Origin of the sequence: Thermaerobacillus caldiproteolyticus, from assembly GCF_013761245.1 — a bacterium.
GTDB classification, from domain to species: Bacteria; Bacillota; Bacilli; order Bacillales; family Anoxybacillaceae; genus Thermaerobacillus; species Thermaerobacillus caldiproteolyticus.
In genome coordinates, this window is the sequence record NZ_JACDUT010000016.1 from 1 (window position 1) to 54998 (window position 54998).

A 54998-nucleotide genomic window follows, 5' to 3' on the forward strand; every position below is an offset into this window, starting at 1 on the left:
TCACACCCGTTCCCATCCCGAACACGGAAGTTAAGCTCTCCAGCGCCGATGGTAGTTGGGGCCAGCGCCCCTGCGAGAGTAGGTCGTCGCTAGGCGATAGTGAGAGGTAAAAGGACTGATTAAGTGATTCACTTAATCGGTCCTTTTTTCTTTAGGCAAACAAACTACTAGCAGTCTAGTCTTGTCATTTTGTGTTTAAATTTGCTCTCTACGTTCTATTCCATCTCATCGTTTTTTATCTCATGTTCAACTCAATCTGCTATTTTTTTATGATTATAAATAAATTTGAAAATTTGTAAAAGATATTAACAACTTGTTTGACATTCCTACTTCAAACCAGATATTTTTTAAAAAAAACTTGCAAAAATAGGACTTCTCCTGCGACAAGTGAAATAAACATGAAATGAAGGACAATCATTTGAGAAGGAGGGAAGATATGATCGTATTTCGGAACGTCAATAAATACTACGGTACTTTTCATGTGTTGAAAGATATTAACCTTGAAGTGAATAAGGGAGAAGTCGTGGTTATTATCGGTCCTTCTGGTTCAGGGAAGAGTACAATGTTACGGTGTATTAATCGTCTTGAAGCCATTACAAGTGGCGAATTGCTTGTTAATGGTGTAAAAGTCCATGATAAACATACGAATGTTAATGAATTGCGAAGAAATATCGGTATGGTCTTTCAACACTTTAATCTGTATCCTCATAAAACCGTTTTGCAAAATATTACGCTAGCTCCGATTAAAGTTCTTGGACAGTCGAAAGAAGAGGCGGAAAAAACAGCAATCTACTATTTAGAAAAGGTAGGAATTCCTGATAAAGCTCATGCGTACCCTTCCCAACTATCGGGCGGACAGCAACAAAGAGTAGCTATTGCAAGAGGATTGGCAATGAAACCGAGCATTATGTTATTTGATGAACCTACTTCAGCTCTTGATCCTGAAATGATCGGTGAAGTGTTAGATGTCATGAAATCTCTAGCGAGAGAAGGAATGACGATGGTCGTAGTGACGCATGAAATGGGATTTGCTCGCGAAGTGGCAAATCGAATCGTTTTCATGGATGAAGGGAGAATTATTGAAGAAGGAGAGCCGACGCAGTTTTTTGCTAATCCGAAGGAAGAAAGAACGAGAGAATTTTTAGGAAAAGTGTTAAATCATTAACCAAAGTAAGGGGGATGTCAAGTGAAAAAACTTATCAAATGGGTATGTATTAGTTTTCTTTTTTGTTTAGCCGTTGCCTTTGTAGGCGGGTGTAGTAAGTCGACAGATGAAAATGCCAATGTGAATGCATTAGAAAAAATAAAAAAACGCGGAAAATTAATTGTCGGTGTAAAAAATGATACGTACTTATTCGGCTATAAAGATCCGAAAACAGGGAAAGTAGAAGGATTTGATATCGATATTGCGAAGGCGTTAGCCAAAGATATTCTTGGAGATGAGAATAAAGTAGAGTTTAAAGAAGTAACGTCTAAAACTCGCATTCCAATGCTGAAAAACGGGGAAATTGACGCGATTATTGCTACGATGACGATTACCGAAGAACGGAAGAAAGAAGTAGATTTCTCGGATGTATACTTTGATGCTGGACAATCATTGCTGGTGAAAAAAGGAAGTCCGATTAAAAGCGTAAAGGACTTAAAAAAGGGAACAAAAGTGTTGGCGGTCAAAGGGGCCACGTCTGTAGATAATATCAAAAAAGTGGCTCCGGAAGTGGAAGTGTTAGAATTTGAAAACTACGCTGAAGCATTCACCGCTTTGAAGTCTGGAAAAGGCGATGCACTTACGACGGATAATGCGATTTTGTACGGGATGGCCGCACAAGATCAAAATTATGAAGTAGTTGGAGGGACATTTACGGAGGAGCCATATGGAATTGCTGTAAAAAAAGGAGAAAAAGAATTTGTTCAGCGCATTAATGAATTTTTGAAAAAATTAAAGGATAGCGGAGAATATGACAAGATTAAAAATAAATGGATTAAAGAATAGATGAGCGTTAGGGATGGGCGAATAGCCCATCCTTATATGTAAAGTAAGGGGGGAAGTATATGCTTGATTTCTCCATTTTGACCGATTATTTTGACCTTTATTTACAGGGATTGTTGAATACGATCAAGATTAGTTTAATAGGGCTTGGGGGAAGCTTTGTTTTAGGAACCATCATTGCTGTGATGAGAATTGCTCCTGTACGAATAGTCAACTGGATCGGAGCTTGTTATGTTGAATTTATTCGGAATATTCCGCTTATATTAATTGCTTTCTTTTTTTATAACGGTTTAAGTGCTTTTCATATTAATTTAAGCGGATTCACTGCCGGAACGATTGGGTTGTCCATTTATACAGCTGCGTTTATAGCGGAAGCAATAAGGGCCGGCATTCAATCAGTCGACAGAGGGCAAATGGAGGCGGCTCGTTCGTCAGGGCTTACGTATATCCAAGCAATGAAATATGTCATTTTGCCGCAAGCGATTAAAATTGTCATTCCGCCCATTGGTAACCAGTTTTTAAACCTTGTGAAGAACTCGTCCATTTTAGGTGTTTTTGCAGGCTTTGACCTTATGTATTTTGGTGATATGATTCATGAAAAAACGTATGTCACCTTTGATACATACATCTTCGTTGGAGCTTTTTATTTACTTTTAACGATACCATTAAGCTCTTTTGTTAGATATCTTGAACGGAGATTAGCAAGAGGTTACTGAAAGGGGGATTTGCATGGATTTTTCCGGCGCTTATTCTGCAGATCATCTCATTTATTTAGGAAAAGGTTTTATCGTGACGCTAGAAGTTGCCTTTATATCTATCATATTCAGTTTTATTATCGGAAGCCTTGTTGGTACATTGCGGTATGCCGACATTCCCGTACTATCAAAAATAATGGCTGTCGGTGTGGAAACGATTCGTAATTTACCACTTTTACTCATTATTTTTTTCACCTATTTTGCCTTGCCAGAAGTAGGGATCCAATTAAGCATATCGCTCGCTACCATCGCTGCATTGACGGTGTTTGAGTCAGCGATGATTTCGGAAATTGTTCGGAGCGGCTTATCTTCCATTCCAAAGGGACAAATTGAGGCAGCAAGAGCCTCAGGATTGACTTATATACAGACCCTATGGCATATTATTTTGCCGCAAGGTTTGAAAAGAATGATTCCCCCGCTAGTGAGCCAGTTCATTTCTTTGTTAAAAGATACATCGTTAGCAATTGTTATTTCTCTTCCGGAATTGTTGCATAATGCGAAAGTCATTTACAACGGAAATGTCAATTACGTAACGCCGATTTTGTTGCTGACGGCTCTAATGTATTTCGTGGTGAACTACATGTTGTCTTTACTTTCCCTTGCACTTGAACGTCGACTTGACAGAGATGGTAAAATAAAAATAGCCTCATAGTCTATAAAAAGCAAGCATAGCTCTTGCTTTTATTTTTTTGACCAAAATGAATATAAAATCATTGCGTGATTTATTGATTTTCTACAACAAATTAGCGAAAAACACATATCTTGTAAGTATAGAAACTTATAAAAAAGGGAAGGATGAAGGGTGGGAGGTGGAGAAGGTGTCGTCGACAGCCAATCATTCTGTGGGGGAAATATGCATTGTTTGCGAACAGCGAAAAGAAAAAGGGATTCGCATTTATACACAGTTTCTTTGCGTAGACTGTGAAAAAGAAATCATTCAAACAGAAACAGATGATCCGAAATATCGTTTTTATCTACAACAATTAAAAAAAATCACAAATCGAGAAATATATTCATAGGTCCTATTAATGGGGCCTGTTTTATTTTAATATATTTATTGAAGAAGAAAAAAGGAATGTGGTCAAACGTGAGTGATAATCAGCAAAAAACACCTTTATATACCGCTTTAAAGCGACATACTGCAGCAAATCCTTTATCTTTTCATGTTCCTGGCCATAAGTATGGAGCCGTATTTCCAAAAGCGGCACGGGGGGACTTTGAGCGTTTATTACAAATTGATGTGACTGAGTTGAGAGGACTAGATGATTTGCACCACCCGGAATCCGTCATTGCCGAAGCACAGAGGTTGACGGCTGAATTTTATGGGGTGGATGAAACATTTTTTTTAGTCAACGGCTCAACGGTTGGTAATTTGGCGATGATTTTTGCGACATGTGAAGAAGAGAAAAAGGTGATTGTTCAGCGGAATTGTCATAAATCCATCATTCATGCTCTTCAGTTAGTGGGGGCGACTCCTATTTTTCTTCCACCGGAATTTGATCAAGATGTTTGTGTTGCTTCTTACGTTGCATATGAAACGGTAAAAGAGGTCATTGAACTTCATCAAGATGCGAAAGCGTTAATTTTGACGAACCCCAACTATTACGGTATGGCGATCGATATGACCGAAATCGTAAACATAGCCCATTCTTATGAAATTCCTGTGCTCGTTGATGAGGCGCACGGGGCCCATTTTATACTAGGCAGCCCGTTTCCGAAAACGGCTATCGCGTGCGGGGCAGATGTCGTCGTTCAATCGGCTCATAAAACGTTGCCGGCGATGACGATGGGTTCGTATTTACATGTCAATAGTTCATTCGTTGATAAAGAAAAACTGAAATATTTTTTACAAGTATTTCAGTCGAGCAGCCCTTCTTATCCCATTATGGCGTCGCTGGATGTAGCAAGAAGTTATTTAGCTAGTCTATCGCAGGACGATATTAATGAAATTGTCCAGCAAATTCGTTTGTTTAAAGAGTTGTTGAAGGAAATAGAAGGGGTAACCGTCGCAGAATCAACGGATCCATTGGTTACGACCGACTTATTGAAAATTACAGTGCAAACAAGAAGTTCCTTATCCGGTTATGAGCTGCAAGTACGATTAGAGAACGAAGGAATCTTTACCGAATTGGCGGATCCGTTGAATGTTTTATTTGTGTATCCGCTTGGATTGCTAGAGAATGTGCATGAGGTTGTAAGGAAAATAAAAAATGCATTCCAAGGTTTACGTCATCATGAACGAGAGTTTCGTCCATTTTCATTTCCAACGACTTCTTCTATCTCCTATAAGCATTTACGAAATGTAGCTAAAAAAGTGATCGATTTAGAAAAAGCGGAAGGGTTTGTGGCGGCAGAAACAATCATTCCGTATCCCCCAGGTGTTCCTTTACTGCTTATGGGAGAAGTCATTCATAAGGAACATATCGAGCGTCTTATCGAATTGCAACAACATCGTTCCCATTTTCAAGGTGGAAAATTTTTATCTTCGTATCAAATTGAGGTATTTGAACGATAAAAGTTTTGTATGAGAAAGGATGACAACGATGCCAGGACATTTTTTTTCATTTGAAGGACCAGAAGGAGCAGGAAAAACAACAGTTATAACAAAGCTGACAGCATTTTTAAAAGAAAAAGGGTTCGATGTTGTCTCGACAAGGGAACCAGGGGGGATTGAGATCGCTGAGGAAATTCGCGCGATCATTTTAAATCCGCTACATACGAAAATGGATGGACGCACTGAGGCACTGCTTTATGCGGCTGCAAGAAGACAGCATCTTGTGGAGAAGATTATTCCGGCTCTAGAAAGCGGAAAAATTGTGTTATGTGACCGCTTTATTGATAGCTCCCTAGCTTATCAAGGATTTGCGAGAGGATTAGGGGTCGATGAAGTATTAAGCATTAATCAATTTGCGATTGACAAGTATTTTCCTTCGCTTACGGTGTATTTTGATTTAGACCCTCAGATTGGTTTAGAACGAATTGAGAAAAATCAATCGAGAGAGATCAATCGTCTTGATATGGAAAGTTTGTCGTTTCACAATAAAGTACGACAAGGATATTTGCAGTTGGCGGAACGATTTTCCGACCGGATTGTTACAATTGATGCTTCGAAGTCGATAGACGAAGTGTTTGACATGACAGTAACGATCGTGATGGAAAAAATTTCGAGAAGATAAAAGCGGTTCTTTCATGAAACAGAACATGATGAAATCATCAAGACATGTTAGAATAACAATAAAAAGATAAGAGAGTGATGAACGTGGCTGTTGTATGGGAACAGCTTGAACAATATCAGCCTACAGTTATGAAAATGCTCGCCAAAAGCATTGAAAAAGGACGGGTGGCTCACGCATATTTGTTTGAAGGGCAACGGGGGACGGGAAAAAAAGAAGTAAGCCTCTTATTTGCGAAAAGTTTATTTTGTCTGAATCGAAAAGGATACCAACCTTGTCATGAATGTAGAAATTGTCGAAGAATCGATTCCGGAAACCATCCAGATGTTCATGTTATTGAGCCGGATGGGCAGTCGATTAAAAAAGGGCAAATCGAAGCACTGCAAGAGGAATTTTCAAAAACGGGTGTCGAATCCAATCAAAAGCTCTACATTGTTGAGCACGCTGATAAAATGACGACCAATGCAGCCAATAGTTTATTGAAGTTTTTGGAGGAGCCGCATCCGGGAACGACTGCTATTTTATTGACGGAACAATATCACCGCATGTTATCAACGATTATTTCTCGATGTCAAGTGTTATCGTTTCAACCATTACCACCGACAGTCCTCGCTACGTATTTACAAGAACAACAAATTCCACCTCACCTCGCCCTTCTTGCCGCCCATGTCACGAACAATCGGGAGGAAGCGCTCGAACTAAGTCGAGATGATTGGTTTGCGCAAGCGCGAAAAATAGTGTTACAATTATATGAAGCGCTCAACAAGAGCGATTTACGAGCTCTTTTTATCATACAACAACAGTGGATTCCGCACTTTCAAGAGAAACAGCAAGCGGATTTAGGATTGGATTTATTATTGTATATATATAAGGATATGATGTATATCCAATTAGGCGAGCTAGAAAAAGTGATTTACCGTGACCGGATGAACGATTTACAGCAATGGGCAATGGCCTGTTCACAAAAACGGATCATTGAAAATATGTCGATCATTTTGCAGGCGAAAGCGCGTTTAAATACAAATATGAATGTGCATTTGTTAATGGAGCAACTTATCCTCAATTTAAAGGAGGGAAGGGCATTTGTATAATGTAGTCGGTGTTCGTTTTAAAAAAGCCGGGAAAATTTATTATTTTGATCCAGGGGAATTAACGATTCCAAACGGAGAATTTGTCATCGTGGAAACCGTTCGCGGTATTGAGTTTGGCAAGGTTGTTATTAGTAACAAACAAGTGGGCGAGAACGATATTGTGCTACCTTTAAAGAAAGTGATTCGCATTGCTGATGCGAAAGATAAGCTTGTTGTCGAAGAAAATAAAAAAGCGGCACAAGAGGCGTATCACATTTGTTTGAAAAAAGTAGAAGAGCACGGTCTTGAGATGAAACTTGTGGACGTGGAATATACATTTGATCGCAATAAAGTCATTTTTTATTTTACAGCCGACGGACGAGTCGATTTTCGCGAGCTTGTCAAGGATTTGGCTGCGATTTTCCGTACGCGTATTGAATTGCGGCAAATCGGAGTGCGGGATGAAGCGAAAATGCTTGGGGGAATCGGGCCATGCGGAAGAATGCTTTGTTGCTCTACTTTTTTAGGAGATTTTGACCCTGTGTCCATCAAAATGGCCAAAGACCAAAATTTATCATTGAATCCGACGAAAATTTCCGGTCTTTGTGGCCGGTTAATGTGTTGCTTAAAGTATGAAAATGATGAATACGAAACAGCGAAGGAACAACTTCCTGATTTAGGAGAGTACATTGAAACTCCTCACGGTCTTGGAAAGGTGATCGGGTTAAATATTTTAGAAAGAGTGCTACAAGTGGAGTTACCGGAGCATGAGCGAGTGGTAGAATATACAATCGATGAATTAATCAAAGAAGGAGCCTTATCGATTCAAGCCACAGATTAATGAGGTGGATTTACGTGGATAAGAAAGAGATATTTCAATCGGTAACAAGTATGGAAGAACAAATTAGCCATTTGTACCGTCAACTTGTTGAACTGAAAGAACATCTTGCTCAACTGCTTGAGGAGAACCAACGTTTACACATGGAAAATGAACATTTGCGCCAGCGACTTGAGCAAATAACTGAGGAAACAATGGTGATAGAAAGAAAAGGAAAATCCAACAAACATAAGCAGGAAAGAAAGTTAATTGATATCGGCGAAGGATATGATAACTTAGCGCGGCTCTATCAGGAAGGGTTTCATATTTGCAACGTTCATTATGGAAGTGTTCGAGAAGGAGATTGTCTGTTTTGCTTATCTTTTTTAAATAAAAAATAAAATAAGGAAGCGATAAAGCCTTTCCAAATAAGGAGAGGCTCTTTTCTTGAAGATGGTGAAAGAGGGTATGGCAAGTGATTGAGCTATATGATGATGAAAGACTGGATTATCTTTTAAATGAAGACATGAGGATTATTCAAAGCCCGTCTGTTTTTGCGTTTTCTTTAGACGCTGTGTTGTTGGCGAAATTTGCGTATATGCCGATTCAAAAAGGGCAAATTGTTGATTTATGTACGGGCAATGGTGTCATTCCTCTATTATTAAGTAAAAGAACGAAAGGGAAAATTATTGGTGTTGAAATTCAAGAACGCCTTTATGACATGGCGAGGCGAAGCGTCCAATATAATCAATTAGAAGAGCAAATTGAAATTATTCATGGGGATATTAAGGATATGCCGCGTCAACTAGGGTATAGCAAGTATGATGTAGTGACGTGCAATCCTCCATATTTTCCGACCATTAGTGCTGATGAGATGAATAAAAATCGGCACTTTGCGATTGCCCGTCACGAAATTTACTGCACATTAGAGGATGTCATTAAAGTAAGCAGCCAATTGTTGAAACAAGGAGGAAAAGCGGCATTTGTTCATCGGCCAGGGCGCTTGTTAGATATTGTGACGTTAATGAGACAATATCGGTTAGAGCCGAAACGATTGCGCTTTGTTTATCCGAAAATGGCGAAAGAGGCGAATACGATTTTAATTGAAGGTATCAAAGATGGAAGTCCTGATTTAAAAATTTTACCGCCTCTTATTGTATATAATGATCATAATGAGTACACAGATGAAGTGAAGCAAATCTTGTATGGAACTTCATCGTAAAGGAGTAAAGAAGAGATATGCTTTGGCAACAAAAAAGTTTTGTAAAGGATGAAGGCGGGATTTTGTATATTGTCCCTACACCGATTGGCAACCTTGAGGATATGACGTTTCGAGCGTTGCGTGTGTTAAAAGAAGTAGATGTCATTGCCGCAGAAGACACAAGACAAACGAAAAAATTGCTGAACCACTTTAACATTTCCACACCCGTGATTAGCTATCACGAGCACAATAAATACACCAGCGGTAAAAAGATTGTCGAATGGTTGCGGGAAGGAAAAACGGTTGCTTTAGTAAGTGACGCCGGAACACCGGGGATTTCTGATCCTGGGTATGATCTTGTTTTAGCGGCCATCGAAGAAAAATGCACCGTCGTTCCGTTGCCGGGAGCGAATGCTGCCGTAACAGCGTTGGTCGCGTCAGGATTACCGACGAATCATTTTTATTTTTTCGGGTTTCTTGAACGGGGAAAAAAAGAAAAGAAAAAGCAGCTAGAAGCATTAAAGAATATTCAGGATACGATCATTTTTTATGAAGCCCCGCATCGATTAGAGGAAACCGTAACCATGATGTATGACGTGTTTGGTGAACGTACCATTGTGTTATGCCGAGAGCTGACGAAGCGATTTGAAGAGTTTATTCGCGGCACGATGAGCGAAGTCGTTGATTGGGTCAAAAGCAACGATATTCGTGGCGAATTTTGTATTATTGTTGAAGGAGCAAAAGAAACAGGAGTCGTGAAGGATGAATGGTGGCAGTCGCTTTCTATTATCGAACATGTCGATTACTATATTCACGAGAAGAAGTTCAGTTCGAAAGAAGCGGTCAAACAGGTGGCAAAAGATCGTAATATGCCGAAACGGGAAGTATATCAAGAGTATCATCAATAAAAAAGTTTCTCTAGAAAAAATCTAGAGAAACTTTTTTTTATTTTGTCATTTGTAAATGTTCTTGGATTTCTTTAAGAAGAATTTCAGCACCTTCGCGGCTTAAAATGATTTTGCCACCAGCAAGCTTGAAGTTGTCATCAGAAACTTCGCCAGTAACAACACATGTCATGTTTGGTTTATATTTTTTCAAGACGATTCGTTCATCGTCAACGTAGATTTCTAACGCATCCTTTTCAGCAATATCTAATGTACGACGCAATTCAATCGGAATTACGACACGGCCTAATTCATCCACTTTACGCACAATACCTGTAGATTTCATTGAATGCTCTCCTCTCTATTAAATAGTTTTCTATTTTGTTAGGATTTTATTCGTCAATATTCGACAAATTTCCTACAGCATAATCATATCAATGTTTCCATTATGAGTCAATCCTTTTATATGTAAAATTAAAAAAAAATGTATATTATTTTTCTACAAAATGCAGGTCTTTGTAAGAATAGAGATAAAAAAGAAAAAATGTTTATTTCTATAATAGTAATTCGACAATTTTCTGCTTTATATGACCTTTCCAGAAGATTGTATTGACAGAAATGAAAATTTTTATGTATATTTTGCTGAGATAGGAGAAATAGATGTTTTTGTAGAATGTAAAAAATCGTGTAAAATATAAAGTAGTTGATCGCTCTCGTCCTTTGGGCGAGGGCTTTTCTTCTAACAGGTAAGGAGGTATTAAGGATGGAGAAGAAAACGTTTTATCTTACCACCCCAATCTATTATCCGAATGGAAAGTTACATATTGGCCATGCGTATACAACCGTAGCGGGTGACGCAATGGCTCGCTACAAGCGTCTTCGCGGTTATGATGTCATGTATTTAACAGGTACGGACGAACACGGACAAAAAATTCAACGGAAGGCCGAGGAAAAAGGAGTTACTCCTCAGGAGTATGTTGATGAAATTGTAGCAGGGATTCAAGAGTTATGGAAAAAGCTTGATATTTCCTATAACGATTTTATTCGCACGACGGAAACACGTCATAAGGAAGTTGTTGAGAAAATTTTTGCTCGTCTTGTTGAGCAAGGAGATATTTATTTGGACGAGTATGAAGGATGGTATTGTACGCCATGTGAATCGTTTTATACAGAACGGCAGCTTGTCGAAGGCAATTGTCCAGATTGCGGGGGGCCAGTAGAAAAAGTAAAAGAAGAATCGTATTTCTTTAAAATGAGCAAATATGTTGATCGCTTGCTTCAATATTATGAAGAAAATCCAGAGTTCATCCAACCGGAGTCGCGAAAAAATGAGATGATTAATAACTTTATTAAGCCGGGGCTTGAGGACTTGGCTGTTTCACGTACAACGTTTGATTGGGGCATTAAAGTTCCAGGAGATCCAAAACATGTGATTTATGTATGGATTGATGCGTTAACTAACTATATTACGGCATTAGGCTACGGAACAGAGAACGATGAGAAGTTTTTAAAATATTGGCCAGCAGATGTACATTTGGTTGGAAAAGAAATCGTGCGTTTCCATACTATTTATTGGCCGATTATCTTGATGGCGCTAGATTTGCCGCTCCCGAAAAAAGTGTTTGCGCACGGTTGGCTTTTGATGAAAGATGGAAAAATGTCTAAGTCAAAAGGAAATGTTGTAGATCCTGTCACTTTAATCGATCGATATGGATTAGATGCGTTGCGCTATTATTTACTTCGCGAAGTGCCATTTGGCTCAGACGGAGTATTCACGCCAGAAGGATTTGTCGAACGCATTAATTATGACTTAGCGAATGATTTAGGTAACTTATTAAACCGTACCGTTGCGATGATTGAAAAATATTTTGATGGCGTTGTTCCGCCGTATCGTGGCGCAAAGACGGAATTCGACAATGCTCTTGTCGAAATGTCGAAAGAAACGGTGAAACAGTATGAAGAAGCTATGGAGAAAATGGAATTTTCTATCGCTTTGACAGTTGTATGGCAGTTAATTAGTCGCACGAACAAATATATCGATGAAACGCAACCTTGGGTGCTAGCAAAAGATGAGGCGAACAAGGAAAAATTAGCTTCTGTTATGGCTCATTTAGCTGAGTCGCTTCGTCATATTGCGATTTTGCTACAGCCGTTTTTAACTCGTACGCCGGAGAAAATTTTTGCTCAACTCGGTATTACTGAAGAAGAATTAAAACAATGGGACAGTTTATATCAGTTCGGTCTCCTAAAAGAAGGCACAAAGGTAGCGAAAGGGGAACCGCTCTTCCCTCGTTTAGAAATAGAAGAGGAAGTAGCGTATATTAAGGCTCAAATGAAAGGTGATCAATCAACTAAAGAAAAGCCAAAAGAAACCGCACCAGAGATTACCATTGATGATTTTCTGAAAGTCGATTTACGAGTGGCCCAAGTGTTACACGCAGAACAGGTGAAAAACTCCGATAAACTGCTGAAACTACAACTCGATCTTGGCTATGAGAAACGACAAGTTGTTTCAGGAATTGCTCAATTTTATCAACCAGAGGAGCTTATTGGGAAAAAAGTGATTTGTGTGACGAATTTAAAACCAGTCAAATTGCGTGGGGAACTATCTCAGGGCATGATTTTAGCTGGAGAAGAAAATGGGGTACTTTCTTTAGCTACGGTTGATGAAACCCTTCCAAATGGAGCAAAAATAAAATAATCATTTGTTCAAAGAGGTGGAGCGTTGGAATTGGACGCATGACACCTCTTTGTTGTCATTTTGTAATATAAATGTTAACAAGATGTGATATATGTAATCGCTTTGTATGATACACTTAACATCAGGTTAGAAAAGGGGTTATTCTCATGTTGTTTGATACGCATGCACACTTAAACGCCATTCAATATAGCGAAGATTTAGAAGATGTCATTCGTCGCGCTACAGATGAAGGCGTTTCTCATATTGTTGTTGTCGGGTTTGATCGACCTACGATTTCACGAGCGATCGAACTGGCAGAACAATATGATTTTATTTATGCCGCGGTCGGTTGGCATCCAGTTGATGCCATTGATATGACCGAAGACGATTTAAAAATGATTGAGGAGCTAACCGCCCATCCAAAAGTTGTGGCATTGGGAGAAATGGGACTCGATTACTACTGGGATAAATCTCCAAAAGAAGTACAAAAGGAAGTTTTTCGTAAGCAAATCGATCTAGCAAAAAAAGTAAAATTACCTATTATTATACACAATCGTGAAGCGACAGCAGATGTTTTACAGATTCTACAAGAGGAACAAGCTGCAGAAGTGGGCGGAATTATGCATTGTTTTACAGGAAGTCTCGAAGTAGCGAAACAATGTATTGATATGAACTTTTATATTTCCTTCGGCGGTCCTGTTACGTTCAAAAATGCGAAAAAACCAAAGGAAGTAGCAAAAGAGATCCCGCTAGAGCATTTATTAATCGAGACAGATTGCCCGTATTTGACGCCCCATCCGTTTCGTGGAAAACGAAACGAACCGAGCTATGTCAAGTATGTGGCAGAAGCAATTGCAGAGCTAAAAGGAATTTCATTTGAGGAAGTAGCAGAGAAAACAGCGGATAACGCGAAAAAATTGTTCGGCATCAATCGCTAATAAAATTTGTCACTTTGTCGGGAGACTTGTCTAAAAAAAAGTAAATAGAAAACAGTTCTACAAATTTAGAGCAAAGCATAGAATAGACATGTCGACAAGTCTTCCTTCCCTTTTAACGTAATTTTTTGCATAATAGAGTGTGTTTACGCGTACATGTTAAAGGGAGAGGGGAAATTATTGGCGAAAGAAGGAGGCGTTTTGCACCGTGTTAGCCAACGTAAAACAGTTGTTTTCTGGTTCATTAAAGAGGAATTTAACCGTCACAGCTAGTAGTTTAATAGCTTTTTCTGCAACAACGGGATTTGCAGGATACCAAATCACGAAAGAGGATGTGACGCTGACTGCTAATGGAAAAAAGCAGGAGCTTCGCACGCATGCGAAAACAGTAAAGGAAGTATTGAAAGAACAGCACATTCAACCTCGTCCCGAGGATTATGTATATCCTTCGATGGACACCCCGGTAACGGATGATTTGAACATTGTATGGGAAGCAAGTAGGCAGATCACGCTAACAGTGAACGGAAAACAAAAAGAAATATGGACGACTGCAAAAACGGTAAAAGATTTATTGGCTGCCCAAAATATTACTGTAAAACAGCAAGATAAAGTATCCCCTTCACTTGATGCGAAGATTAGAAAAGGGATGCAGGTGATGTTTGAAAAAGCGTTCCCGGTTAAACTGAACGTCGGTGGTAAACAACAACAAGTGTGGGCAACTTCGACTACGGTCGCTGACTTTTTAAAGCAGCATAAAATTCAATTGGGTGAGCTTGATCGTGTAGAACCATCGCTGCACGAAAAAGTGAAAGAAAATATGATCGTGAAGGTCATTAAAGTTCAAAAAGTCACCGATGTAGTGGAAGAACCAGTGAATTTTGCAGTTGTCACTCGAAAAGACGCAAAGCTACCTAGAGGAGAACAACGAATTATTAGTCCTGGAGAAAAGGGACTCGTATCAAAACAATACGAAGTTGTTTTGGAAAATGGTAAAGAAGTGTCAAGAAAACTAATCAAAACAGAGACAATCAAACAAAGTAAAGATCGCATTGTGGCAATTGGAACAAAAGCACCTCAATACCGCTCTACTCATGTCGTATCACGCGGCAATCAAGAAGTAGCGCGAGAACTTTACGTTACAGCTACTGCTTATACGGCTTATTGTGAAGGTTGTTCAGGAAGAACACGAACTGGCATTAACTTACGTGCTAATCCTCATATGAAAGTCATTGCGGTTGATCCGCGTATTATTCCACTTGGTTCAAAAGTGTATGTGGAAGGATATGGGTATGCGATTGCTGCCGATACAGGATCGGCAATTAACGGTTATAAAATCGATGTATTTTTCCCAGAAAAATCGACTGCTTTTCGCTGGGGAGTAAAGCGTGTTAAAGTAAGAGTCATTCAATAACTAACACAAAAGATGCAGAGGGTTTTTTGCCCTCTGTTTTTTCGTTATAATGGAGGGAGATTTTCTATTCATATTAGACGAGACAATAGGAAAAAAAGTTTCAAATTTTTTGCGATGATTACAAATTTTTTTCAGATTAAAAATGGTTTCATCACTGATTATTTTACAAGAAAGGAGGAAGCGCAGGGAATAGGAAAAATGACTTATTCCTGATGTATTAAATGGGAAATTCTGCGCGTAAGTGGTGAAAATTAAAGAGATTATTGTTGTCGAAGGAAGAGACGATACGGTTGCTATTCAGCGTGCCGTTGAAGCAGATACGATTGAGACGAATGGTTCAGCTATTAATGAAGAAACGTTAGAACGCATTAAATTGGCGAAAGAAAAAAGGGGTGTTATTATCTTTACCGATCCGGACTTTCCGGGAGAAAAAATTCGGAAAACGATTGCTGAACATGTTCCCGGTTGTAAACATGCCTTTTTGCCAAAAGAAGAAGCTCGTTCAAAAAAAGGAAGGGGCGTTGGAGTGGAATATGCATCTGTTGCAGCGATTCGTCAAGCGTTACAACATGTATATGAGGAAACGTTGGAATTAAAAGAAGAAATTACATTTGACGATTTAGTGACAGCTGGTTTAATCGGTGGTGCTTTAGCAAAAGCGCGCCGACAACGTCTGGGACAGTTGTTAAAAATAGGGTATACAAACGGCAAACAGCTTCATAAGCGGCTACAGATGTTTCAAATTTCGAAAGAAGCATTTTGCACTGCCTTAGAGCAAGTACTTCAGGAGGAAAAGCAACATGAATAAAGATATTGCGACACCGATGCGTACTCGTGAGATTTTACACAAGTATGGCTTTTCTTTTAAGAAAAGTCTCGGACAAAATTTTCTAATCGACACAAATATTTTGCGGCGAATTGTCGACTTTGCCGAGCTTTCAAGTGAAACGGGCGTCATCGAAATCGGACCGGGAATCGGGGCGTTAACGGAGCAACTTGCCCGCCGTGCGAAAAAAGTTGTTGCTTTTGAAATTGACCAGCGGTTGCTGCCGATTTTGGAGGATACATTATCTTCGTATTCGAATGTACACATTATTCACCAAGATGTGTTAAAGGCGGATATTCAGCATGTGATTGATAACGAATTAATTGGAATAAGAGACATTATGGTTGTTGCGAATTTGCCTTATTATGTGACGACTCCAATTATTATGAAGCTGCTTACGGATCGTCTGCCAATTCGCGGTATGGTTGTTATGCTGCAAAAAGAAGTTGCTGATCGCATTTCTGCCCAGCCGGGAACAAAAGATTACGGTTCGCTGTCGATTGCGATTCAATATTATACAAAAGCCGAAACGGTCATGACCGTTCCGAGAACTGTGTTTATTCCGCAGCCAAATGTCGATTCTGCTGTGATCCGACTCACAAAACGAGAAAAACCGCTCGTGAACGTGGAAAATGAGTTATTTTTCTTTCAAGTTGTTCGCGCGAGCTTTGGGCAACGTCGCAAAACGATTTTAAACAATTTGATGAGCAACTTGCCAAACGGAAAATCCCTAAAAAAAGAGATTGAAACTGTGTTGGCAGAACTTCATATTGATCCGCGCCGTCGCGGGGAAACGCTCTCGATTGATGAATTTGCCTCGCTTAGTAATCAATTGTGGACCATATTTGCACAAAAGGCCTAATTGCGGGCCTTTTTTTGTCGCTACGAGAAAAGCAAAAACGAATCACCTCCTTCCTCCGCTATGCATATGTTACTTAGTAAACGACTGCATAGTTTTGGAGTGAATCGTCATGGATATTAAAGTCGGGGATATTGTCGCAAGAAAGTCGTATGGATGCGATTTATTATTTCGTGTGATTGATGTGAAGGAAAAAAATGAGGAAAAAGAAGCCATCCTGCATGGTGAAGATGTCAGATTAATCGCAGATGCTCCATTCAGCGATTTAGTGGCGATTGATGAACGAGAACAACAGGCGAGAAGAAAAAAAGAAAAAGAGCTCATTGAACAATCCTATAAATTATTTCGTCAAGATTATCACGTCATGAAGCAAAAAATGGAGTATCGAGCAACGGGAGGATATAAAACAGAAAAAGATTTTTTTCAAGTTCCAGGGCGCGTCCTTCATTTGGATGGTGACCCTTTATATTTGCGCAAATGCTTAGATTTATACGAGCGAATTGGTGTTCCGGTGTATGGGATTTATTGCGAAGAAAAAGATATGCCGGAAAAAGTAGGCGGACTTATTGAACAAATTCGTCCGGATATTTTAGTAATTACAGGTCATGATTCATATTCTAAATCGAAAGGGAAAGTGACTGATCTGAAGGCGTACCGCCATTCGAAATATTTTGTTCAGACAGTGAAGGAAGCACGCAGAAAAGTCCCTCATCTGGATCAACTTGTTATTTTTGCGGGAGCATGTCAATCGCATTTTGAATCACTGATTCGCGCTGGTGCCAATTTTGCCAGTTCGCCGGCTCGTGTAAATATTCACGCTCTTGATCCCGTTTATATCGTTTCAAGAATTAGTTTTACCCCGTTTATTGAAACTGTCAATGTATGGGATGTATTGCGAAACACACTTACCGGTGAAAAAGGGCTTGGTGGAGTAGAAACAAAAGGGGTATTGCGTACAGGAATGCCTTTTCGTTTAGTAGATGAGCTTGATTGATAAAAAAGGCCGCCATAGCGAAACATAGAGGGCGGTCTTTTAATCTCTATCCATCACACATGCTGCAATAAAATTGATGTTATACATAATTTTCATGTCATTAGTGCATAATATACATGGAAATGAGAAAAATGTAGAAAAATACGCATTGACATATATGAAAAAGCATTGATATAATTTTTATTTTTGACTTCATGGTTATCGTTTGGTATAATTATAACAGTGAGGTGGATAGCGAATGGCGAAAACTTTATCCGATATTAAAAAGGCGTTGGACTCTAATGTCGGCAAACGTTTGACATTAAGAGCAAACGGTGGACGAAGAAAAACGATTGAACGATGTGGAATTTTGGCGGAAACATATCCATCTGTGTTTGTGATTGAGCTTGATCAAGAGGAAAATGCTTTTGAACGGGTATCCTATAGTTATGCAGATGTGCTTACTGAGACGGTAAAATTAACGTTTTTAGATGATGATCATATGGCAGTGGGTGGGCAGTAGACGTTTGTTTGCTGCTTTTTATTTTGGCATTAGTAGCTTTTAACGTTTTTTCTAACATGAGGAGAACATAAAGAAACGCCTTTATTTTAATAATAAAACTGTCGCGGTTTCTGAAAGGGGTTGCTGACGCTGGGTCGACGCCGAGGAATTATGTCGCAACGCTTTAAAGAGGAGCTTGCGAAAGAGTTGGGTTTTTATGATGTCGTTCAAAAAGAAGGTTGGGGCGCAATTCGCGCAAGAGATGCGGGAAATATGGTAAAGTTAGCGATCGAAATGGCCGAACGGCATTTAGCTGAAAAGACGAAGTAACTAACAAAAAAGACAGCCGCGACAGCCGAAGCGATACCGCTTCGGTTTTTCTTACGCATGTGTCGAAATATCGCGCAATGACTCATTAGTTTTATGGTAAAATGTTCGTATAAGTTTGAAGTCGTTAAAGTAGGTGGAAAGTTTGAGATTATTAGTAAAAGCTCCGGCAAAAATCAATTTATCCCTAGATGTGTTACATAAGCGACCGGATGGATATCATGAAGTCAAGATGGTCATGACAACAATTGACCTTGCTGATTGGATTGAACTCATGCCGTTGCCGTCCGATACGATAAAAATTGTGTCGCATAACCGGTTTGTTCCCGACGACCACCGTAACCTTGCTTATCAAGCAGCGAACTTATTAAAGGAGACGTTCGGTATTCGAGAGGGAGTAGCGATATCAATTACAAAAACGATTCCCGTCGCGGCCGGTTTAGCGGGAGGAAGCAGCGATGCAGCTGCAACGTTACGCGGCTTAAATAAACTTTGGAAGTTAGGGCTTACTCTCGATGAGTTGGCGGCACTAGGGGCAAAAATTGGTTCTGACGTATCGTTTTGTGTATATGGAGGAACGGCGCTTGCGACAGGAAGAGGAGAAAAAATCGAATCGATTCCATCGCCACCGCCATGTTGGGTGATTTTAGCAAAGCCGACGATCGGAGTTTCGACGGCTGAAGTGTACCGGAATTTAAATGTTAATGCCATTCGACATCCTGATGTTGACGGCATGGTGCAAGCTATTCATAATCAAGATTATGAACGCATTTGTTCGCTCGTTGGCAATGTATTAGAAGAAGTAACGATGAAGATGTATCCAGAAGTTGCGCATATTAAAGAGCAGATGAAGCGATTTGGAGCAGATGCAGTATTGATGAGCGGTAGCGGACCGACTGTGTTTGGATTAGTCCAACATGATTCACGTCTACACCGAATTTATAACGGTTTGCGAGGGTTTTGCGACCAAGTATTTGCGGTTCGCTTATTAGGTGAACGGAATTTGCTTGATTAAACACGTACATTAATGTTATATTTACATTAAAATATTCGGTTTTTGGGAGGTCCATTTATGAAATTAAGGCGCAGTAGCCGCTTAGTCGATATGACACATTATCTCCTAGAACATCCGCATCAGTTGGTGCCGCTTACTTTTTTTGCAGAGCGTTATCAATCTGCGAAATCATCAATTAGCGAGGACTTAGCGATTATTAAGCAAACATTTGAACAGCGAGGAATCGGAACATTAAAAACACTTTCAGGAGCGGCTGGCGGTGTGCAATATATTCCAAAAATGTCTGCTGAGGAAGCAAAAATGACCGTGGATTATTTATGTGAACAGCTTGCCAATCCAGAACGGTTATTACCCGGTGGATATTTATATATGACAGATATTCTTGGGGATCCTCGTATTATAAACAAAATTGGTCGATTATATGCATCCCTTTTTGCTGAGCGAGACATTGATGTCGTCATGACCATTGCGACAAAAGGTATTCCGCTCGCTTATGCTGTCGCCCACTTTCTTAATGTTCCCGTTGTCATCGTACGCCATGATAATAAAGTGACGGAGGGCTCTATGGTCAGCATTAACTACGTTTCTGGTTCTTCGAAACGCATTCAAACAATGGTGTTGGCCAAACGGAGTTTAGCTGAGGGAACGAACGTGCTGATTGTTGATGATTTTATGAAAGCTGGTGGAACGATTAACGGAATGATTAGCTTACTCAATGAATTTAATGCACAGCTCGCTGGCATCGGTGTCCTTGTTGAATCCGAGGAAACGAGTGAACGGCTTGTTGATGAATATATTTCCTTAGTAAAGCTGTCTTCTGTTAATATAAAAGAAAAACAAATTACTGTACGAGAAGGAAATTACATCAGCTTTATGGAATAATCGGTTGGAATTATGAAAGGAGAGAGAAAATAATGAGAAAAGTTGAAACAAAAAAAGCCCCGCAAGCTATCGGTCCTTATTCACAGGGGATCATTGTAAATAATATGTTTTATAGCTCAGGGCAAATTGCGCTTACACCTGAAGGAGAAATGGTTCAAGGTGATGTTAAAGAGCAAACTCACCAAGTGTTTAAAAACTTACAGGCAGTTCTTGAAGCAGCTGGGGCTTCACTCGAAACAGTAGTAAAAACAACAGTTTTTTTGAAAAATATGGATGATTTTGCTGCAGTGAACGAAGTATATGGGCAATATTTTCGTGAACATAAGCCGGCACGTTCTTGCGTCGAGGTGGCAAGATTGCCGAAAGATGCGCTCGTTGAAATTGAAGTAGTTGCTTTAGTGAAGTAAGTACATCACTGCTTCCCACCGTTCCCTATTATTTTCCTTCGTTTGAGATGAGATTTTGTCAATCATTTGACAGAAACAGGTCTTTTTAGCCATTTTTTATAAAAAAATTTAGACAAAAAAGAAGGAAATGTGGAAGAAATGTGGAATAAAATTAACCAAGTTCTTATATAGGGAAAAGGTGGTGAGCAGGATGGAAGTAACTGACGTAAGATTACGCCGCGTGAATACCGAAGGACGTATGAGAGCGATTGCCTCCATTACGTTGGACAACGAGTTTGTTGTTCATGATATCCGCGTAATCGACGGCAATAATGGCTTGTTTGTCGCTATGCCAAGCAAGCGTACTCCTGACGGGGAATTTCGTGACATTGCACATCCGATTAATTCTACAACCCGCGGGAAAATCCAGGAGGCAGTATTAGCTGAGTATCACCGTCTAGGTGAGCTTGAGGAAGAGTTTGAAGAAGCTGGTGCTTCATAAATATAAGGAGTCTGTCCCTCATCGGACAGGCTCTTTCACTTTGTAAAGATATCGTATTTTCTGGAGCAGTTCTCTTGTTTCAAATCAGTTCTATTCAAAAATGGACGCATTTAGACATTTATATCTTGTGTTGGGTAAGAGATAGACATTTAAAAGCAATTTGTTCAGACCTTCTGTGTCAAGCACGTTTATGTGTGCAGAACATTTGACTTCGAGAGCGATTTGCGCCATCCCCGCATTTCTTACTGTCTGCTTGGCTTGCAATGCCTAATGAAAAATCACTTTTCACCGTCGAAATGCAATCATTTCTCTCTGGAAGAACACTTTTCTTCATTTTTCTCCGCTTTTTTTGTTTTTTTTGGTAAAATAGAATGTTTCCTTGAAATACATAGTTAATTGAGATATATTCAATATGGATAAAAAGGTATTGGAGGCCTTGTTTATGGTTAAACGATATGCGGTAATATTGGCAGCCGGACAGGGGACACGGATGAAATCGAAACAATATAAAGTTTTACACCCTGTTTGCGGTAAGCCAATGGTTCAGCATGTAGTCGACCAAGTATTACAGCTTGGTCTTGAAAAACTTGTCACTGTTGTTGGTTTTGGTGCGGAACAAGTAAAAGCACAAATTGGTGATAAAAGCGAATTTGCTTTTCAGCAAGAGCAGCTAGGAACGGCTCATGCAGTTATGCAAGCATCCCATTATTTACAAGACGAGGATGGGGTGACGCTTGTTGTTTGTGGAGATACTCCATTGATTACAGCTGAGACAATGAAAGCGCTGTTAGAACATCATCTTGCCACAAATGCTAAGGCGACGATTTTAACAGCAGTTACGGAAGATCCTACTGGATATGGTCGTATTATTCGTAATCGTGATGGACATGTTGAAAAAATTGTCGAACATAAAGATGCAACAGAGGAAGAGCGGGCTATCAAGGAAATTAATACAGGAACGTATTGCTTTGATAATAAGTCTTTATTTGAGGCGCTTAGAAACGTATCGAACAATAATGTTCAAGGTGAATATTATCTTACAGATGTCATTGAAATTTTAAAAACAAAAGGAGAAATCGTTTCTGCCTACCAAGCTCATTCATTCGAGGAAACAATCGGAGTGAATGACCGCATTGCTCTTTCCCGAGCAGAAAAAATCATGCGTGAGCGAATTAATCGTAAACATATGATCAATGGCGTGACCATTATTGATCCGGAACATACGTATATATCGCTAGAAGCAGAAATCGGGCGCGATACCGTTATTTATCCCGGCACGATCATTGAAGGAAAAACGGTGATTGGTGAAGACTGTATCATCGGTCCTCATTCGGAAATTAAAAATTGTTCTGTTGGAAATGGTACAACGATTCGTCATTCTGTTGCTCATGATAGTGAAATTGGAAATGATGTAACCATTGGACCGTTTGCTCATATTCGCCCGTCATCGAAAATTAGCGATAAAGTTCGGATTGGAAACTTTGTTGAAATTAAAAAATCTACCTTTGGAAAAGGCAGCAAGGCATCTCATTTAAGTTATATCGGTGACGCAGAGGTAGGAGCGAATGTAAATCTTGGCTGTGGCTCGATTACGGTAAACTATGATGGTAAAAATAAATATATGACCAAAATCGAAGATGGTGCGTTTATCGGATGTAATGCGAACTTAATTGCTCCTGTTACAATTGGAAAAGGTGCTTATGTCGCCGCCGGTTCTACGATCACAGATGATGTTCCAGGAAATGCGTTATCCATTGCCCGTGCTCGTCAAGTGAATAAAGAAAACTACGTCGAGCGTCTTCATGTAAAGAAAAATTCTTAATTCTTAATGGAGGGTAATCATGTCTCAATATCTTGATGGTAACTTAAAGTTATTTGCGTTAAATTCGAATATGAAATTGGCGGAAGAAATTGCCCAAGTCATCGGTGTAGAATTAGGAAAATGCTCTGTATCACGCTTTAGCGATGGAGAAATTCAAATTAACATTGAAGAGAGCATTCGCGGCGGCGATGTATTCGTGATTCAGTCCACAAGTGCTCCGGTGAATGAACATTTAATGGAGCTTCTCATTATGATTGATGCGCTAAAACGCGCTTCCGCTAAAACGATTAATATCGTGATGCCATATTACGGTTATGCTCGTCAAGATCGGAAGGCGCGCTCTCGCGAACCGATTACGGCAAAATTAGTCGCGAATCTTTTAGAAACAGCGGGTGCTTCCCGCGTCATTACCCTTGATTTGCATGCTCCACAAATTCAAGGCTTTTTCGATATTCCAATCGACCATTTAATGGGCGTTCCAATTTTAGCGGATTATTTTAGAAGCAAAAATCTTAACGATATTGTGATTGTGTCTCCGGATCATGGTGGGGTGACGCGTGCGCGAAGACTAGCGGATCGCTTAAAGGCGCCGATTGCTATTATCGATAAACGTCGACCAAAACCAAATGTAGCGGAAGTCATGAATATCGTTGGACAAGTTGAGGGGAAAACTGCTATTCTAATTGATGACATTATCGATACAGCCGGAACAATTACACTGGCTGCCAACGCGTTAATCGAAAATGGAGCCACCGAGGTGTATGCATGTTGTACGCACCCAGTATTATCAGGCCCGGCTATCGAACGCATCGAAAATTCCAAAATCAAAGAACTTGTCGTTACGAATTCTATTGCCCTTCCAGCGGAAAAGAAAATTGATAAAATTGTAGAATTATCAGTTGCGCCGCTTATTGGTGAGGCGATTATTCGCGTTCATGAAATGCAGTCTATTAGCGCTCTATTTGATTAATGGGGCCACATGTTTAAATCTTCTTGTTTTAGGATAAAGTAATTCATAGATTCTAAAACAGGAGGGTGATGATTCATGGCTGTATTAGAAGCAAAAGAACGCACAAAGAAAACACATTCTGCAATTCGAAATATTCGATTGCAAGGAAATATTCCAGGTGTATTATACGGAAAAAACGTTAAAAATAAAGCGATTTTTATGAATGCTGCTGATTTTATCAAAACCATTCGCGAAGTGGGACGAAATGGTCTTGTCACGATGACGGTAAACGGTGAAAACCATTCGGTACTCCTTCGCGACATTCAAAAAGATCCAATTCGTAACGAAATTATTCACGTTGACTTTCAAGTGGTAGACATGTCTACAGAAGTCGATATTGACGTCAATGTTCATCTCGTGGGAGAAGCAGCTGGTGTCAAAGATGGTGGCGTGTTGCAACAAACATTACACCAATTATCGATCCGAGCGCTACCGGCTAATATCCCTTCTTCCATCGATATTGACATTTCTCATTTACAAGTAGGCGAAACGATTACAGTAGGCGATATTGATACAAACGGCAAGTATGAAATCAATCATGAACCTACTGAAGTCATTGCAACGATTTTACCACCGCAGCAAGAAGAAGAAATTCATAGCGGCGAACAGCAAGAGTCTGGACAACCTGAATCCGAAGAAGGAAGAGAAACAACTCCAGAGTCATAATTATAGACGTAACCATATTTGGTTACGTCTTTTGTAGTATGTATAACGACAAAGGGAGGGGACCAAGCATTGAAATTATTTGTCGGCCTAGGAAACCCGGGCAAGGAATATGAACAAACGCGGCATAATGTTGGATTTATGGTCATTGATGAATTAATGAGACGGTGGAATCTTTCACTCAATCAAGCGAAATTTAACGGAATATTTGCATCTCACATTGTTTCTGGAGAAAAAGTGATATTGTGTAAACCTTTAACATATATGAATTTATCAGGGGAATGTATTCGCCCACTAATGGATTATTATAAGATTAATATTGAAGATTTAGTTGTTATCTATGATGATTTAGATCTTCCTGTAGGAAAAATCCGTTTGCGGACAAAAGGAAGTGCCGGTGGACATAATGGAATAAAATCGCTCATTCATCATTTAGGAACGCAACAATTTAAGCGGATTCGTATCGGTATTGGCCGTCCTGAGCATGGACAAAAAGTAACCGATTATGTATTAGGTCGATTTACTGCAGAGGAATCTAGTGAAATTCAAGAAGCAATTAAGCGTTCGGCGACCGCTTGTGAAAAAGCGGTAAATGCTCCATTTTTGCAGGTAATGAACGAGTTTAACGCATGAATATTTTCCTCCTAAATGGTACACAATGAATGTGTGGATACGACCATTAGGAGGTTACTTACATGGCATTGCATTACTATTGCCGACATTGCGGAGTAAAAGTAGGCACGATTGATAGAGTTTCCATATATAGCGAACAGTTAGGATTCCATCACCTTACAGAGGAAGAACGTTTAGACATGATTTCGTATCTTCCGAACGGGGATATCAATGTCAAAACAATTTGTGAAGATTGTCAAGAGGCGCTTGAACGGAATCCAGAACTTCATCAATATGAGAAATTTATACAATAGCAAGCTTTGGGAAGACCAAAGCATTTTTGTATTTATTGCTATGAGAGGAGGGGGATAGAGGTGCTATCCTTGCATCGTTATTTTGTTGAAAATCAAGATATTCAGTCGATTATCAAAGGTGTGGAAGCAGGACTCAAAGAGCAGCTAGTCGCAGGACTATCGGGGTCAGCCCGGTCTGTGTTCTTGTCATCGCTTTATAAAGCAACAGCCAGACCATTATTAATCGTTACTCATAATTTGTTTCAAGCGCAAAAAATATATGATGATCTTATTCAATTATTAAGTACAGAAGAAGTGTTTCTTTATCCGGTCAATGAAATGATCGCTGCAGAGATGGCGATTGCTAGTCCTGAGTTAAAAGCGCAACGTCTAGAGGTGATGAACTATTGGACGGAACAGCAAAAGGGAATTGTCATCTCTCCTATTGCTGGGTTGCGACGTTTATTGCCACCGAAATCGCTATGGAAAGACAATATACTAACCATTGAAGTCAATAGTGACATCGATGTTGACCATTATAAAAAGCGCTTAGTACAAATGGGATATAAGCGTGTTTCAATGGTGTCGACTCCAGGGGAATTCAGCATTCGCGGAGGCATCCTTGACATTTATCCGCTTACAGCGGAATTCCCTTATCGAATTGAATTATTTGATACGGAAGTAGAGTCAATTCGTACGTTTACAATCGATGATCAGCGTTCTCGTGAAGAGGTACAAAAAATAACCATTGGTCCTGCTGACGAAATCATTGTATATGGTGATTCACTGAAGCGGGGAATTGAGAGAATTGAAGCGGGATTATCGGAAAGTTTAAAGACATTAAAAGATGAGAAAGCAAAGCAATTGCTACTTGAACATATTTCATTTGAACTGGAACAGTTAAAACAAGGGCAAGAAATTGAGCAACAATATAAATATTCAGCCCTCTTTTATGATGAACCTGCTAGTTTGCTAGACTATATGCCGGACAACGGTCTACTATTGTTAGATGAGATGAGCAGATTACAAGAAATGACAGAAAGTTTAGATAAAGAAGAGGCAGAATGGTACACAAGTTTGCTGGCGGAAGGAAAAATTATTCATGGTGTGCCGATTTCCCATTCTTTATCTGAATTATTGCAAAAACAAAAAGCACCTCGTATTTATTTATCGCTGTTTTTACGTCATGTTCCGCATACGCATCCGCAAAATATCGTCAATATTTCTTGTAAACAGATGCAAAACTTCCATGGCCAAATGTCTTTACTAAAATCGGAAGTAGAACGATGGAAAAGGGCAAAATATGCCGTTGCCTTTTTGGCTCCGGATGCGGAACGAATGAAAAAATTACAATCCACTTTAGAGGATTACGAAATCGATGTAGTTCCGCTAGGCGATCATGCGATGTTAATGCACGGAAAATGTCAGATAGTTTTAGGAGATTTGAATACGGGTTTTGAACTTCCAATGCAAAAATTGGCCGTCATTACTGAGGAAGAATTATTTAAAAAGCGTGTAAAAAAACCGATTCGTCGGCAAAAACTATCCAACGCAGAACGAATTAAAAGCTATTCCGAACTGCAAGTCGGCGATTATGTAGTGCACGTCAATCACGGAATCGGAAAATATTTAGGAATTGAAACATTAGAAATCAATGGAATTCATAAAGACTATATTCATATTCAATACCAAGGTAGCGATACTTTGTATGTGCCCGTAGATCAAATTGACCAAGTGCAAAAATATGTTGGCTCTGAAGGGAAAGAGCCAAAAATTTATAAACTTGGCGGCACCGAATGGAAAAAGGTGAAAAAGAAGGTCGAATCGTCTGTTCAAGATATTGCGGAAGATTTAATCAAACTTTATGCCGAGCGCGAGGCGAGTAAAGGCTATGCATTTTCACCGGATACGGAAATGCAACGTGAATTTGAGGCAGCATTTCCGTACCAAGAAACCGAAGACCAGCTTCGCTCTATCGAAGAAATTAAACGTGACATGGAAAGTCAAAGACCGATGGACCGTCTTCTTTGCGGTGATGTTGGATATGGAAAAACAGAAGTTGCACTTCGGGCTGCGTTCAAAGCGATTATGGACGGAAAACAAGTAGCGCTTCTTGTACCGACGACGATTTTAGCACAGCAACATTATGAAACGGTTCGAGAACGTTTTCAAGGCTATCCAATTAAGGTTGAGGTGCTTAATCGTTTCCGCACGAAGAAGCAACAAGCAGAAACGATTAAAGGGTTAAAAGACGGAACAATTGATATGGTCATCGGTACCCATCGCTTGTTATCAAAAGATGTGACGTTTAAGGATTTAGGGTTGCTTATTATTGATGAAGAACAGCGTTTCGGTGTCAGCCATAAGGAAAAAATTAAGCAGTTGAAAACAAATATAGACGTATTAACACTGACGGCAACGCCGATTCCACGAACATTGCATATGTCTATGATTGGAGTGCGTGATTTATCGATTATTGAAACACCGCCGGAAAATCGCTTTCCTGTTCAGACATATGTGATGGAATACACTCCTGAACTCGTGCGCGAAGCAATTGAACGAGAGCTGGCACGGGATGGACAAGTATTTTTCCTTTATAATCGCATTGAAGATATTGATGTAAAAGCAGAAGAAATTTCTATGCTTGTACCGGATGCGCGTGTCACATACGCTCATGGAAGAATGTCAGAAAACGAATTGGAATCGGTAATGCTTGCGTTTTTAGAAGGACAATATGATGTGTTGGTGACGACAACGATCATTGAAACGGGTGTTGATATTCCAAATGTAAATACATTAATTGTGCATGATGCTGACCGCATGGGACTTTCTCAATTGTATCAGTTAAGAGGGCGTGTCGGGCGTTCAAATCGAGTAGCCTATGCTTATTTTACGTACCGTAAAGATAAAGTATTAAACGAAGTCGCAGAGAAACGATTACAAGCGATTAAAGAATTTACAGAGCTTGGCTCCGGATTTAAAATTGCCATGCGCGACTTGTCAATTCGCGGTGCTGGAAACTTGTTGGGAGCGGAACAACACGGATTTATTGATTCCGTCGGTTTTGATTTGTATTCGCAAATGCTCAAAGAAGCGATTGAGAAACGAAAAGGAATTAAACAAGAAGAAAAACCGTTGGATGTGGAAATCGACTTGGAAGTCGATGCCTATATTCCAGATACGTATGTTTCGGATGGATTGCAAAAAATTGATATGTACAAACGCTTTAAAGCCATTGAAACTATCGAAGACCTCGAAGAACTTCGCGATGAAATGATTGATCGGTTTGGTGAATATCCGGATGAGGTCGCTTATTTATTCCAAATTGCTGAGATTAAAGTGTATAGCAAACAAAGCGGTATTGAGCTTATTAAACAGCATAAACAACAAATTGATTTACTATTTAATGAAAAAGCTTCTAAAGAAGTACAAATTCAGCGGCTATCGAAAATCGGAGACCGGTACGGCCGCGTGTTTGGCTTTGGCATGGAAGGACCGAAATTAAAAATCGTTCTTTATATCAAAGGTCTTAAACCGCAAGAGTGGCTCATGATTTTATATGAGACAGTCAAAGAACTTACGCATATCAATGCTGAAAAATCGATCACGGCTTAATTCAAAAACGGTGTTTATATTTGAAGAAGATGGGCGATCATGAATGATGGGGAATTTTATCTAAAATTGAAAAAAACACTTTCATCACGTATAGAACTTGGATTGTGAAGGATACTAATCACAGCAATGGTGAATTCTTCATTGAAGCATTCACCGATGTATTCTTCAATCCTTAGATGAAAGTGAGGGCATCTGTAGATGAAAGCAACTGGTATTGTTCGTCGAATTGATGATTTAGGAAGGGTTGTTATTCCGAAAGAAATTCGAAGAACGTTGCGTATCCGTGAAGGAGACCCACTCGAAATATTTGTTGACCGTGACGGAGAAGTCATTTTAAAGAAGTATTCACCAATTAGTGAGCTGGGTGATTTTGCAAAAGAATATGCAGAGGCATTATTTGATAGCTTAGGTCAACCAGTGTTAATTTGCGATCGGGATGTGTTTATTGCGGTCGCCGGTGTTTCCAAAAAAGAATTCCTCAATAAAAGCGTTAGTTCGTTAGTGGAAAAAGTAATGGAAGAACGTCACTCTGTGCTTCAGACTGAGGAAGGCGAAGTTGAACTTGTTGAAGGACATACGGAAAAACTGAGATCTTATACGATTGGTCCAATTGTTGCCAATGGGGATCCGATTGGTGCAGTCGTGATTTTATCAAAAGAGAAAGTGCTTGGTGAAGTGGAGCAAAAAGCGGTCGAGACGGCTGCTGGCTTTTTAGCGCGACAAATGGAACAATAAGAAAAGCAGAAGAAGTTCAGTTTTGCCTAAATACTGTCCACGTCCTGTGGGCAAACGGAGAAATGTCACTCTCCTAGTTCCCTAGAAGCCGAATGTTCTTCGTACTCAGAGGTGCTTGCCGCCTTGGGGGAGAAGGTTATTTGGCAGAAGAGAGCTAGACATCGATTAGAAATTTATACGTTCTTTATCCTGTGACGAAAGGTAGCTGCTATGCTACCTTTTTCTTTTGCGCTATAATAGCAAAGGCTAGCATTATCATGGCAGGTGAAGCACAATGACTTTAGACACAGAATCACCGGAAAGGAAAATATGGAAAGGAACGATGGTATTAACGGTAGCGGCCTTCATTACGAAAATATTAAGCGCCTTTTACCGTATACCGTATCAAAATATTGTTGGAGATCTTGGCTTTTATATTTATCAACAAGTGTATCCCATTTACGCCATTGCCGTTTCGTTAGCGACTTATGGCTATCCGGTTGTCATCTCAAAACTCGTGGCGGAACGGATTGCGGAAAAAGATGAAAAAGGGGTTACATATATTTTACGATTATCGCTGTATGTTTTACTGTTCGTTGGACTTAGCTGCTTTAGCTTATTATATATGGGGGCAGGACGCATTGCTAAGTGGATGGGAGATAGTGAGCTTGTTCCTCTTATTCGGCTCATTTCTTTTTCGTTTCTGCTCCTTCCATTTATCTCTGTATTGCGAGGTTATTTCCAAGGAAACAATCGGATGACTCCGACCGCTGTATCTCAAGTCGGCGAACAATCTGTACGTGTATTGACCATAGTATTGTTATCGTACGTATTATTCAGAAGTGATGAAACGGCTTATGAAGCGAGTGCTGGAGCGCTTTTTGGTTCATTGGCAGGAGGATTCACGGCACTTCTATTGTTGATCGCTTATTGGATGAGAAGAGATCGTAGAGGAAATATGTATATCATAAAGGGGAACGCAGATGCGAAAACGATTATATGTTATTTGTTTCTCCAAGGTGTGACAATTTGTATAACAAACATGGTCTTAACCCTCATTCAGCTTGTGGATGCGTTCTCTTTATTGTCATTGCTGATGGAAAAGGGTGTAGAAGACAGCCATGCAGCTAAATTATTAAAAGGAATTTATGATCGTGGACAGCCGCTTATCCAGCTTGGAACGGTGATTGCAACTTCCTTTTCATTGACGCTTGTCCCCCTTATTTCTGGTGCAAAAAAGCGAGGGGATGAGGTTTTCATTCGTGAAAAAATAGATTTATCCATTCGGGTTGCGTTCTCTATCGGGATGGGCGCAGCATTAGGGCTTGTATGTCTCATTCGCCCGACAAATGTAATGCTGTTTGAAAATGACCGTGGTTCCTTGCCGCTTGCAATTTTATCCGCTTCCATTTTGTTTACGACAATGTCTTTGACCTTAGCTTCCTTATTGCAGGGGATTGGTGAAGAATGGATAGCTGTAGCGGGGGTAGCAATAGCAGTCGTTACGAAATGGCTATGCAATATATGGCTTGTTCAAGTGTTTGGAACAGTCGGGGCTGCATTAGCGACTTTATTGTCGTATGCAGTGATGGCATTATTTTTGTATTTTAAGTTACAAAAAAAGATGAACACTCATTTCATAAAAAAACAATATATGTACCCGGTCGTCAACGCTGCTTTGGCAATGGTGGCTGTATTACAGTTATACATATGGGTAACTAGCCGATTTGGTGACAGCCGCTTATTTGCCGCCAGTCAAGCGTTATTCGGAGTGATGCTCGGGGGTTTTGTTTATATTATAATGTTGTTAAAAGGAAATCTTTTCTCAAAACAGGAACTATCTTTACTCCCTTTCGGAGACAAGTTACGTTTATTTCTTCAGAAAAACAGGTGATCAATGATGAATACGATTTTTGTTTTCGGTTTAGGTGCTGGTGATATCGAACAATTACCGCTTGGGATTTATCGTAAATTAAAAAACGCTTCACCACTTTTTTTACGAACGAAGGAACACCCAGTTGTCGATACTCTAAAAGCAGAGGGAATTTCTTTTACTACATTTGACGATATTTATGAAAAACATGAGCGGTTTGACGATGTATATAAGGAAATTGCTGACATTTTAGTAGGAGAAGCACAGATGCACGATGTGTTTTATGCCGTTCCCGGTCATCCGCTTGTTGCCGAAAAAACCGTACAGCTTTTATTAGAAGCAGAGCGGGGACAAAAATGCCGCATTGTGATCGAAGGTGGTCAAAGCTTTTTAGACGCTATGTTCACCGCTTTGCAAATCGACCCGATTGAAGGATTTCAGCTGATTGATGCGACCTCGTTTCGTGAAGATGAATGGCAACCTACTCAGCATGTTGTTTTTTGCCAAGTATATGATTCGTTTATTGCTTCCAACGTAAAACTTGCGCTCATGGAGCAACTGCCTCACGATTATAAAGTGTATGTCGTCACAGCGGCGGGCAGCAGCGAAGAAAAGGTGAACGAAATTCCTTTATATGAGCTAGACCGTGTTGCTGCGCTAAATAATTTAACAAGCGTATATGTCCCGCCGGTGAAAGACGAAGCGATATTGTATCATCGCTTTGAAACGTTGCGGCGCGTTATTGCAACATTGAGAGGCCCGAACGGTTGTCCATGGGATCGGAAACAAACTCACGAATCGCTCAAAAAATATTTACTTGAAGAAACATACGAGCTGTTCGATGCGATTGATGAAAACGATGATGATCATATGATTGAAGAGCTGGGCGATGTGCTTTTACAAGTGATGCTTCATGCTCAAATCGGGGAAGACGAAGGCATGTTTTCAATTGACGATGTCATTCGCGGCATTACCGAAAAAATGATTCGCCGTCATCCTCATGTCTTCGGAGATGTAACGGTCGAAAATGCGGATGAGGTTGTGCAAAATTGGCAACAGATTAAAGCGAAAGAAAAGCAATCCCGTCCGGCTTCGCTGCTCGATGAAGTAACAAAAAGTTTACCGAATTTATTAAAAGCATATGAATTTCAAACAAAGGCAGCAAAGGTCGGCTTTGATTGGGATGATGTAAAGCCAATGTGGGAAAAGGTCGAAGAAGAAATAGCGGAATTTAAACAGGAAGTTTCCAAAGCAGAACAACATAGCGAAAAACTTATCCATGAATTTGGTGATCTATTGTTTGCCCTTGTGAATATTGCGCGCTATTACAAAATTAATCCGGAAGAAGCATTACAAGCAACCAACAGGAAATTTTACCAACGTTTTTCCTACATTGAAGAACAAGTGAAAAAGAGCGGTCTGAATATCGAATCACTGTCGCTAGAACAGCTTGATCGATGGTGGGAAGAAGCAAAAGAAAAAGGATTGTAAGGAGAGGGTGCACATGCGTTTAGATAAATTTTTAAAAGTATCACGCCTTATCAAGCGCCGTACGCTGGCGAAAGAAGTAGCAGAGCAAGGACGTATCACCATTAACGGCGCCATCGCAAAAGCAAGTTCCAATGTAAAAGTCGGCGATGAACTGACCATTCAGTTTGGACAAAAAAAGGTGACAGTGAAAATTACTGATTTAAAAGAAACGACAAGGAAAGAAGAAGCGACAAATCTTTATGAAGTAATTAAAGAAGAACGAATAGAAACAGAGTCTTTAGAACGTTAGTTGCTGTTGTTCGCATGTTCTAAAAGTCCCCTTGCATTCATACATATGGTACAAACACGAGAGGGATAAGCCCTCTGATTTGATTTTAACGTGAATGCGGGGGATGAATATGAGCCAACATTATGACTTTCCAAACAATAATAAAGGTCCGAGCCAAGAACATGATGTCATTATGCGTGGAAGAAAGCTTCTCGATATTACAGGAGTTAAACAAGTGGAGAGCTTTGATAGTGAAGAATTTTTATTGGAAACAGTGATGGGGTTTTTATCGATCCGCGGTCAAAATTTGCAGATGAAAAATTTAGACGTGGATAAGGGAGTCGTTTCTATTAAAGGGAGAATTTTTGATCTTGTCTACTTGGATGACCATCATCAGGAGAAAGCTAAAGGGTTCTTTAGCAAGTTGTTCAAATGAGTTTAACAACTCAGCTGGCCACCATGCTCGCGATGATTGGAATGGGGAGCTGGATTGGCGCAGCGCTTGACACGTACAGTCGCTTTTTACAGCGGCCAAAGCGGGCCCATTGGGTTGTATTTATAAATGATATTCTGTTTTGGGGCGTCCACGGTCTCATTATTTTCTACGTTTTGTTGCTCGTTAATGAAGGAGAGCTGCGATTTTATATTTTTTTAGCGATTTTATGCGGTTATGCTGCTTATCAAAGCTTGTTTCGCCGCATTTATTTAAAAATGCTTGAATGGACCATTCGCTTTGTTACCGCGTTATATCGTTTTTTTGTAAGGACATGCTATTATGTCATTGTTCGGCCGATTCAATGGCTTTTTCAAGCGCTACTTGCCATGGCACTGCTTTTATGGAAATTGTTCCTTCTTATCTTGAACTTGCTGTATCGCTGTATAAAGCTATTATTAGCTCCAATTCGTTGGATTGGCTATCTCATTTGGAAAGCAGTTCCGAACAAATGGAGATGGCGGATCGAGGATTTTTTCGACAATCTGGCAGGAGTTATGAAAAAAGCAAAGAATATAATAATGGCATGGATCTCTAAATTCCGGAAATAAGAGTGGAGGTTTATAGCGGTGAGTGTTTTACAGAAAAACAATGTAACGAAGCTTCAGTCCCAGTATGCTTTAGAGCAAGAAGAAAAAGAAAAAAGAGCCTCAAGAAGACGACCTATCGTCATGATTCGTTTTATGCTCGTTAGTATGATTTTAGTGGCGCTGTCGTCCGTATTTTTATATGCTCTCCACTCTCAATCCGCTGACATTGAAGCGAAAATCGAAGACAAAAAGAAGCTAGAACAGCAATTAGGCAAATTAGAAAAACAGCAAAAGCGATTAGAGGAAGAAATTAAAAGGTTACATGATGACGATTATATTGCCGAGTTAGCACGAAAAAAATACTTTCTTTCTAAAGAAGGAGAAATTATTTTTACCGTTCCAGAAAAATAATCGATGCTTGCTAGTGACATGGGCGTTGAGCTTATTGACACTTGTTTTTGGCATTCGTTATAATAAAGAAAATGATTTTTAAGATTTTTTAAGGAGGAGCACTTTTTTTATGTCAATTGAAGTAGGCAGCAAGTTACAAGGCAAGGTAACGGGGATTACGAAATTCGGAGCGTTTGTGGAGCTGCCAGAAGGCGTAACAGGATTAGTTCATATTAGTGAAGTAGCTGATAACTATGTAAAAGATATCAACGATCACTTAAAGGTTGGAGATGTCGTTGATGTCAAGGTCATTAATGTGGAAAGAGACGGAAAAATCGGCTTATCCATAAAAAAAGCGAAAGAATCACAGCCTTCACAGCGCCCGCGCAATAAAGCAAACGATCGTGCCGCAAAAGAGAGCTTTGAACAAAAAATTAGCCGTTTTTTAAAGGAAAGTGAAGATCGTTTAGCCTCTCTCAAACGTCACACGGAATCGAAGCGAGGAGGTCGTGGTGCACGGCGCGGTTAACTTGCTGCTGAACGGATGATGGTCATAAGCAGGATAGTGAATAAAGGAATGATAAGCATCCATATACATGGATGCTTTTTCTGTGGATGAAGGTTGTTAGATGCTTTCGTTGCAGAACATGGTCGGTTCCGTTGAACAACTCAAATATCCTTAGGATAATTTTATGTATAGAATGTGCTAATTAAGCAAAAAAAGATATTGACAAACATGAAAGATGCAATTATTATTATAAATGTCGTTGCGTGGCGGCGTAGCTCAGCTGGCTAGAGCGTACGGTTCATACCCGTGAGGTCGGGGGTTCGATTCCCTCCGCCGCTATAAAAACAATTATGGCCCGTTGGTCAAGTGGTTAAGACACCGCCCTTTCACGGCGGTAACACGGGTTCGAATCCCGTACGGGTCACTGAAACGAAAGGGATGTTTCCTTCTGGAAACATCCCTTTCGTCTTTTTTGTATGAAAATGTCCCTCTCCAGTTATCATCTACAGAGAAACGCTTCTGTCAATGTTGTCTCTCATATATATCTCCTTTTTCGTTGTTTATAACAAATTTAGGTATGGATAATGACATGTTAGCAAGAAATACGTCGAAGGGTTTTTTTATACCACTTTCCTTTTTTGACATTTTTTTGACAATTAAGAAGATATAATAGAGTCAAGAGAAAAGCAAAGGAGTGGTCGGAATGGAAAGAATCGAAAGAAGTTGGATAAACCAAATTTCAGAGGTGTCTTTAAACCAGACGCAAGCTGTCTTTTCACGTTGGATTCGTCATTTGAAATTACGAATTGGACATTTATTTATTCATAAAGGATTTCTTTTACTAGTAATCGGTTTTTTACTTGGACGAGCGTTAATTTTATCGAAATTGACTCCTTTTGCGTTACCGTTCTTTGCCGCTGTTTATACGATGCGTCGTGATAAAGCTGGATTAGCATTTGTAGCGTTAATGGCGGGTTCGCTTACCTTATCATTTGAAACAACATTATTTGTGTTTACTGCGATGTTTAGTTTTCTCGTTTTTTATGGACTCGTTAAAAAGTTTTTTAGTGATTCCCTAAAAATGATACCTTTTGTTGTATTTTGTCTATCGGCTTCTACAAAATTAGTCATTACATACTTTTTATTAGAAAACAAAACGATGTACGAAGCAGTAATGGCTTTTGTTGAGGCAGGTCTCGGCTTTGTGTTGACGCTCATTTTCATTCAGAGTATTCCCTTGCTAACGGTTCGCAAACATAAGCAAGCATTGCGGGCAGAAGAAGTTATTTCGCTGATTATTTTACTTGCTTCGATGTTGACTGGAATGATTGGTTGGTCATTTTACGGCTTATCACTAGAACATATTATGTCTCGTTATCTCGTATTATTACTCGCTTTTGTGGCCGGAACTACAATTGGTTCGACAGTAGGAGTCGTTACAGGGCTTATTTTAAGTTTGGCAAATGTTGAAAATCTATACGAAATGAGTTTATTAGCGTTTGCTGGCCTTTTGGGAGGATTGCTAAAAGAAGGAAGAAAAATCGGTGTGGCTTTTGGGCTGTTCATTGCTACATTGCTGATCGGCCTATATGGAAATGGAAAAGCGGATATTGTGCCGACGGTCATGGAATCTTGTCTGGCAATTGTGTTATTTTGGTGCACTCCAAGTTCATTAACGAAAAAAATTTCTAAATATATTCCAGGAACAGTAGAATATGCAAATGAACAACAGCAATATGTTCGGAAAATTCGCGACGTCACCGCACAGCGGGTTGCTCAGTTTTCTCATGTGTTTCAAGCATTGGCGAATAGCTTTTCCACGTATGGATTTTCTTCAGAGGAATATGATGAGAAAGAAATTGACTACTTTTTAAGTGGTGTAACAGAAAAAACGTGTCAAACTTGCTTTAAAAAAGAACAATGTTGGTCCTATCATTTTGATACAACGTATGGATATATGAAACGAATTATGTTAGAGGCGGATAATGGAGATTTAGTAAGCAATCATAAGTTGTTACGCGAATGGGATCGGCATTGCGTGAAAGCAAATAAAGTGGTCGAAATGATCGAAAAAGAGGTCGCCCTCTATCAGGCAAACAAAAAACTACGAAAACAAGTGAATGAAAGTAGAAAGCTAGTCGCTGAACAACTGATAGGTGTTTCCCAAGTCATGGAAGATTTTGCGACAGAAATTCAGCGGGAGCGGGAAAATCATTATTTGCAGGAAGAACAAATTTTTCATGCGTTACAAGAGTTTGGAATTGAAGTTGGATATGTCGATATTTACAGTCTAGAAAAAGGCAATATCGATATTGAAATGAGCATCCCGTATTGCGAAGGCCATGGTGAGTGCGAAAAGTTAATTGCTCCAATGCTTTCGGATATTTTAGGAGAAACGATTGTTGTGAAAAGGGAGGAGTGTGCTGTATATCCAAATGATTATTGCCGTGTTGCCTTTGGTTCTACAAAAACTTTTACGGTGGACACAGGCGTAGCTTATGCTGCTAAAGGCGGTGGGCTTGTTTCCGGAGATAGTTATTCGATGATTGAGTTAGCGACAGGAAAATATGCGATTGCCATTAGCGATGGGATGGGAAATGGCGAGAGGGCACATAGCGAAAGCAATGAAACGCTGCAGCTATTGCAAAAAATTTTGCAAACTGGCATTGATGAATCGATTGCTATTAAGTCTATCAATTCCATTCTTTCTTTGCGAACGACCGACGAGATTTTTTCTACGCTCGATTTAGCGATGATAGATTTGCAAGATGCTTCGACGAAGTTTTTGAAAATTGGATCGACTCCAAGTTTTGTAAAGCGCGGGGATAAAGTGATTAAAATTGAGGCAAGTAATTTACCGATGGGAATTTTGAAAGAATTCGAATTTGAAATTGTGACGGAACAGTTAAAAGCGGGAGACTTGCTAATTATGATGAGCGACGGTGTGTTTGAGGGGCCTTCTCATGTAGAAAACCATGAATTATGGATGAAGCGAAAAATCAAAGAATTACAGACGAATGATCCACAAGAAGTAGCCGATTTAATTATGGAAGAAGTCATTCGGACTCGCTCTGGAAGAATTGAAGATGACATGACAGTCGTTGTCGCAAAAATCAAACATAATACCCCAAAATGGGCAACGATTCCTGCTTATATGTATGCGAAAAAGGCACAATAAAAGTATAAAATTCTTCCATTCCGGCGATGATGGTAATACATCAAGTTGAGGAGGGGAATGGAAGGTGCGTAAAGGAGCATTACGCCAAATTTTATTGATTACAGATGGTTGTTCAAATCATGGTGAAGATCCAATTGCGATGGCTGCTTTAGCAAGGGAACAAGGGATTACAGTCAATGTCATCGGTGTACTTGACCAAGATACCATTGATGAAAACGGGTTGCGCGAAATTGAAGGGATTGCGATGTCGGGAGGTGGAGTAAGTCAGGTTGTCTACGCGAAACAACTATCGCAAACAGTACAGATGGTCACAAGAAAGGCAATGACCCAAACATTGCAAGGTGTTGTAAACCGGGAATTAAAGCAAATTTTAGGTTCGGATGTATCATTAGAAGATTTACCGCCGGAAAAACGTGGCGAAGTGATGGAAGTGGTGGACGAGCTTGGAGAGACGGTCGAATTGGAAGTTTTAATATTGATAGATACAAGCGGAAGTATGAAAACAAAACTGCCGACGGTAAAGGAGGCTCTATTTGATTTATCACTTAGTTTAAATGCTCGTATCGGCGATAATCGCTTTGCTGTGTTTGTATTTCCGGGGAAACATAGCGATGTCGAAAAAGTACTTGACTGGACACCAAAGCTGGAAGCGCTATCTACCATTTTTCCTAAGCTTACTTCAGGCGGACTTACTCCAACCGGTCCAGCGCTGCGCGAAGCAATGACATATTTTAACCAAAAGCGTTCCCTAAGGAGATTGATATCTGGTGATGAATCATACTTTGAAGAATCATCTATGTAACCTTCGAGCAGGAACGGTTATTACGGGAAAATGGCATAAGCATGGTTATAAAATTATCAAACGACTTGGTAAAGGAGCGAACGGGGTTGTTTATTTAGCGGAGAGTACCAAAGAACTTGTAGCGTTAAAACTAAGTGATAATAGTACAGCCATTACATCAGAAGTGAACGTATTACGACGGTTTTCCAAGGTCCAGGGAGTTGCCCTTGGGCCTTCTTTGCTAGATGTAGACGATTGGCGTGATCCTTATACTAATCAAGTTATTCCTTTTTATGTCATGGAATATATAAAAGGTGACGAGTTTTTTACGTTTATCCGAAAGAGAGGAAAAGAATGGATTGTCATTCTTGTTTTACAACTTTTATCTGCATTAGAAAAACTTCATAAAGAAGGGTGGGTGTTTGGGGATTTAAAACCGGAAAATTTATTAGTAGCAGGACCGGCACCAACGATTCGTCTTCTCGATGTGGGGGGGACTACTTTACAAGGTAGGGCAATTAAGGAATTTACAGAGTTTTACGACCGAGGCTATTGGGGAATAGGTTCGCGCAAAGCAGAGCCTTCTTATGATTTGTTTGCGGTGGCTATGATTATGATTCACGCCTGTTATCCGACGCGGTTTGAAAAGAAAGGAGATGGTCGCCGGCAGTTAATGAGTATGATTCAGGCAGATGCCACGCTTCGGAAATATCAGTCTGTATTAATCAAAGCGATTAATGGGGAATATAAGCAAGTAGCAGAGATGAAGCGTGATTTGATTGCTGCCATTCATCATGATTCCTACATGCCTCGTCAAAAGACAAACGAACGGACAAGAACGGCAGGACGGCATAAAAAAAGAAAGAAACGAAGTGGCTTAGTAGAAACGACAATGATTGTTATGGCTCTGCTATTTATTTATGTATTGTATATATACGGGAAAGTGCTTCAATAAGAGACATTCTTTTTTGAGAAAATGTTTCATTAATGATACATTAAGAGTATAGAAAATGAATAAAGAGGTTTTTATTGTATGCTTGAGAAAGTTCACTCATTTATAAAAAAGCATCAATTGCTTACGCCGAATTCAACGGTTGTCGTTGGGGTGTCAGGTGGTCCTGATTCGCTTGCTTTACTTCATTTTTTTTGTACGATTCAACATGACTGGAACTTAACTGTCATCGCTGCTCATGTTGACCATATGTTTCGTGGCAAAGAGTCGGCAGAAGATATGAATTTTGTGAAACACGTTTGCGAGAAATTCGGTATTATATGTGAGACGAAACAAATCAATGTACCCTCCTTCCAACGCCAATGGAAGATCAGCGCCCAAGAAGCAGCACGGGAATGCCGCTATCGCTTTTTTAAAGAAGTAATGGAAAAGCATTCCGCTACCTATTTAGCGTTAGCACATCATGGGGATGATCAAATCGAAACGATTTTAATGAGGCTTGTTCGTGGAAGTAACGGTAGAGGGTATGCCGGCATTCCTGCGAAGCGCCCTTTCTATTTTGGGCAGATCATTCGCCCTTTTTTAGCTGTCAGCCGCGATGACATCGAAGAGTATTGCCGAGAACACGCCCTTAAACCGCGCTATGATGCAAGCAATGAAAAAGATAGTTACACCCGAAATCGGTTTCGCCGTTACGTGGTTCCGTTTTTAAAAAAAGAAAATCCGCATGTTCATGAGCGGTTTCAACATTATAGTGAAATGGTTGCAGAAGATGAAACGTTTTTAGAGGAATTAACGAGCGAAGCGATGAATAAGGTAATGGAAAAACAGCATGGAGCGGTCATATTGCACATTAAGCCGTTTCAGACGTTGCCCAAGCCTTTACAAAGAAGAGGGATTCAACTAATATTGAACTATCTTTATAACGGAGTTCCATCTTCTTTATCTTCGATACATATTAACCATGTATTGGCGCTTTTGCACAATAACCACCCTTCTGGTAGGTTGGATTTTCCCAACGGTTTAAAAGTCATTCGCTCGTATCAAAGTTGCGTTTTTACCTTTCACGAACAGGAATCTTATACGTATACATTTGAGCTCGATGTTCCTTCCGTGCTGCATCTTCCAAATGGATATGCAATCATTAGTGAATTTTGGGAACACTATCCGCGAGAGCAAAAAGGGAATGACACATTTATTGTTGACCCTGAAGCGATTACGTTTCCTTTGCGAGTTCGAACAAGACGCGCCGGTGACCGGATGACATTAAAAGGGACAAAAGGGACAAAGAAAATTAAGGAAATTTTCATAGAAGAAAAAATCCCTTTGCACGAGAGAGAAAGTTGGCCGATTGTTGAAGATGGACAAGGAAACATTTTATGGCTTCCAAAGCTAAAAAAATCTGCTTTTGAAGCAACTGATGTTACAAAAACGCACTATCTTGTATTACACTATAAAGAGCAATGAACATCTAGGAGGAAAAGAAAATGGGGATGAACCAAGATATTCAAAAAGTTTTAATTACAGAAGAGCAAATACAGGAAAAAGTGAAAGAATTAGGGGAATTGTTGACAAAAGAATATGAAGGGCGCTTTCCGCTCGCTGTCGGTGTATTAAAAGGAGCTATGCCGTTTATGGCGGATTTATTGAAAAACATCGATACATATTTAGAAATGGATTTTATGGATGTATCTAGTTATGGGAATGCAACTGTATCATCTGGAGAAGTAAAAATTTTAAAAGACTTAAATACTTCTGTTGAAGGACGCGATATTTTAATTATCGAGGACATTATTGACAGTGGTTTAACGTTAAGTTATTTAGTTGACTTATTCCGCTATCGAAAGGCAAAATCAATTAAAATTGTCACGCTTTTAGATAAGCCTTCAGGGCGTAAAGCAAATATTGAAGCAGACTATGTAGGATTTATTGTTCCAGATGAATTTGTTGTCGGTTATGGATTAGACTATTGTGAAAAATACCGCAACCTTCCTTATATCGGTGTATTGAAACCGGAAGTATATAGCAAGTAAGTCTTTATCGTAGCCGGCTAATTTGTTGTATTGACATGATTTTCTATGATACTATTGACTATAGTGTGTTTGATATGGGAGGAGGCAAGAAATGAATCGGATCTTCCGTAATACGATATTTTATTTATTGATTTTTCTTGTTGTCATTGGTGTTGTCAGCTTCTTTAACGGAAGTAACCAACGGACGGAGCCGATGACATATGACGCCTTTATTACGCACCTGGAAAATGGTGATGTCAAATCGTTTTCGATGAAGCCCGAGCGCGGTGTGTATGAAATAAGGGGGCAATTAAAAACCTACGATGAAGGTCAATACTTTTCGACTTACGTCATGAATAGTGATACGGTGCTGAATCGTATCGATGCCGCAGCAAAGCGGACTAGAGTAGAAGTCATGCCGGCAGACGAAACGAGCGGTTGGGTGACATTCTTCACCTCGATCATTCCGTTTGTCATTATTTTCATTCTGTTTTTCTTCTTGCTGAACCAAGCGCAAGGCGGCGGTAGTCGGGTGATGAATTTCGGGAAAAGCCGTGCGAAACTATATAGTGAAGACAAGAAAAAGGTTCGTTTTCGAGATGTTGCTGGAGCGGATGAAGAGAAGCAAGAGCTTGTCGAAATCGTTGAGTTTTTAAAGGATCCAAGAAAGTTCGTGGAGCTTGGTGCCCGCATTCCAAAAGGAGTGCTTCTCGTTGGCCCGCCGGGAACCGGGAAAACATTATTAGCGCGCGCTGTTGCTGGTGAAGCTGGTGTACCATTTTTCTCCATAAGTGGTTCTGATTTCGTGGAGATGTTCGTCGGTGTCGGTGCTTCACGTGTGCGTGACTTATTTGAAACAGCGAAAAAGAACGCGCCATGCATTATTTTTATCGACGAAATTGATGCAGTTGGTCGTCAACGCGGTGCAGGTCTTGGCGGCGGACATGACGAGCGTGAACAGACGCTTAACCAGTTGCTTGTTGAGATGGATGGATTTAGCGGTAACGAAGGAATTATTATCATTGCGGCAACGAACCGTCCGGATATTTTGGACCCAGCTTTATTGCGTCCGGGTCGTTTTGACCGTCAAATTACAGTGGATCGTCCGGATGTGAAAGGCCGTGAAGCAGTGTTAAGAGTGCATGCTCGCAATAAGCCGTTGGATGAATCAGTGGACTTGAAGACGATCGCAATGCGCACACCAGGGTTCTCTGGTGCCGATTTAGAAAACTTGCTGAACGAGGCAGCACTTGTAGCAGCCCGACAAAACAAAAAGAAAATTGATATGAGCGACATCGACGAAGCGACAGACCGTGTCATTGCTGGACCGGCGAAAAAAAGTCGCGTCATCTCTGAAAAAGAGCGAAACATTGTCGCTTACCATGAGGCAGGCCATACGGTCATTGGTATGGTATTAGCCGATGCTGAGATGGTTCATAAAGTTACGATTGTTCCGCGTGGTCAAGCTGGTGGTTATGCTGTCATGTTGCCGAAGGAAGATCGTTATTTTATGACAAAACCAGAATTATTAGATAGAATCACTGGCTTATTAGGCGGTAGAGTCGCTGAAGAAATTGTCTTTAACGAGGTAAGCACAGGAGCGCACAACGACTTCCAACGTGCAACGAACATTGCTCGTCGAATGGTCACTGAGTTTGGAATGAGTGATAAGTTAGGGCCAATGCAGTTTGGCCAATCTCATGGGCAAGTGTTTTTAGGTCGTGACTTGCATAATGAACAAAATTATAGTGACCAAATCGCTTATGAAATCGACCTTGAAATTCAAAGAATCATTAAAGAATGTTACGAAAAAGCGAAGAAAATTTTAACGGAAAACCGTGATAAGCTGGAATTGATTGCAAAAACATTGCTTGAAGTGGAAACATTGGATGCTGAACAAATTAAACATTTGTTTGAGCATGGAACGCTTCCGAATCGCAATGAGAATCAAAACGAGCAAAACGATGATGTCAAAGTGAACATTCATACGAAGAAGGAAGAATAAGATGTCTCTTTTTACAGGGACATCTTTTTTTACCGTAAGAACAAGGAGTTATGATATGATGAAAAAAGTAAGAACTTGTGAAAAGTGGGGATGAAGCGATGATTTTTGTGTTAGATGTTGGCAATACAAATACGGTTCTCGGGGTGTATGACGGAGAGGAATTAAAACATCATTGGCGCATCGAAACAAGCCGTGGAAAAACAGAAGATGAATACGGCATGACGATTAAGGCACTACTGAATCATGTCGGTCTCGATTTTTCTGATATTGACGGTATTATTATTTCTTCTGTTGTGCCACCGATTATGTTTGCCCTTGAACGGATGTGTTTCAAATATTTCCATATAAAACCTTTAATCGTTGGTCCTGGTATTAAAACAGGATTAAATATTAAATATGATAACCCAAGGGAAGTAGGGGCAGACCGAATTGTTAATGCGGTAGCCGGCATTCATTTGTATGGAAGTCCGCTGATTATTGTCGATTTTGGTACGGCAACGACGTATTGTTATATCAATGAACATAAACAATATATGGGGGGAGCGATTGCGCCTGGAATTACCATTTCTACGGAGGCGCTTTACTCGCGGGCAGCGAAATTACCTCGCATTGAAATCGCCCGTCCGGATGACATTATTGGTAAAAATACCGTAAGCGCGATGCAAGCGGGGATTTTATATGGATATGTTGGACAAGTGGAAGGAATCGTATCACGAATGAAAGAAAAAAGTGCTCTTCCACCTAAAGTCATTGCAACAGGCGGGCTCGCTTCTCTGATTGCGAATGAATCGAACGTCATTGATATTGTTGATCCGTTTTTAACTCTAAAAGGACTGCAACTTTTATACGAGAAAAACGTCGATAAAAAATAACGAAAGGTTGAGTTTTATGTCAGACTACTTAGTAAAGGCATTAGCATATGATGGACAAGTAAGGGCGTATGCGGTACGTACCACAGAAACGGTGAGCGAGGCGCAACGACGTCATCAGACATGGCCTACCGCCTCGGCTGCGCTTGGGCGCGCTATGACAGCAGGAGTTATGATGGGAGCAATGCTAAAAGGGGATAGTAAATTAACGATTAAAATTGAAGGTGGCGGACCCGTTGGTACAATTCTCGTAGACAGTAATGCAAAAGGAGAAGTACGCGGATATGTGACGAATCCCCATGTTCATTTTGACTTAAACCAATACGGCAAATTAGATGTGGCACGAGCTGTAGGAACAAACGGAACGTTAACCGTGGTCAAAGATTTAGGACTGCGAGACTTCTTTACTGGACAAGTACCGATTGTTTCTGGAGAATTAGGAGAAGATTTTACCTACTATTTTGCGTCTTCCGAGCAAATTCCTTCATCTGTTGGCGTAGGTGTCTTAGTCAATCCAGATAACACGATATTAGCAGCTGGAGGGTTTATTCTTCAGCTAATGCCTGGTACAAACGAGAAAACGATCGAGGAGATCGAACAGCGACTTCAATCCATTCCACCTGTTTCGAGAATGATTGAAAAAGGATTAACGCCAGAAGAAGTGTTAGAAGAGGTATTAGGAAAAGGAAATGTTAACATTCTTGAAACGCTTCCTGTTGCGTTCGTATGCAGATGTTCGAGGGAGCGGATTGCCGATGCTATTATGAGCTTAGGGCCTGAAGAAATTCAAGAAATTATAGATGAAGAAGGTCATGCGGAAGCATCCTGTCATTTTTGTAATGAAACTTATCATTTTACAAAAGAGGAGTTAGAAGAGCTAAAACATCTTGCCCAAACTTCATCCCAAACTTCATCTGAATAAAAAGTTAAAAAATTTAAATGATTGACAATTGAGACAATAGCTGATACATTTGAAACAAATTCGATAAAATTAATCGGGATTAGGGGTGAAGAAAAATGGCTCGTGCAGTAAACTCCATTACAGAATTAATCGGTGACACTCCAGCGGTGAAATTAAATCGCATCGTTGACGAAGACAGTGCAGACGTGTATGTGAAATTGGAATTTATGAACCCTGGAAGCAGCGTGAAAGACCGTATTGCCTTAGCGATGATCGAAGCGGCAGAAAAAGAAGGAAAATTAAAACCTGGTGACACGATTATCGAACCAACAAGCGGAAACACAGGAATCGGTTTAGCGATGGTCGCAGCTGCAAAAGGATATAAGGCGATTCTTGTCATGCCAGATACAATGAGCTTAGAACGTCGTAATTTATTGCGTGCTTACGGGGCAGAGCTAGTGTTAACACCAGGAAGTGAAGGAATGCGTGGAGCGATTCGCAAGGCGGAAGAGCTAGCGAGTGAACATGGTTATTTTATGCCACAACAATTTAAAAACGAAGCAAATCCAGAAATCCATCGTTTAACGACAGGAAAAGAAATCGTTGAACAAATGGGCGACCAATTGGATGCGTTTGTTGCAGGAATCGGTACTGGCGGAACGATTACAGGGGCTGGCCAAGTGCTTCGCGAAGCATATCCAAACATTAAAATTTACGCGGTGGAACCGGCAGATTCCCCAGTATTGTCAGGAGGAAAACCAGGGCCTCATAAAATTCAAGGCATCGGCGCAGGATTTGTGCCAGACATTTTAGATACAAACATTTATGATGAAGTGATTGCCGTAACAACAGAAGAAGCGTTTGCAGCAGCTCGACGTGCCGCTCGTGAAGAAGGGATACTTGGCGGTATTTCATCAGGTGCTGCAATTCATGCGGCATTAAAAGTGGCGAAAGAACTTGGAAAAGGGAAAAAAGTATTGGCGATTATTCCAAGTAACGGTGAACGTTATTTAAGCACGGCATTGTACCAATTTGAAGAATAAGAAATCATTCAAAACATTTTTTCGACAGGGACAAGTCCCTGTCGAAATTTTTTTCATAATGATATGTGCTGCAATTCATTGTACAATAAACGTATCGAATGTAAGGAGGGAGTTGGAACGACCGTTTATGCAAGCACGAAAAATCCTGAAGCGAAAGATCCCTTATAAACAACGAGATTGGTTTCAACAATATAAAACGTTAGCGAAAAACGAACCATATCATGTTTTGTTAGAAAGCGGCCGGGCGGGACGCTATAGCATTATCGGATTATATCCAGCTGGAACTATACAAGGAAAGGGAACAGAGCTAGTTGTTCGGTATAAAGGGCAAGAAGAGCGGTGGCACGGTAATCCATTGTTGTTAATGAAGCAATGGTTTGTGCAAGCAGGAACCGTTTCTTTTAGTGAGGGACCGCAATTCCAGGGGGGAGCGATTGGATACGTTAGTTATGACTGTGCTCGTTATATTGAACGCCTTCCTTCCAAAGCGAAAGATGATCTTCAGCTTCCTGAGTTATATTTTCTTATTTTTGATGATGTATTTGTTTACGATCATGATGAACAAACATTATATCTCATTACAAATTATATAGAAGGGGAGCAGCAAGAGGCTGAGCAAAGACTTGCTCAATATGAGGCATTATGGTTAAAAGAGCGTGCGGAAGTAGAGCCGATGCCGTTTGTACCAACAGCGGAAAAAGAAACTGTCTCAATGACAGAAGTGGAATTTATGGAAGCAGTCGAAAAAGTACGGCAATATATTGCTCAAGGTGACGTATTTCAAGTCAATTTATCTGTCCGTCAATCAAAGCCGCTTTTAACGTATCCGTTTCATATTTATGAACAGCTGCGTTTGCTTAATCCTTCTCCGTACATGGCGTACCTTCACTTTCCAGAGTTTCAAATTGTCAGCGGTTCGCCGGAGCTGCTTGTGAAGAAAAAGGGGAGTAAAGTTAGTACAAGACCTATTGCTGGAACGCGTTCACGCGGGAAAACAAAAGGGGAAGATGAACAAATTGCAGCAAAGCTACTAGCAAATGAAAAAGAGAGAGCTGAGCATGTGATGCTCGTTGATTTAGAACGTAATGATTTAGGAAGAGTATGTCAATATGGTACAGTAAAAGTAGACGAATGGATGACGATTGAAGCGTATTCTCATGTCATGCACATTGTTTCCCACGTATCAGGACAGTTGCAGGATGGAAAAGATGCGTTTGACGTCATTCAAGCGGTCTTTCCAGGAGGAACGATTACGGGAGCACCAAAAGTGCGGACGATGGAAATTATTGAGGAGCTCGAACCAGTACGGCGCAGTGTATACACAGGTTCCATTGGCTGGATAGGCTTTAATGGGGATATGGAACTGAATATTGCAATTCGAACGATGATCGCAAAAGACGGGATGGCTCACGTACAAGCAGGAGCAGGCATTGTCATTGACTCACGTCCTGAATATGAGTATCAAGAATGTTTGAAAAAAGCGGCAGCGCTTTGGAAAGCAAAAGAGTTGAGCGAAGCAGAGCAACCATTTTTGAGCATGAGGTGAGAAAGATGATTTTTATGATTGATAATTACGATTCATTTACGTACAACTTAGTTCAATATTTAGGGGCATTAGGGGAAGAATTAATTGTAAAGCGAAATGATGAAATTACGATCGAAGAGATCGAGAAACTGAACCCTGATTTTCTAATGATTTCGCCTGGTCCGTGCAGCCCGGATGAAGCGGGAATAAGTATGAGCGCCATCGAACATTTTGCCGGGAAAATTCCGATTTTCGGCGTGTGTTTAGGCCATCAGTCAATCGCGCAAGTATTTGGTGGAGAGGTTGTTCGAGCAGAACGGTTAATGCATGGGAAAACATCACAAATCTTTCATGACGGAAAGACGATTTTTACGAATGTTCCTAATCCATTTACGGCGACGCGTTATCATTCGCTGATTGTCAAAAAAGAAACGCTACCAAGTTGTTTTGACATCTCGGCATGGACGGAAGAAGGCGAGATTATGGCGATTCGTCATAAAACATTGCCGATTGAAGGGGTACAATTTCACCCAGAATCGATTATGACAAGCCATGGCATGCAGCTATTAAAAAACTTTATTGAAACATATAAAAGGGTTCGATAATCGATGTATTTATATGTAAATGGTGATATTGTTCATAAGGACGAAGCGAGCATTTCACCGTTTGATCATGGCTTTATGTACGGGCTTGGTGTGTTTGAGACGTTTCGCACGTATGATGGACATCCGTTTCTTTTAGACGATCATCTTGCGCGACTCCATGACAGCTTATGGGAAATGAATATTGCCTTAACCCTTCATCGGAATGAGGTTACCCAAATTATTTATCAGTTGCTGGAGGCGAATCAATTAAAAAATGCCTATGTTCGCTTAAATGTGTCAGCAGGTGTAGGTGACATCGGCTTGCAGACAGGCGAATATAACCAGCCAACTGTTATTGTCTATATGAAGCCGCTTATGTTGTCTTCTTCCATTGAAAAGGTATGTAGAATTCTAAAAACAAGAAGAAATAGCCCTGAGGGAAAAGAACGGTTAAAATCTCATCATTATCTTAACAATGTATTAGGTAAATGGGAAATTGGGAACGACCCTAAATTGGAAGGCATTTTCCTGAACGAAAAAGGGTTCATTGCTGAAGGAATTGTTTCTAACATCTTTTGGGTTAAAAATAGAACGGTGTATACCCCAGCTGTTGGTACAGGAATTTTGAATGGTGTGACAAGACAATTTGTGATCGCTATGCTTACAGCGTTGCAAATTGATTGTCAAGAAGGATTCTACTCTCTTGATGAGTTAAAAGAGGCAGACGAAGTATTTGTAACGAATTCGATTCAAGAAATTGTTCCTGTTGGCCAAGTAGATGACTGTTTTTATCTTGGAGCTAGCGGTCCATTGACTAAGTTACTGAAAAAGCATTATGAACGTTTTACCTCTTTTCTATGGACAAGACACGAACTAACGGAAAGGATCGACATGAAATGATGATAGAAACGAACTTAACATCTTTTGTCATTCGTTGTGGCTCTTATGAATTAGATTTACAACGTAAAACTATGGTGATGGGAATTTTAAACGTAACACCGGATTCTTTTTCTGATGGCGGTCGATTTAACGCTATAGATCGAGCGGTCGAGCATGCGAAAAAACTAGTCGCTGATGGAGCGGATATCATTGATATCGGGGGAGAATCGACACGACCTGGTGCCGAAAAAGTATCATTAGAAGAAGAGTTGAGACGAGTCATTCCTGTCATTAAAGCGGTAGCCGAAGAAGTCGATGTTCCGATTTCTATTGATACGTATAAGGCGGAAGTCGCTAGACAAGCGATTGAAGCGGGAGCACATATTATTAACGATGTATGGGGAGCGAAAGCGGATAAGAAAATGGCAGAAGTCGCTGCTCATTATGATGTTCCCATTATTTTAATGCACAATCGGCATGACCTTCAGTATGAATATTTAATTTCCGATATGATCGCGGATTTATTTGAAAGTGTGAAACTCGTGAAAAATGCCGGGGTAAAGGATGAAAATATCATTCTAGACCCGGGCATTGGCTTTGCAAAAACATTTGAACATAATTTGGAAGTGATGAGACATTTAGACGAATTTACAAAGCTAGGTTACCCTGTGTTGTTAGGAACATCGCGGAAATCGTTTATTGGTCACGTTCTTGATCTACCTGTAGACGAGCGTGTAGAAGGAACAGGGGCAACAATTTGTCTTGGAATTGCAAAAGGAGTTCATATTGTTCGTGTTCATGATGTGTTACCGATAGCGCGAATGGCTAAGATGATGGATGCCATGCTTGGAAAAGGGGGCGATCGTCATCGATAAAATTTATGTCAATCGGATGGAGTTTTATGGGTACCATGGGGCACTCCCTGAAGAGCATGTGCTTGGGCAACGTTTTTTCGTTGATCTCATTGTCGAAACAGATTTACAAAAGGCAGGGAACAGTGATCGCCTAGACGACACTGTCAATTACGCCAAGCTGTATGAAATTTGTAAGGAAGTTGTTGAAGAGAGACAGTTTGCCCTCATTGAGGCGGTTGCAGAAAACATCGCTCATAATATTTTATCCTCTTTTCCAACCATTGATCGTTGTACAGTGAAAGTAATCAAACCTAACCCGCCTATTAAGGGGCACTATGAATCTGTAGCGGTAGAGATTGTAAGGAGTCGATAAATGGAAAGTTATGCATATATTGCCCTTGGCTCTAATGTAGGAAACCGTCTTTACTATTTGCGGGAAGCTGTAAGAAAGCTGGATGAACATGAACAAATTTCTGTTATCGACACGTCATCCATTTATGAAACAGACCCGGTTGGTTATGTGGAGCAAGATAAATTTTTAAATATGGTTATTAAAATTCAAACCACCCTTTCACCATTTGCTTTGCTAGAAGTGACACGAAAAATTGAACAGGAACTTGGTAGAAAAAGGGAAATTCGTTGGGGACCACGTACGTTAGACCTTGACATTTTATTATATAATCGTGAAAATATTGAAACAGAGCAACTTACCATTCCACATCCACGAATGGTAGAGCGAGCATTCGTATTAGTTCCGTTATTTGAACTTGATGCTCATATACGTATTCCGAACGTAAAGCAGCATATAGCATTAATCATAGATGAATTACCAGATAGAGAAGGGGTCCGCATATGGAAGCAGAAAAGTGGGGAAGACGTATTCGCGCTTTTCGAAAACTAAAAGGATATACACAAGAAAGTTTAGCAAAAGATCTAGGAGTCTCTGTATCCGTTTTAGGTGAAATTGAGCGCGGGAATCGTTTGCCAACGGAGCAATTTTTAGACAAGGTGGCGAAGCTATTAAATATAACGGTAGATGAGCTTGCTCCACCGAAGACCGATTCCGATCATTGAAAAAGGAGGTAGAGAGATGCTGAAAATTGGTGATATTGAAATAAAAAATCCCGTTGTGCTTGCCCCGATGGCAGGTGTATGTAACTCTGCGTTTCGTCTAACCGTGAAAGAGTTTGGTGCAGGACTTGTTTGTGCGGAGATGGTCAGCGATAAAGGAATTTTGTTTAATAATGAAAAGACACTAGGAATGTTGTACATTGATGAGCGCGAAAAGCCATTAAGCCTACAGATTTTTGGCGGAGAGAAGGAAACGCTAGTAGAAGCAGCTAAATTCGTTGATAAAAATACCAATGCAGATATTATTGATATTAATATGGGTTGTCCTGTTCCAAAAATCACAAAATGTGATGCAGGTGCAAAATGGTTATTAGACCCGAACAAAATTTATGATGTGGTCGCTGCGATCGTCGATGCAGTAGAAAAGCCTGTAACAGTAAAAATGCGAATCGGCTGGGATGAGAACCATATTTACGCAGTCGAAAACGCTCAAGCGGTGGAGCGGGCTGGTGGCAAGGCGGTTGCTGTTCATGGGAGAACGAGAGTACAAATGTATGAAGGAAAAGCGGATTGGAATATCATTAAGCAGGTAAAAGAAGCGGTCAACATCCCTGTCATTGGAAATGGTGATGTACAAACACCTCAAGATGCGAAGAGAATGTTAGAGGAAACGGGCGTAGACGGTGTTATGATCGGCAGAGCTGCTCTCGGAAACCCATGGATGATTTATCGTACTGTTCGTTATTTGGAAACAGGAGAGCTTATCCCGGAGCCTTCTGTAAGAGAAAAGATCGAAGTATGTATTTTACATTTAGACCGTTTAATTGCTTTGAAAAACGAGCATATTGCCATAAAAGAAATGCGCAAACACGCTGCTTGGTATTTAAAAGGTATTCGCGGAAATGCAAAAATTCGCAATGAGATTAACGAATGTAACACACGAGAAGAACTTGTTACCCTGTTAATGAACTTTGTAGAAGAAGTCGAAAACAAACAACAAAGCAATGCACAGGCTGTGTAAATAAGGAAAATAAATGTATGTATTATTTACTGCCAGCCTTGGCTGGCAGTATTTTTCATAAAACTTTAATAATGGAGTGAATGATATGAGTCATGAAGAATTAAATGACCAATTGCGAGTTCGTCGAGAAAAATTACATAAATTAAGAGAAAAAGGAATCGATCCATTTGGAAAGCGTTTTGAACGTACGAATAAAGCGCAAGAACTTTTTGACTTATACGGAGATTTGTCAAAAGAAGAATTAGAAGAGAAACAAATCAAAGTAGCAATTGCTGGGCGCATTATGACAAAGCGCGGAAAGGGAAAAGCAGGATTTGCTCATATTCAAGATGTAACAGGGCAAATTCAAATCTATGTCCGTAAAGATGATGTTGGTGAAGAACAATACGAGCTGTTTGACACTTCTGATTTAGGAGATATTGTTGGCGTTCACGGTACAGTGTTTAAAACAAAAGTCGGCGAGTTATCTATTAAAGTTTCATCTTATGAACTTTTAACGAAGTCATTACGCCCTCTTCCTGAGAAATACCATGGTTTAAAAGATATCGAGCAACGGTATCGACAACGCTACCTTGATTTAATCATGAATCCAGAAAGTAAAAACACATTTATTACACGCAGTTTAATTATTCAATCGATGCGCCGTTATTTAGATAGCCATGGTTATTTAGAGGTAGAGACACCAATGATGCATTCGATTGCCGGCGGGGCCGCTGCTCGTCCGTTTATTACTCATCATAACGCGTTAGATATTCCGTTATATATGCGTATTGCCATTGAATTACACTTAAAACGCCTCATTGTTGGTGGATTGGAAAAGGTGTATGAAATTGGCCGTGTCTTCCGTAATGAAGGAATCTCAACGCGGCATAATCCTGAATTTACAATGCTTGAGTTATATGAAGCATATGCGGACTATAAAGATATTATGAGCTTAACGGAAAATATGATTGCGCATATCGCTCAAGAAGTGCTAGGAACAACGAAAATCCAATACGGTGAACATACGGTCGACTTAACACCTCAATGGAAACGACTTCACATGGTTGATGCAATTAAAGAATACGTAGGGGTCGACTTTTGGAAAGAAATGAGTGACGAGGAAGCACGCGAATTAGCAAAAGAGCACGGGGTAGAAGTAGCGCCGCATATGACGTTTGGTCATATTGTGAATGAATTCTTTGAACAAAAAGTGGAAGACAAGCTTATTCAACCGACGTTCATTTATGGTCATCCGGTTGAAATTTCACCGCTGGCGAAGAAAAATCCAGATGACCCACGTTTCACTGATCGCTTTGAATTATTTATCGTTGGTCGTGAACATGCGAATGCCTTTACTGAATTAAATGACCCAATCGACCAAAGGGAGCGTTTTGAAGCACAGTTAAAAGAACGTGAACAAGGCAATGACGAAGCACACGAAATGGATGAAGATTTTATTGAAGCACTTGAATATGGAATGCCGCCAACAGGTGGTTTGGGTATCGGTATAGACCGACTTGTTATGTTATTAACAAATTCTCCATCTATCCGTGATGTGTTATTATTCCCACAAATGCGTAATAAATAAGAGGTGTATATATCCCCTATGAAATAGAGAACATCATAGGGGATATAAATTTTTTAAAAAAGTTGTTGACTTTTAATTTTAAACATGATAAATTGATAAACGTCGCTTCGGAGCGACGAAAAATAAATAAAGAGTGTTGACAAAATAAAGTTTAATTGATAAAATGAGAAAGTCGCCTTGAGCGATGAAAACAAATGTTCTTTGAAAACTGAACAAAACGAAGCGTCCACGTCAATTTGCTAGGTTGTTTAACTTTCTATGGAGAGTTTGATCCTGGCTCAGGACGA

57 protein-coding genes, 2 tRNA genes and 1 rRNA gene are annotated in these 54998 nt (G+C 40.1%); 59 read left to right on the plus strand and 1 reads right to left on the minus strand.

Going from position 1 to position 54998, the window contains the following annotated elements:
- From rrf to rsmI, 13 genes are all read left to right on the plus strand, one after another.
- A 5S ribosomal RNA gene (rrf, locus tag HNR31_RS16865) occupies positions 1-95 on the plus strand; the annotation flags it as partial.
- 341 nt (positions 96-436) lie between these two features.
- Entirely contained in the window at positions 437-1165 is a 729-nt protein-coding gene (locus HNR31_RS16870; RefSeq protein ID WP_181557356.1) for an amino acid ABC transporter ATP-binding protein, read from the plus strand.
- Positions 1166-1186: 21 nt separating this feature from the next.
- The gene (locus HNR31_RS16875; RefSeq protein WP_181557357.1) at positions 1187-1990 is read left to right on the plus strand and encodes a glutamate ABC transporter substrate-binding protein; all 804 of its coding nucleotides are present in this window, start codon (positions 1187-1189) and stop codon (positions 1988-1990) included.
- 59 nt (positions 1991-2049) lie between these two features.
- Entirely contained in the window at positions 2050-2703 is a 654-nt protein-coding gene (locus HNR31_RS16880) for an amino acid ABC transporter permease (RefSeq protein WP_181557358.1), read from the plus strand.
- Between the two features lie 13 nt (positions 2704-2716).
- Complete coding sequence (locus tag HNR31_RS16885; protein ID WP_181557359.1) at positions 2717-3394, plus strand: amino acid ABC transporter permease; 678 nt, start codon at positions 2717-2719, stop codon at positions 3392-3394.
- A gap of 166 nt (positions 3395-3560) precedes the next feature.
- A complete protein-coding gene (locus HNR31_RS19020; RefSeq protein WP_309505743.1) occupies positions 3561-3761 on the plus strand; it encodes a sigma factor G inhibitor Gin in 201 nt (66 codons plus the stop codon).
- 68 nt (positions 3762-3829) lie between these two features.
- Positions 3830-5257, plus strand: a complete 1428-nt coding sequence (locus HNR31_RS16895; protein WP_309505744.1) for an aminotransferase class I/II-fold pyridoxal phosphate-dependent enzyme — start codon at positions 3830-3832, stop codon at positions 5255-5257.
- 28 nt (positions 5258-5285) lie between these two features.
- The gene (tmk, locus tag HNR31_RS16900) at positions 5286-5918 is read left to right on the plus strand and encodes a dTMP kinase (RefSeq protein ID WP_181557361.1); all 633 of its coding nucleotides are present in this window, start codon (positions 5286-5288) and stop codon (positions 5916-5918) included.
- A gap of 83 nt (positions 5919-6001) precedes the next feature.
- Positions 6002-7006, plus strand: coding sequence for a DNA polymerase III subunit delta' (gene holB / locus HNR31_RS16905; protein WP_181557362.1), 1005 nt, complete (start codon positions 6002-6004; stop codon positions 7004-7006).
- The gene (locus HNR31_RS16910; protein ID WP_181557363.1) at positions 6999-7826 is read left to right on the plus strand and encodes a PSP1 domain-containing protein; all 828 of its coding nucleotides are present in this window, start codon (positions 6999-7001) and stop codon (positions 7824-7826) included. The genes holB and HNR31_RS16910 overlap by 8 nt, the downstream gene beginning before the upstream one ends.
- 14 nt (positions 7827-7840) lie before the next feature.
- Complete coding sequence (gene yabA / locus HNR31_RS16915; protein WP_181557364.1) at positions 7841-8203, plus strand: DNA replication initiation control protein YabA; 363 nt, start codon at positions 7841-7843, stop codon at positions 8201-8203.
- A gap of 74 nt (positions 8204-8277) precedes the next feature.
- Complete coding sequence (locus HNR31_RS16920; protein WP_181557365.1) at positions 8278-9024, plus strand: tRNA1(Val) (adenine(37)-N6)-methyltransferase; 747 nt, start codon at positions 8278-8280, stop codon at positions 9022-9024.
- A gap of 17 nt (positions 9025-9041) precedes the next feature.
- On the plus strand, positions 9042-9911 hold the full coding sequence (gene rsmI, locus HNR31_RS16925) for a 16S rRNA (cytidine(1402)-2'-O)-methyltransferase (RefSeq protein ID WP_181557366.1): 870 nt from the start codon (positions 9042-9044) through the stop codon (positions 9909-9911).
- A 37-nt stretch (positions 9912-9948) separates the two neighbouring features.
- Here rsmI and HNR31_RS16930 read toward each other — a convergent pair whose 3' ends face one another.
- The gene (locus HNR31_RS16930) at positions 9949-10233 is read right to left on the minus strand and encodes an AbrB/MazE/SpoVT family DNA-binding domain-containing protein (RefSeq protein WP_181557367.1); all 285 of its coding nucleotides are present in this window, start codon (positions 10231-10233) and stop codon (positions 9949-9951) included.
- A gap of 417 nt (positions 10234-10650) precedes the next feature.
- Between HNR31_RS16930 and metG the strand changes: the two genes are divergently transcribed.
- From metG to lysS, 46 genes are all read left to right on the plus strand, one after another.
- Complete coding sequence (metG, locus tag HNR31_RS16935; protein WP_181557368.1) at positions 10651-12588, plus strand: methionine--tRNA ligase; 1938 nt, start codon at positions 10651-10653, stop codon at positions 12586-12588.
- Positions 12589-12734: 146 nt separating this feature from the next.
- Complete coding sequence (locus HNR31_RS16940) at positions 12735-13505, plus strand: TatD family hydrolase (RefSeq protein WP_181557369.1); 771 nt, start codon at positions 12735-12737, stop codon at positions 13503-13505.
- Positions 13506-13710: 205 nt separating this feature from the next.
- Positions 13711-14913, plus strand: a complete 1203-nt coding sequence (locus tag HNR31_RS16945; protein ID WP_181557370.1) for a G5 and 3D domain-containing protein — start codon at positions 13711-13713, stop codon at positions 14911-14913.
- A gap of 244 nt (positions 14914-15157) precedes the next feature.
- On the plus strand, positions 15158-15721 hold the full coding sequence (gene rnmV / locus HNR31_RS16950) for a ribonuclease M5 (RefSeq protein WP_181557408.1): 564 nt from the start codon (positions 15158-15160) through the stop codon (positions 15719-15721).
- The gene (gene rsmA / locus HNR31_RS16955) at positions 15714-16601 is read left to right on the plus strand and encodes a 16S rRNA (adenine(1518)-N(6)/adenine(1519)-N(6))-dimethyltransferase RsmA (RefSeq protein ID WP_181557371.1); all 888 of its coding nucleotides are present in this window, start codon (positions 15714-15716) and stop codon (positions 16599-16601) included. Before rnmV ends, rsmA begins: the two co-directional genes overlap by 8 nt.
- A gap of 109 nt (positions 16602-16710) precedes the next feature.
- Positions 16711-17592, plus strand: coding sequence for a sporulation peptidase YabG (gene yabG, locus HNR31_RS16960; protein ID WP_181557372.1), 882 nt, complete (start codon positions 16711-16713; stop codon positions 17590-17592).
- Positions 17593-17830: 238 nt separating this feature from the next.
- The gene (veg, locus tag HNR31_RS16965) at positions 17831-18094 is read left to right on the plus strand and encodes a biofilm formation stimulator Veg (RefSeq protein ID WP_181557373.1); all 264 of its coding nucleotides are present in this window, start codon (positions 17831-17833) and stop codon (positions 18092-18094) included.
- A gap of 129 nt (positions 18095-18223) precedes the next feature.
- Positions 18224-18403: a small, acid-soluble spore protein, alpha/beta type gene (locus HNR31_RS16970; RefSeq protein ID WP_181557409.1), complete on the plus strand. Its 180-nt coding sequence runs from the start codon at positions 18224-18226 to the stop codon at positions 18401-18403.
- 142 nt (positions 18404-18545) lie between these two features.
- Complete coding sequence (gene ispE, locus HNR31_RS16975) at positions 18546-19415, plus strand: 4-(cytidine 5'-diphospho)-2-C-methyl-D-erythritol kinase (protein WP_181557374.1); 870 nt, start codon at positions 18546-18548, stop codon at positions 19413-19415.
- Positions 19416-19472: 57 nt separating this feature from the next.
- The gene (gene purR, locus HNR31_RS16980; RefSeq protein WP_181557375.1) at positions 19473-20297 is read left to right on the plus strand and encodes a pur operon repressor; all 825 of its coding nucleotides are present in this window, start codon (positions 19473-19475) and stop codon (positions 20295-20297) included.
- Between the two features lie 32 nt (positions 20298-20329).
- Entirely contained in the window at positions 20330-20704 is a 375-nt protein-coding gene (gene ridA / locus HNR31_RS16985) for a 2-iminobutanoate/2-iminopropanoate deaminase (protein WP_181557376.1), read from the plus strand.
- A gap of 190 nt (positions 20705-20894) precedes the next feature.
- Positions 20895-21185, plus strand: a complete 291-nt coding sequence (gene spoVG, locus HNR31_RS16990) for a septation regulator SpoVG (protein ID WP_181557377.1) — start codon at positions 20895-20897, stop codon at positions 21183-21185.
- Positions 21186-21627: 442 nt separating this feature from the next.
- On the plus strand, positions 21628-23007 hold the full coding sequence (gene glmU / locus HNR31_RS16995; RefSeq protein ID WP_181557378.1) for a bifunctional UDP-N-acetylglucosamine diphosphorylase/glucosamine-1-phosphate N-acetyltransferase GlmU: 1380 nt from the start codon (positions 21628-21630) through the stop codon (positions 23005-23007).
- 16 nt (positions 23008-23023) lie between these two features.
- A complete protein-coding gene (locus tag HNR31_RS17000) occupies positions 23024-23977 on the plus strand; it encodes a ribose-phosphate diphosphokinase (protein ID WP_181557410.1) in 954 nt (317 codons plus the stop codon).
- Positions 23978-24052: 75 nt separating this feature from the next.
- A complete protein-coding gene (locus tag HNR31_RS17005) occupies positions 24053-24682 on the plus strand; it encodes a 50S ribosomal protein L25/general stress protein Ctc (RefSeq protein WP_181557379.1) in 630 nt (209 codons plus the stop codon).
- A gap of 69 nt (positions 24683-24751) precedes the next feature.
- Positions 24752-25312 carry an aminoacyl-tRNA hydrolase gene (gene pth / locus HNR31_RS17010; RefSeq protein WP_181557380.1) on the plus strand — a complete coding sequence of 187 codons (561 nt, stop codon included), beginning with the start codon at positions 24752-24754 and terminating at the stop codon, positions 25310-25312.
- Positions 25313-25374: 62 nt separating this feature from the next.
- Positions 25375-25605 (plus strand): anti-sigma-F factor Fin family protein, encoded by a 231-nt coding sequence (locus HNR31_RS17015; protein ID WP_181557381.1) that lies wholly within the window; start codon positions 25375-25377, stop codon positions 25603-25605.
- 60 nt (positions 25606-25665) lie between these two features.
- The gene (gene mfd, locus HNR31_RS17020) at positions 25666-29199 is read left to right on the plus strand and encodes a transcription-repair coupling factor (protein ID WP_181557382.1); all 3534 of its coding nucleotides are present in this window, start codon (positions 25666-25668) and stop codon (positions 29197-29199) included.
- A 198-nt stretch (positions 29200-29397) separates the two neighbouring features.
- Positions 29398-29934, plus strand: coding sequence for a stage V sporulation protein T (spoVT, locus tag HNR31_RS17025; protein ID WP_181557383.1), 537 nt, complete (start codon positions 29398-29400; stop codon positions 29932-29934).
- A 274-nt stretch (positions 29935-30208) separates the two neighbouring features.
- Entirely contained in the window at positions 30209-31807 is a 1599-nt protein-coding gene (locus tag HNR31_RS17030) for a putative polysaccharide biosynthesis protein (RefSeq protein WP_181557384.1), read from the plus strand.
- A 6-nt stretch (positions 31808-31813) separates the two neighbouring features.
- On the plus strand, positions 31814-33277 hold the full coding sequence (gene yabN / locus HNR31_RS17035) for a bifunctional methyltransferase/pyrophosphohydrolase YabN (RefSeq protein ID WP_181557385.1): 1464 nt from the start codon (positions 31814-31816) through the stop codon (positions 33275-33277).
- Positions 33278-33290: 13 nt separating this feature from the next.
- Positions 33291-33566 carry an RNA-binding S4 domain-containing protein gene (locus tag HNR31_RS17040; protein WP_181557386.1) on the plus strand — a complete coding sequence of 92 codons (276 nt, stop codon included), beginning with the start codon at positions 33291-33293 and terminating at the stop codon, positions 33564-33566.
- Between the two features lie 109 nt (positions 33567-33675).
- Positions 33676-33981, plus strand: a complete 306-nt coding sequence (gene yabP / locus HNR31_RS17045) for a sporulation protein YabP (RefSeq protein ID WP_181557387.1) — start codon at positions 33676-33678, stop codon at positions 33979-33981.
- Complete coding sequence (yabQ, locus tag HNR31_RS17050) at positions 33978-34589, plus strand: spore cortex biosynthesis protein YabQ (protein ID WP_181557388.1); 612 nt, start codon at positions 33978-33980, stop codon at positions 34587-34589. Before yabP ends, yabQ begins: the two co-directional genes overlap by 4 nt.
- A gap of 18 nt (positions 34590-34607) precedes the next feature.
- Positions 34608-34979: an FtsB family cell division protein gene (locus HNR31_RS17055; protein ID WP_181557389.1), complete on the plus strand. Its 372-nt coding sequence runs from the start codon at positions 34608-34610 to the stop codon at positions 34977-34979.
- A 109-nt stretch (positions 34980-35088) separates the two neighbouring features.
- Positions 35089-35487, plus strand: a complete 399-nt coding sequence (locus HNR31_RS17060; RefSeq protein WP_181557390.1) for a S1 domain-containing RNA-binding protein — start codon at positions 35089-35091, stop codon at positions 35485-35487.
- Between the two features lie 244 nt (positions 35488-35731).
- Positions 35732-35805: transfer RNA gene (locus HNR31_RS17065), tRNA-Met, on the plus strand.
- Positions 35806-35818: 13 nt separating this feature from the next.
- Positions 35819-35890, plus strand: a tRNA-Glu gene (locus HNR31_RS17070).
- 279 nt (positions 35891-36169) lie between these two features.
- Positions 36170-38644 (plus strand): stage II sporulation protein E, encoded by a 2475-nt coding sequence (spoIIE, locus tag HNR31_RS17075; protein WP_181557391.1) that lies wholly within the window; start codon positions 36170-36172, stop codon positions 38642-38644.
- A 64-nt stretch (positions 38645-38708) separates the two neighbouring features.
- The gene (locus HNR31_RS17080; RefSeq protein WP_181557392.1) at positions 38709-39446 is read left to right on the plus strand and encodes a vWA domain-containing protein; all 738 of its coding nucleotides are present in this window, start codon (positions 38709-38711) and stop codon (positions 39444-39446) included.
- The gene (locus tag HNR31_RS17085; protein WP_220129602.1) at positions 39415-40380 is read left to right on the plus strand and encodes a serine/threonine protein kinase; all 966 of its coding nucleotides are present in this window, start codon (positions 39415-39417) and stop codon (positions 40378-40380) included. Before HNR31_RS17080 ends, HNR31_RS17085 begins: the two co-directional genes overlap by 32 nt.
- 78 nt (positions 40381-40458) lie before the next feature.
- Positions 40459-41844, plus strand: a complete 1386-nt coding sequence (gene tilS / locus HNR31_RS17090; protein ID WP_181557394.1) for a tRNA lysidine(34) synthetase TilS — start codon at positions 40459-40461, stop codon at positions 41842-41844.
- A 20-nt stretch (positions 41845-41864) separates the two neighbouring features.
- A complete protein-coding gene (hpt, locus tag HNR31_RS17095) occupies positions 41865-42410 on the plus strand; it encodes a hypoxanthine phosphoribosyltransferase (RefSeq protein ID WP_181557395.1) in 546 nt (181 codons plus the stop codon).
- A gap of 91 nt (positions 42411-42501) precedes the next feature.
- Complete coding sequence (gene ftsH, locus HNR31_RS17100) at positions 42502-44394, plus strand: ATP-dependent zinc metalloprotease FtsH (protein ID WP_181557396.1); 1893 nt, start codon at positions 42502-42504, stop codon at positions 44392-44394.
- 98 nt (positions 44395-44492) lie between these two features.
- Entirely contained in the window at positions 44493-45266 is a 774-nt protein-coding gene (locus HNR31_RS17105) for a type III pantothenate kinase (protein WP_181557397.1), read from the plus strand.
- Between the two features lie 16 nt (positions 45267-45282).
- Positions 45283-46185, plus strand: a complete 903-nt coding sequence (gene hslO, locus HNR31_RS17110; protein ID WP_181557398.1) for an Hsp33 family molecular chaperone HslO — start codon at positions 45283-45285, stop codon at positions 46183-46185.
- Positions 46186-46280: 95 nt separating this feature from the next.
- A complete protein-coding gene (gene cysK, locus HNR31_RS17115) occupies positions 46281-47207 on the plus strand; it encodes a cysteine synthase A (protein WP_181557399.1) in 927 nt (308 codons plus the stop codon).
- A 127-nt stretch (positions 47208-47334) separates the two neighbouring features.
- Positions 47335-48753: an anthranilate synthase component I gene (gene trpE / locus HNR31_RS17120; RefSeq protein WP_181557411.1), complete on the plus strand. Its 1419-nt coding sequence runs from the start codon at positions 47335-47337 to the stop codon at positions 48751-48753.
- Between the two features lie 5 nt (positions 48754-48758).
- Positions 48759-49337, plus strand: a complete 579-nt coding sequence (gene pabA, locus HNR31_RS17125; RefSeq protein ID WP_181557400.1) for an aminodeoxychorismate/anthranilate synthase component II — start codon at positions 48759-48761, stop codon at positions 49335-49337.
- A 3-nt stretch (positions 49338-49340) separates the two neighbouring features.
- Positions 49341-50216, plus strand: coding sequence for an aminodeoxychorismate lyase (gene pabC, locus HNR31_RS17130; RefSeq protein ID WP_181557401.1), 876 nt, complete (start codon positions 49341-49343; stop codon positions 50214-50216).
- Entirely contained in the window at positions 50213-51070 is an 858-nt protein-coding gene (gene folP / locus HNR31_RS17135) for a dihydropteroate synthase (protein WP_373367418.1), read from the plus strand. The genes pabC and folP overlap by 4 nt, the downstream gene beginning before the upstream one ends.
- The gene (gene folB / locus HNR31_RS17140) at positions 51033-51422 is read left to right on the plus strand and encodes a dihydroneopterin aldolase (protein WP_181557402.1); all 390 of its coding nucleotides are present in this window, start codon (positions 51033-51035) and stop codon (positions 51420-51422) included. Before folP ends, folB begins: the two co-directional genes overlap by 38 nt.
- On the plus strand, positions 51423-51950 hold the full coding sequence (folK, locus tag HNR31_RS17145; protein WP_181557403.1) for a 2-amino-4-hydroxy-6-hydroxymethyldihydropteridine diphosphokinase: 528 nt from the start codon (positions 51423-51425) through the stop codon (positions 51948-51950). It begins immediately after the preceding gene.
- A complete protein-coding gene (locus HNR31_RS17150; RefSeq protein ID WP_181557404.1) occupies positions 51902-52123 on the plus strand; it encodes a helix-turn-helix domain-containing protein in 222 nt (73 codons plus the stop codon). Before folK ends, HNR31_RS17150 begins: the two co-directional genes overlap by 49 nt.
- A gap of 16 nt (positions 52124-52139) precedes the next feature.
- On the plus strand, positions 52140-53141 hold the full coding sequence (gene dusB, locus HNR31_RS17155) for a tRNA dihydrouridine synthase DusB (RefSeq protein WP_181557405.1): 1002 nt from the start codon (positions 52140-52142) through the stop codon (positions 53139-53141).
- Between the two features lie 85 nt (positions 53142-53226).
- On the plus strand, positions 53227-54711 hold the full coding sequence (gene lysS, locus HNR31_RS17160; protein WP_181557406.1) for a lysine--tRNA ligase: 1485 nt from the start codon (positions 53227-53229) through the stop codon (positions 54709-54711).
- The last annotated feature ends 287 nt before the right edge of the window (positions 54712-54998 follow it).

Coding starts and splice junctions, on each gene's coding strand:
- HNR31_RS16870 (WP_181557356.1), top strand. CDS start 437: ATGATCGTATTTCGGAACGTCAATAAATACTACGGTACTTTTCATGTG.
- HNR31_RS16880 (WP_181557358.1), top strand. CDS start 2,050: ATGCTTGATTTCTCCATTTTGACCGATTATTTTGACCTTTATTTACAG.
- HNR31_RS16885 (WP_181557359.1), top strand. CDS start 2,717: ATGGATTTTTCCGGCGCTTATTCTGCAGATCATCTCATTTATTTAGGA.
- tmk (WP_181557361.1), top strand. CDS start 5,286: ATGCCAGGACATTTTTTTTCATTTGAAGGACCAGAAGGAGCAGGAAAA.
- rsmI (WP_181557366.1), top strand. CDS start 9,042: ATGCTTTGGCAACAAAAAAGTTTTGTAAAGGATGAAGGCGGGATTTTG.
- HNR31_RS16930 (WP_181557367.1), bottom strand. CDS start 10,233: ATGAAATCTACAGGTATTGTGCGTAAAGTGGATGAATTAGGCCGTGTC.
- metG (WP_181557368.1), top strand. CDS start 10,651: ATGGAGAAGAAAACGTTTTATCTTACCACCCCAATCTATTATCCGAAT.
- HNR31_RS16940 (WP_181557369.1), top strand. CDS start 12,735: ATGTTGTTTGATACGCATGCACACTTAAACGCCATTCAATATAGCGAA.
- rsmA (WP_181557371.1), top strand. CDS start 15,714: ATGAATAAAGATATTGCGACACCGATGCGTACTCGTGAGATTTTACAC.
- yabG (WP_181557372.1), top strand. CDS start 16,711: ATGGATATTAAAGTCGGGGATATTGTCGCAAGAAAGTCGTATGGATGC.
- veg (WP_181557373.1), top strand. CDS start 17,831: ATGGCGAAAACTTTATCCGATATTAAAAAGGCGTTGGACTCTAATGTC.
- purR (WP_181557375.1), top strand. CDS start 19,473: ATGAAATTAAGGCGCAGTAGCCGCTTAGTCGATATGACACATTATCTC.
- ridA (WP_181557376.1), top strand. CDS start 20,330: ATGAGAAAAGTTGAAACAAAAAAAGCCCCGCAAGCTATCGGTCCTTAT.
- spoVG (WP_181557377.1), top strand. CDS start 20,895: ATGGAAGTAACTGACGTAAGATTACGCCGCGTGAATACCGAAGGACGT.
- glmU (WP_181557378.1), top strand. CDS start 21,628: ATGGTTAAACGATATGCGGTAATATTGGCAGCCGGACAGGGGACACGG.
- HNR31_RS17005 (WP_181557379.1), top strand. CDS start 24,053: ATGGCTGTATTAGAAGCAAAAGAACGCACAAAGAAAACACATTCTGCA.
- HNR31_RS17015 (WP_181557381.1), top strand. CDS start 25,375: ATGGCATTGCATTACTATTGCCGACATTGCGGAGTAAAAGTAGGCACG.
- spoVT (WP_181557383.1), top strand. CDS start 29,398: ATGAAAGCAACTGGTATTGTTCGTCGAATTGATGATTTAGGAAGGGTT.
- HNR31_RS17030 (WP_181557384.1), top strand. CDS start 30,209: ATGACTTTAGACACAGAATCACCGGAAAGGAAAATATGGAAAGGAACG.
- yabN (WP_181557385.1), top strand. CDS start 31,814: ATGAATACGATTTTTGTTTTCGGTTTAGGTGCTGGTGATATCGAACAA.
- HNR31_RS17040 (WP_181557386.1), top strand. CDS start 33,291: ATGCGTTTAGATAAATTTTTAAAAGTATCACGCCTTATCAAGCGCCGT.
- yabP (WP_181557387.1), top strand. CDS start 33,676: ATGAGCCAACATTATGACTTTCCAAACAATAATAAAGGTCCGAGCCAA.
- yabQ (WP_181557388.1), top strand. CDS start 33,978: ATGAGTTTAACAACTCAGCTGGCCACCATGCTCGCGATGATTGGAATG.
- HNR31_RS17060 (WP_181557390.1), top strand. CDS start 35,089: ATGTCAATTGAAGTAGGCAGCAAGTTACAAGGCAAGGTAACGGGGATT.
- spoIIE (WP_181557391.1), top strand. CDS start 36,170: ATGGAAAGAATCGAAAGAAGTTGGATAAACCAAATTTCAGAGGTGTCT.
- HNR31_RS17085 (WP_220129602.1), top strand. CDS start 39,415: ATGAATCATACTTTGAAGAATCATCTATGTAACCTTCGAGCAGGAACG.
- tilS (WP_181557394.1), top strand. CDS start 40,459: ATGCTTGAGAAAGTTCACTCATTTATAAAAAAGCATCAATTGCTTACG.
- hpt (WP_181557395.1), top strand. CDS start 41,865: ATGGGGATGAACCAAGATATTCAAAAAGTTTTAATTACAGAAGAGCAA.
- ftsH (WP_181557396.1), top strand. CDS start 42,502: ATGAATCGGATCTTCCGTAATACGATATTTTATTTATTGATTTTTCTT.
- HNR31_RS17105 (WP_181557397.1), top strand. CDS start 44,493: ATGATTTTTGTGTTAGATGTTGGCAATACAAATACGGTTCTCGGGGTG.
- hslO (WP_181557398.1), top strand. CDS start 45,283: ATGTCAGACTACTTAGTAAAGGCATTAGCATATGATGGACAAGTAAGG.
- cysK (WP_181557399.1), top strand. CDS start 46,281: ATGGCTCGTGCAGTAAACTCCATTACAGAATTAATCGGTGACACTCCA.
- trpE (WP_181557411.1), top strand. CDS start 47,335: ATGCAAGCACGAAAAATCCTGAAGCGAAAGATCCCTTATAAACAACGA.
- pabA (WP_181557400.1), top strand. CDS start 48,759: ATGATTTTTATGATTGATAATTACGATTCATTTACGTACAACTTAGTT.
- pabC (WP_181557401.1), top strand. CDS start 49,341: ATGTATTTATATGTAAATGGTGATATTGTTCATAAGGACGAAGCGAGC.
- folP (WP_373367418.1), top strand. CDS start 50,213: ATGATGATAGAAACGAACTTAACATCTTTTGTCATTCGTTGTGGCTCT.
- folB (WP_181557402.1), top strand. CDS start 51,033: ATGCCATGCTTGGAAAAGGGGGCGATCGTCATCGATAAAATTTATGTC.
- folK (WP_181557403.1), top strand. CDS start 51,423: ATGGAAAGTTATGCATATATTGCCCTTGGCTCTAATGTAGGAAACCGT.
- HNR31_RS17150 (WP_181557404.1), top strand. CDS start 51,902: ATGGAAGCAGAAAAGTGGGGAAGACGTATTCGCGCTTTTCGAAAACTA.
- dusB (WP_181557405.1), top strand. CDS start 52,140: ATGCTGAAAATTGGTGATATTGAAATAAAAAATCCCGTTGTGCTTGCC.
- lysS (WP_181557406.1), top strand. CDS start 53,227: ATGAGTCATGAAGAATTAAATGACCAATTGCGAGTTCGTCGAGAAAAA.